This is a genomic window from Pseudomonas sp. NPDC087615, assembly GCF_044743445.1.
Lineage (GTDB): Bacteria > Pseudomonadota > Gammaproteobacteria > Pseudomonadales > Pseudomonadaceae > Aquipseudomonas > Aquipseudomonas baetica_A.
In genome coordinates this window covers 1-49,250 of sequence record NZ_JBIUWM010000047.1, presented here as the reverse complement: position 1 = coordinate 49,250, position 49,250 = coordinate 1, and the positions used below count along the sequence as shown (strand labels likewise).

General features: G+C 59.0%; 44 protein-coding genes. 21 read left to right on the top strand and 23 right to left on the bottom strand.

What is annotated here, in order from left to right:
• Positions 1-222: 222 nt before the first annotated feature.
• Positions 223-1,560: an MFS transporter gene (locus ACIOU6_RS21185; protein WP_221730142.1), complete on the bottom strand. Its 1,338-nt coding sequence runs from the start codon at positions 1,558-1,560 to the stop codon at positions 223-225.
• Between the two features lie 261 nt (positions 1,561-1,821).
• Between ACIOU6_RS21185 and quiC the strand changes: the two genes are divergently transcribed.
• Positions 1,822-3,723: a 3-dehydroshikimate dehydratase QuiC gene (gene quiC / locus ACIOU6_RS21180; RefSeq protein ID WP_401138794.1), complete on the top strand. Its 1,902-nt coding sequence runs from the start codon at positions 1,822-1,824 to the stop codon at positions 3,721-3,723.
• A gap of 102 nt (positions 3,724-3,825) precedes the next feature.
• Positions 3,826-4,503: a TetR family transcriptional regulator gene (locus tag ACIOU6_RS21175; protein ID WP_221730140.1), complete on the top strand. Its 678-nt coding sequence runs from the start codon at positions 3,826-3,828 to the stop codon at positions 4,501-4,503.
• A gap of 51 nt (positions 4,504-4,554) precedes the next feature.
• Here ACIOU6_RS21175 and ACIOU6_RS21170 read toward each other — a convergent pair whose 3' ends face one another.
• The 4 genes from ACIOU6_RS21170 to ACIOU6_RS21155 form a co-directional block, all read right to left on the bottom strand.
• The gene (locus ACIOU6_RS21170) at positions 4,555-5,409 is read right to left on the bottom strand and encodes a shikimate dehydrogenase (protein WP_401138793.1); all 855 of its coding nucleotides are present in this window, start codon (positions 5,407-5,409) and stop codon (positions 4,555-4,557) included.
• Positions 5,410-5,414: 5 nt separating this feature from the next.
• Positions 5,415-5,855 (bottom strand): type II 3-dehydroquinate dehydratase, encoded by a 441-nt coding sequence (gene aroQ / locus ACIOU6_RS21165; protein WP_102899935.1) that lies wholly within the window; start codon positions 5,853-5,855, stop codon positions 5,415-5,417.
• Between the two features lie 191 nt (positions 5,856-6,046).
• Positions 6,047-7,126, bottom strand: coding sequence for a tRNA (uridine(54)-C5)-methyltransferase TrmA (trmA, locus tag ACIOU6_RS21160; RefSeq protein WP_221730138.1), 1,080 nt, complete (start codon positions 7,124-7,126; stop codon positions 6,047-6,049).
• Complete coding sequence (locus ACIOU6_RS21155) at positions 7,123-8,418, bottom strand: NCS2 family permease (RefSeq protein ID WP_401138792.1); 1,296 nt, start codon at positions 8,416-8,418, stop codon at positions 7,123-7,125. The genes trmA and ACIOU6_RS21155 overlap by 4 nt, the downstream gene beginning before the upstream one ends.
• Before the next feature lie 223 nt (positions 8,419-8,641).
• Between ACIOU6_RS21155 and ACIOU6_RS21150 the strand changes: the two genes are divergently transcribed.
• Positions 8,642-9,088, top strand: a complete 447-nt coding sequence (locus ACIOU6_RS21150) for a DUF4879 domain-containing protein (RefSeq protein ID WP_221730136.1) — start codon at positions 8,642-8,644, stop codon at positions 9,086-9,088.
• Positions 9,089-9,155: 67 nt separating this feature from the next.
• Complete coding sequence (locus tag ACIOU6_RS21145; protein ID WP_221730135.1) at positions 9,156-9,701, top strand: DJ-1 family glyoxalase III; 546 nt, start codon at positions 9,156-9,158, stop codon at positions 9,699-9,701.
• Positions 9,702-9,713: 12 nt separating this feature from the next.
• Here the strand turns inward: ACIOU6_RS21145 and ACIOU6_RS21140 are convergent, their stop codons facing one another.
• The gene (locus ACIOU6_RS21140) at positions 9,714-10,952 is read right to left on the bottom strand and encodes an MFS transporter (protein WP_401138791.1); all 1,239 of its coding nucleotides are present in this window, start codon (positions 10,950-10,952) and stop codon (positions 9,714-9,716) included.
• Positions 10,953-11,348: 396 nt separating this feature from the next.
• Between ACIOU6_RS21140 and ACIOU6_RS21135 the strand changes: the two genes are divergently transcribed.
• From ACIOU6_RS21135 to ACIOU6_RS21125, 3 genes are read left to right on the top strand one after another with little or no spacing between them, the layout of a single operon-like run.
• A complete protein-coding gene (locus tag ACIOU6_RS21135) occupies positions 11,349-12,791 on the top strand; it encodes a cytochrome ubiquinol oxidase subunit I (protein ID WP_401138790.1) in 1,443 nt (480 codons plus the stop codon).
• A gap of 3 nt (positions 12,792-12,794) precedes the next feature.
• A complete protein-coding gene (gene cydB, locus ACIOU6_RS21130; protein WP_401138789.1) occupies positions 12,795-13,802 on the top strand; it encodes a cytochrome d ubiquinol oxidase subunit II in 1,008 nt (335 codons plus the stop codon).
• Between the two features lie 57 nt (positions 13,803-13,859).
• Positions 13,860-14,027 (top strand): DUF2474 domain-containing protein, encoded by a 168-nt coding sequence (locus ACIOU6_RS21125; RefSeq protein WP_221730131.1) that lies wholly within the window; start codon positions 13,860-13,862, stop codon positions 14,025-14,027.
• Between the two features lie 71 nt (positions 14,028-14,098).
• On the opposite strand, the gene ACIOU6_RS21120 is transcribed toward ACIOU6_RS21125, so the two are convergent.
• Both ACIOU6_RS21120 and ACIOU6_RS21115 read right to left on the bottom strand, forming a co-directional pair.
• The gene (locus ACIOU6_RS21120; protein WP_401138788.1) at positions 14,099-15,223 is read right to left on the bottom strand and encodes a methyltransferase; all 1,125 of its coding nucleotides are present in this window, start codon (positions 15,221-15,223) and stop codon (positions 14,099-14,101) included.
• A gap of 177 nt (positions 15,224-15,400) precedes the next feature.
• On the bottom strand, positions 15,401-16,114 hold the full coding sequence (locus tag ACIOU6_RS21115; protein WP_221730129.1) for an autoinducer binding domain-containing protein: 714 nt from the start codon (positions 16,112-16,114) through the stop codon (positions 15,401-15,403).
• Positions 16,115-16,397: 283 nt separating this feature from the next.
• On the opposite strand from ACIOU6_RS21115, the gene ACIOU6_RS21110 reads away from it, so the two are divergent.
• The gene (locus tag ACIOU6_RS21110; protein ID WP_401138787.1) at positions 16,398-17,174 is read left to right on the top strand and encodes a ferredoxin--NADP reductase; all 777 of its coding nucleotides are present in this window, start codon (positions 16,398-16,400) and stop codon (positions 17,172-17,174) included.
• Positions 17,175-17,217: 43 nt separating this feature from the next.
• Here ACIOU6_RS21110 and mscL read toward each other — a convergent pair whose 3' ends face one another.
• The gene (gene mscL / locus ACIOU6_RS21105) at positions 17,218-17,631 is read right to left on the bottom strand and encodes a large-conductance mechanosensitive channel protein MscL (protein ID WP_221730127.1); all 414 of its coding nucleotides are present in this window, start codon (positions 17,629-17,631) and stop codon (positions 17,218-17,220) included.
• 286 nt (positions 17,632-17,917) lie between these two features.
• Here mscL and katB point away from each other — a divergent pair, with 286 nt between their 5' ends.
• The 3 genes from katB (at position 17,918) to radA (ending at position 21,480) form a co-directional block, all read left to right on the top strand.
• Positions 17,918-19,459: a catalase KatB gene (gene katB / locus ACIOU6_RS21100; protein ID WP_401138786.1), complete on the top strand. Its 1,542-nt coding sequence runs from the start codon at positions 17,918-17,920 to the stop codon at positions 19,457-19,459.
• 61 nt (positions 19,460-19,520) lie between these two features.
• Positions 19,521-20,066: an ankyrin repeat domain-containing protein gene (locus ACIOU6_RS21095; protein WP_401138785.1), complete on the top strand. Its 546-nt coding sequence runs from the start codon at positions 19,521-19,523 to the stop codon at positions 20,064-20,066.
• A gap of 46 nt (positions 20,067-20,112) precedes the next feature.
• Positions 20,113-21,480 (top strand): DNA repair protein RadA, encoded by a 1,368-nt coding sequence (gene radA, locus ACIOU6_RS21090; protein ID WP_007909773.1) that lies wholly within the window; start codon positions 20,113-20,115, stop codon positions 21,478-21,480.
• Positions 21,481-21,601: 121 nt separating this feature from the next.
• Here the strand turns inward: radA and ACIOU6_RS21085 are convergent, their stop codons facing one another.
• Complete coding sequence (locus ACIOU6_RS21085) at positions 21,602-21,970, bottom strand: PilZ domain-containing protein (protein ID WP_401138784.1); 369 nt, start codon at positions 21,968-21,970, stop codon at positions 21,602-21,604.
• A 159-nt stretch (positions 21,971-22,129) separates the two neighbouring features.
• Here ACIOU6_RS21085 and ACIOU6_RS21080 point away from each other — a divergent pair, with 159 nt between their 5' ends.
• The 3 genes from ACIOU6_RS21080 (at position 22,130) to yjiA (ending at position 25,537) form a co-directional block, all read left to right on the top strand.
• Positions 22,130-24,196, top strand: a complete 2,067-nt coding sequence (locus ACIOU6_RS21080) for a carbon starvation CstA family protein (protein WP_221730122.1) — start codon at positions 22,130-22,132, stop codon at positions 24,194-24,196.
• Between the two features lie 15 nt (positions 24,197-24,211).
• Positions 24,212-24,409 carry a YbdD/YjiX family protein gene (locus ACIOU6_RS21075; RefSeq protein ID WP_201228575.1) on the top strand — a complete coding sequence of 66 codons (198 nt, stop codon included), beginning with the start codon at positions 24,212-24,214 and terminating at the stop codon, positions 24,407-24,409.
• Positions 24,410-24,562: 153 nt separating this feature from the next.
• Entirely contained in the window at positions 24,563-25,537 is a 975-nt protein-coding gene (gene yjiA / locus ACIOU6_RS21070) for a GTPase (protein ID WP_401138783.1), read from the top strand.
• Between the two features lie 118 nt (positions 25,538-25,655).
• Here the strand turns inward: yjiA and ACIOU6_RS21065 are convergent, their stop codons facing one another.
• From ACIOU6_RS21065 to ACIOU6_RS21045, 5 genes are all read right to left on the bottom strand, one after another.
• Positions 25,656-26,366 carry a GntR family transcriptional regulator gene (locus ACIOU6_RS21065; protein ID WP_221730120.1) on the bottom strand — a complete coding sequence of 237 codons (711 nt, stop codon included), beginning with the start codon at positions 26,364-26,366 and terminating at the stop codon, positions 25,656-25,658.
• Positions 26,367-26,390: 24 nt separating this feature from the next.
• Positions 26,391-27,095 (bottom strand): FadR/GntR family transcriptional regulator, encoded by a 705-nt coding sequence (locus ACIOU6_RS21060; RefSeq protein ID WP_221730119.1) that lies wholly within the window; start codon positions 27,093-27,095, stop codon positions 26,391-26,393.
• A 49-nt stretch (positions 27,096-27,144) separates the two neighbouring features.
• Positions 27,145-28,458, bottom strand: a complete 1,314-nt coding sequence (locus ACIOU6_RS21055; protein ID WP_401138782.1) for a C4-dicarboxylate transporter DctA — start codon at positions 28,456-28,458, stop codon at positions 27,145-27,147.
• 276 nt (positions 28,459-28,734) lie between these two features.
• Positions 28,735-29,988: a serine hydroxymethyltransferase gene (gene glyA, locus ACIOU6_RS21050; protein WP_221730117.1), complete on the bottom strand. Its 1,254-nt coding sequence runs from the start codon at positions 29,986-29,988 to the stop codon at positions 28,735-28,737.
• 239 nt (positions 29,989-30,227) lie between these two features.
• Entirely contained in the window at positions 30,228-34,076 is a 3,849-nt protein-coding gene (locus tag ACIOU6_RS21045) for a bifunctional diguanylate cyclase/phosphodiesterase (protein ID WP_221730116.1), read from the bottom strand.
• A 286-nt stretch (positions 34,077-34,362) separates the two neighbouring features.
• On the opposite strand from ACIOU6_RS21045, the gene ettA reads away from it, so the two are divergent.
• Positions 34,363-36,027, top strand: coding sequence for an energy-dependent translational throttle protein EttA (gene ettA / locus ACIOU6_RS21040; protein WP_401138795.1), 1,665 nt, complete (start codon positions 34,363-34,365; stop codon positions 36,025-36,027).
• A 135-nt stretch (positions 36,028-36,162) separates the two neighbouring features.
• Here ettA and ACIOU6_RS21035 read toward each other — a convergent pair whose 3' ends face one another.
• The 4 genes from ACIOU6_RS21035 to ACIOU6_RS21020 all read right to left on the bottom strand — a co-directional run bounded on the left by ACIOU6_RS21035 (position 36,163) and on the right by ACIOU6_RS21020 (position 39,675).
• Positions 36,163-36,657: a GreA/GreB family elongation factor gene (locus ACIOU6_RS21035; protein WP_221730115.1), complete on the bottom strand. Its 495-nt coding sequence runs from the start codon at positions 36,655-36,657 to the stop codon at positions 36,163-36,165.
• Positions 36,658-36,728: 71 nt separating this feature from the next.
• A complete protein-coding gene (locus ACIOU6_RS21030) occupies positions 36,729-37,085 on the bottom strand; it encodes a hypothetical protein (RefSeq protein ID WP_401138781.1) in 357 nt (118 codons plus the stop codon).
• A gap of 152 nt (positions 37,086-37,237) precedes the next feature.
• The gene (locus ACIOU6_RS21025) at positions 37,238-39,091 is read right to left on the bottom strand and encodes a DUF4105 domain-containing protein (protein WP_401138780.1); all 1,854 of its coding nucleotides are present in this window, start codon (positions 39,089-39,091) and stop codon (positions 37,238-37,240) included.
• Between the two features lie 95 nt (positions 39,092-39,186).
• The gene (locus ACIOU6_RS21020; protein ID WP_401138779.1) at positions 39,187-39,675 is read right to left on the bottom strand and encodes a DUF3015 domain-containing protein; all 489 of its coding nucleotides are present in this window, start codon (positions 39,673-39,675) and stop codon (positions 39,187-39,189) included.
• A 300-nt stretch (positions 39,676-39,975) separates the two neighbouring features.
• Between ACIOU6_RS21020 and ACIOU6_RS21015 the strand changes: the two genes are divergently transcribed.
• Both ACIOU6_RS21015 and ACIOU6_RS21010 read left to right on the top strand, forming a co-directional pair.
• Complete coding sequence (locus ACIOU6_RS21015) at positions 39,976-42,414, top strand: Lon protease family protein (RefSeq protein ID WP_221730111.1); 2,439 nt, start codon at positions 39,976-39,978, stop codon at positions 42,412-42,414.
• 327 nt (positions 42,415-42,741) lie between these two features.
• Positions 42,742-43,062 carry a hypothetical protein gene (locus ACIOU6_RS21010; RefSeq protein ID WP_095189336.1) on the top strand — a complete coding sequence of 107 codons (321 nt, stop codon included), beginning with the start codon at positions 42,742-42,744 and terminating at the stop codon, positions 43,060-43,062.
• On the opposite strand, the gene ACIOU6_RS21005 is transcribed toward ACIOU6_RS21010, so the two are convergent.
• Positions 43,059-44,888: a hypothetical protein gene (locus ACIOU6_RS21005; RefSeq protein WP_401138778.1), complete on the bottom strand. Its 1,830-nt coding sequence runs from the start codon at positions 44,886-44,888 to the stop codon at positions 43,059-43,061. The two genes, ACIOU6_RS21010 and ACIOU6_RS21005, sit on opposite strands and share 4 nt — an antisense overlap.
• A gap of 161 nt (positions 44,889-45,049) precedes the next feature.
• Between ACIOU6_RS21005 and ACIOU6_RS21000 the strand changes: the two genes are divergently transcribed.
• The 3 genes from ACIOU6_RS21000 to ACIOU6_RS20990 all read left to right on the top strand — a co-directional run bounded on the left by ACIOU6_RS21000 (position 45,050) and on the right by ACIOU6_RS20990 (position 46,718).
• Positions 45,050-45,538: a TIGR00645 family protein gene (locus ACIOU6_RS21000; RefSeq protein ID WP_221730109.1), complete on the top strand. Its 489-nt coding sequence runs from the start codon at positions 45,050-45,052 to the stop codon at positions 45,536-45,538.
• Positions 45,539-45,672: 134 nt separating this feature from the next.
• Entirely contained in the window at positions 45,673-45,978 is a 306-nt protein-coding gene (locus ACIOU6_RS20995) for a DUF6482 family protein (RefSeq protein ID WP_221730108.1), read from the top strand.
• 122 nt (positions 45,979-46,100) lie between these two features.
• Positions 46,101-46,718, top strand: coding sequence for an FKBP-type peptidyl-prolyl cis-trans isomerase (locus tag ACIOU6_RS20990; RefSeq protein ID WP_221730107.1), 618 nt, complete (start codon positions 46,101-46,103; stop codon positions 46,716-46,718).
• Between the two features lie 130 nt (positions 46,719-46,848).
• On the opposite strand, the gene ACIOU6_RS20985 is transcribed toward ACIOU6_RS20990, so the two are convergent.
• The 3 genes from ACIOU6_RS20985 to ACIOU6_RS20975 form a co-directional block, all read right to left on the bottom strand.
• A complete protein-coding gene (locus ACIOU6_RS20985; RefSeq protein WP_221730106.1) occupies positions 46,849-47,106 on the bottom strand; it encodes a hypothetical protein in 258 nt (85 codons plus the stop codon).
• Between the two features lie 205 nt (positions 47,107-47,311).
• The gene (locus ACIOU6_RS20980; protein ID WP_339432764.1) at positions 47,312-47,653 is read right to left on the bottom strand and encodes a zinc ribbon domain-containing protein YjdM; all 342 of its coding nucleotides are present in this window, start codon (positions 47,651-47,653) and stop codon (positions 47,312-47,314) included.
• A gap of 126 nt (positions 47,654-47,779) precedes the next feature.
• Positions 47,780-48,748, bottom strand: a complete 969-nt coding sequence (locus ACIOU6_RS20975) for a polyprenyl synthetase family protein (protein ID WP_401138777.1) — start codon at positions 48,746-48,748, stop codon at positions 47,780-47,782.
• A gap of 240 nt (positions 48,749-48,988) precedes the next feature.
• Between ACIOU6_RS20975 and rplU the strand changes: the two genes are divergently transcribed.
• Positions 48,989-49,250, top strand: a 262-nt coding sequence (gene rplU / locus ACIOU6_RS20970; RefSeq protein WP_401138776.1) for a 50S ribosomal protein L21, incomplete at its 3' end; no start/stop codon positions are given.

Here is a 49,250-nt window from a genome sequence, read left to right as displayed (position 1 = left end):
AGCATGGCGTGCACTCCTGCCGTTGAATAAGGCGATGGAGTGATTAGGGCGCAAAGGCGAGGATGGCGCACCTGTCAGATCTGACAGGTGCGCAAAGTATTCCGACGAGTGGTCGTGGATGGCAACGTCAAAAACACAAGATTGCAGCCTTTTGCAGTTTCTGCAGGGATTTAGGCTCAATCCATAAAGGAGGAAAGTTTCGCCGTCAGGTAGGTGGCCGGATTACTCGGTGACGTCAGGAATCTTGCGCGGTGCCATGAAGTACATCCAGATCAGCGCGATGAAGTACATCCCCGGAATCAGGGTGAACAGCACGGTGTAGTTGTTGTGGGTGACGGTGAGGATGTGGCCGACGATCTGGGTCATGAACATCCCGCCGATTGCCGCGCACATGCCGCCGAAACCGAAGACGGTGCTCATCATGTGCTTGGGGGTGTAGTCCATCACCAGGCTCCAGATATTCGCGGTCCAGGCCTGATGCGCGCCGATGGCCAGGGAAATCGCTGCCACCGCCACCCACAGACTGCTCGAACCGGCGGCCATGATCACGCCGATGATGCAGCAGGCAAACAGGAACATCGACAGTAGCCGTGCCTTTATCGGGTTCATACCGCGACCGATCAGGAACGAAGACAGGATGCCGCCGCCGACACTGCCGAAGTCGGCAGTGAGGTAGATGATGATCAGCGGGATGCCCATCTGGGTCACGTTGATGCCCAGGTTGTATTGCTGATTGAGAAACGGCGGCAGCCAGTACAGGTAAAACCAGAACACCGGAGCGGTCAGCGAGTAGGCGAGGGCGAAGGCCCAGGTGCCGCGCATCCGCAGGATTTTCGAGAATGGCACGCGGGCCTGTTCTGGCTCGACTTCCTGCTGGATGTAGTCGAGTTCCGATTGTTTGACGCTCGGATGATCTTCCGGGTTGAAGTATTTCAGACCCCAGAACAGCAGCCAGATCCCGCCCAGTGCCGACATGCACAGAAACGCCGCCTGCCAGCCCCATACATGGAGAACCAGCGGCAGAAGCATCGGCGTGAACATCGCGCCGACGTTGGTGCCCGCGTTGAAGATGCCTGTGGCGACTGCGCGTTCACCGGCCGGGAACCACAGGCGTGTGGTTTTCACGCAGGCCGGATAGTTGGCCGCTTCCGTCAGGCCGAGGATGAACCGGCAGACCATAAAGCCGACCGCCGACGTTGCCAGGCCGTGGGCGCCGGTGGCCAGGCTCCAGAGCAGCACCGCGCAAAAGAACACGCGCTTGACGCCGACCCGGTCGATCAAGCGACCTTGCAGAACGAAGCCGATCGCGTAACCGACCTGAAACCAGAAGTTGATGTTGGCGTAATCCATCGCCGTCCAGCTCATTTCCTTGGCGAGGATGGGTTGCATGACACCGAGCGCGGCGCGGTCGATGTAGTTGAGGGTTGTGGCGAAAAATACCAGCGCCAGCATGCCCCAACGGGTCTTGCCGACGGCCATGGCGCCGCGGATCTTGTCGCCGATGCCACCCGTGGCAGTGCTCATGGCTGGCGCCATGCGGGAAGTCTGTGAAGGAATCATGTGTTCCACCCGTTTTTGGATTTGTTATTTGGTGTTCTTTTTTCTTGAACGCTGCGACCGGTGCGTCGCGACCGGACTCAATGTGCTGTGGATGTTGGGCAGTGGACGAAAAATCGTCAATTCGTCAAACCGGCATTGTGTTCGATAATCGCACGCAAAACTAACCGGGTAGTACACTTTAAATTGCTGCGAGAAGTGATGCAGCCAATAATTTCCCCACGACAAAAAATGAACAACGCGGCGCAGCCCGGGAGTTGAAACATGCAGCGTTCCATTGCCACCGTTTCCTTGAGCGGCACCCTGCCGGAAAAACTCGAAGCCATCGCCGCCGCCGGGTTCGACGGGGTGGAGATTTTTGAAAACGATCTGTTGTACTACGACGGCAGCCCTCGGGAAATTAAACAGATGTGCGCCGATCTCGGGATCGCCATCACCCTGTTCCAGCCGTTCCGCGACTTCGAAGGCTGCCGCCGTGACCGTTTGGCGCGCAACCTGGAGCGGGCCGAGCGCAAGTTCGACCTGATGCAGGAACTGGGCACCGATCTGGTGCTGGTGTGCAGCAACGCTTCGGCCGACAGCGTTGGCGATCAGCAGATTCTCGTCGATGACCTGCGCTTGCTGGCTGAACGTGCCGGCGCACGTGGCCTGCGAATCGGCTATGAAGCGCTGGCCTGGGGCCGTCACGTCAATACATATCAACAGGTCTGGGACATCGTGCGCCAGGCTGATCATCCAAGCCTCGGTGTGCTCCTCGACAGCTTCCACACCCTGTCACTGAAGGGCGACCCGCGTGCCATCGCCGATATTCCCGGTGACAAGATTTTCTTCGTGCAAATGGCCGACGCGCCGATTCTGGCGATGGATGTCCTGGAGTGGAGCCGACACTTCCGCTGCTTCCCGGGCCAGGGTGAATTCGATCTGCCGGGATTCCTGGCACCGATCATCCAGAGCGGTTACACCGGGCCGCTGTCGCTGGAAATCTTCAATGACGGTTTCCGCGCCGCACCGCCGCGGGCCAATGCCGCCGACGGTTTGCGCTCGTTGCTGTATCTGGAAGAGAAAACCCGTCAGCGCCTTGAACAAGAAGCGGCGCCCGTGGCCAATCGCGAAATCCTCTTTGAAACCCCTAAGGCCAGCGAGTACAACGGCATCGAGTTTCTCGAATTCGCCGTCGATGAAAGCCTCGGCGCCAAGCTTGCGCACTGGCTGGAGCGGCTGGGTTTCGTCAAGTCTGGTCAGCATCGCTCCAAGAGCGTCAGCTTGCTGCGTCAGGGTGATATCAACCTGATCCTCAACTGCGAACCCTATTCGTTTGCCCACAGTTTTTTTGAGGCTCACGGCCCATCGCTGTGCGCCACCGCTGTGCGAGTCAAGGACAGCAACAGTGCCCTGGCGCGTGCCGTGGCTTACAAGGGGCAGCCTTATCGCGGCTTGGTCGGCCCGAACGAATTGGAGCTGGCGGCGGTGCGCGCACCGGACGGCAGCCTGATTTATCTGGTGGATGAAGAGGCGGATGTCTACGGCACCGACTTCAATCTGCTACCAGGTGCATCGGCCCGTGGCGGTCTCAAACGCATCGATCACATGGCCATGGCGCTGCCGGCTGACAGCCTCGACAGTTGGGTGTTGTTCTACAAAAGCTTGCTGGATTTCGAGGCCGACGATGAAGTCGTGCTGCCCGACCCGTACGGTCTGGTGAAGAGCCGGGCATTGCGCAGTCGCGACAGTTCTATCCGCTTGCCGCTGAACATTTCCGAGAACCGCAACACCGCGATCTCCCACGCGCTGTCAAGTTATCGCGGCTCTGGCGTGCATCATATTGCCTTCGATTGTGACGACATCTTCGCCGAAGTCAGTCGTGCCAAAGAGGCCGGTGTACCGCTGCTCGATATCCCCCTGAACTATTACGACGATCTTGCCGCGCGCTTTGATTTCGACGACCAATTCCTCAGCGAACTGGCGTATTACAACGTTCTCTATGACCGCGACGCGCTGGGCGGTGAGTTGTTTCACGTCTATACAGAGCCGTTTGAAGGGCGATTTTTCTTCGAGATCATCCAGCGTAAAAGCGGCTATGCCGGTTACGGCGCGGCGAACGTCGCGGTGCGTCTGGCAGCGATGGCCAAATCACGCAGTGGCGCTGTGCGCCAGGCGAAGTTGTAGGAAAATCGTAAACGCGGGATTAAACACATGCCGCGCGGCTTCCTTCACTGTGCCGCGCGGCCCATAATCGCCAGCCTGTGCAGTGATGGCCGTGAGCCCGCAATGACAATGACTTCAGAACTCCCCGCCGCTCCCGTCGTATCTGCCGCAGAGCCGCGCAAGAGTCGCAAGAACAATCCGGAAAAAACCCGCGAGAACATCCTGCAGGAGGCGATCGTCGAGTTCGTCCAGCAAGGACTGTCCGGTGCTCGCGTCGACGCGATCGCTGAGCGCATCCACACCTCCAAACGCATGATCTATTACTACTTCGGCAGTAAGGAGCAGTTGTACGTCGAGGTCCTGGAAAAACTCTACGGCGATATCCGCAACACGGAAAACCGTCTGCACCTGGACGAGTTATCGCCGATTGTGGCGATTCGGCGTCTGGTGGAGTTCACGTTCGATCACCACGATCACAATGTCGATTTCGTGCGCATTGTCAGTATCGAGAACATCCACAACGCCGAATACGTGAAGCGTTCCGATGCGATCAAGGCAATGAACAACACCATCCTCGATTCACTGGGCGAGATCCTGCGTCGGGGTGTTGAACAAGGTGTGTTTCGTACCGGGCTCAATGCGCTGGACGTGCACCTGCTGATCAGTTCGTTCTGCTTCTATCGCGTGTCGAACCGCCATACGTTCGGTGAGATTTTTCAGATCGATCTGCCGGACGAAAGCATCAAGCAGCGTCATCGCGAGATGATCTGTGAGTCGGTGTTGCGTTACTTGCAGGCCTGACGCATTCCCCTTGTGGGAGCGAGCAAGCCCGCTCCCACAAGGGGATTGAGTTCAACCCTTCATACTTTGAAAATGTGCCAGCATTCGCGGCGCATCCGGCACTACACCGCTGAACAGCTCAAACGCCTTCACGGCCTGAAACACCGCCATGTTGCCGCCATCCAGCGTGCGGCAACCCAAGGCGCGGGCGTTGCGCAGCAGTTCGGTTTCCAGCGGGAAATACACAATCTCCGCCACCCACAACTCCTTGCGCAGCAGCTCCACCGGTACGGGCATGCCCGGCAGTTTGGCCATGCCCATCGGCGTGGTATTTACCAGGCCGTCCGCCTGAGTCAGTGTGCTCGGCAGATCACGCCCGGCCATGGCGCGATCGAAACCGAAATGCTCATTGAGATTGTTGGCCAGACTTTCGGCGCGCTCGCTGTCGACATCAAAAATGCTCAGTTGCTGTACGCCTTCGCTCAGCAACGCGTGGGCCACTGCCGCGCCTGCGCCACCGGCGCCCATCTGGACGACACGTTCACGGGGTGCATCCTGCAAGCCTCGGCGAAAGCCCTCTGCGAAACCCAGGCAATCGGTGTTGTGACCCACGCGTTTGCCGTCCTTCAACACCACGGTATTCACCGCGCCGATGCCACGGGCTTCGGGTGACAGTTCGTCGAGCAGCGGGATGATCGCCTGCTTGCATGGGAACGTGATGTTCAAACCGGTGTAATTCATTCGTTCGGCGGCCAGCAGCAGGTCGGGCAGGGCGGTGCTATCCATCTGCAGTTGGTCGAGGTCGATGAGTCGATAGAGATAACGCATGCCCTGCGCATCGCCTTCGTGTTCATGCAAGGCCGGCGTGCGGGAGGCCTGAATGCCGGCGCCGATCAGCCCGGCGAGTATCGCGCTTTGGCGTGACATCGGATTCACCCCTTCAGTCGCTGGCTGAAATGTTCCAGGGCCAGGCGATAGCCATGGCTGCCGAAACCACACATCACTGCCGTGGCGATGGCCGAGACGAACGAATGATGACGAAACGGTTCGCGCGCATGGACATTGGACAGATGCACCTCAATGACCGGCAATTCGCTGGCAACCAGCGCATCGCGAATCGCCACCGAGGTGTGCGTCCACGCCGCCGGGTTGATCACGATCCCGGCGCAACGGCCACGGGCCGCGTGAATCCAGTCGAGCAGTTCGCCTTCGTGATTGGTCTGGCGAAACTCCACGGCCAGGCCGAACTCCTCGGCCGCACGTCCACACAGCGCAGAAATATCCGCCAGGGTTTCGTGGCCGTAAGTCGCCGGTTCACGGGTGCCGAGCAAGTTCAGGTTCGGGCCGTTAAGCACCAGAACGATAGGGGGCATGAGGGGAAACTCCACTTATTGTTTTTGGCTTTGGCCGAGAGTTCAGCCTGTGGAGATAAAATGTACTAGATGGTTACATGGGTCAATTGCACAGCGTTACCGTGGGTGTTTTTTGTTCGGTGATCGCACAGTCAAAACTTATCCACAAAAAAGCCGTCATCATGACGGCTTTCTTGTCTCCGGCATTTGCATCAACGGCGGGTCAGCAACACACCCGATTCCATGTGATGCGTCCACGGGAACTGGTCGAACAACGCGCAGCGCGTGATGCGGTGCGTGTCGTGCAACTGGGCGATGTTGGCCGCCAGGGTTTGCGGATTGCAGGAGATGTACAGGATGTTGTCGAAGCGCCGGGTCAGTTCGCAGGTGTCCGGGTCCATGCCCGCGCGTGGCGGGTCGACGAATACGCTACCGAACTCGTAGCTCTTCAGGTCGATGCCATGCAAGCGACGGAACGGACGCACTTCGTTGAGCGCTTCGGTCAGCTCTTCGGCGGACAAGCGCACCAGCGTGACGTTATCCACAGCGTTTTCGCTGAGGTTGCTCAGTGCGGCGTTGACCGACGTCTTGCTGATTTCGGTGGCCAGCACTTTGCGCACGCGGGTGGCGAGCGGCAGGGTGAAGTTGCCGTTGCCGCAATACAGCTCCAGCAGGTCGTCAGTGCGATCGCCCAGTGCTTCGTAAGCCCAGTTCAACATCTTCTGGTTCACGGTGCCGTTAGGCTGGGTGAACGCGCCTTCTGGCTGGCGGTAGCTGAAGGTACGACCACCGACTTCGAGTTTTTCTACCACGTAATCGTGGCCGATCACTTCGCGTTTGCCCTTGGAGCGACCGATGATGCTGACCCCCAGATCTGCCGACAGCTTGACGGCTGCAGCCTGCCAGTGCTCGTCCAGCGGACGGTGATAGCACAGGGTGATCATTGCGTCGCCGGCCAGCGTGGTCAGGAACTCCACCTGAAACAGCTTGTGGCTGAGCGCCGAACTTGCCTGCCACGCGGCCTTGAGCTGTGGCATCAACTGATTGATGCGCAGGCTGGCAATCGGGAACGCTTCGATCAGGATCGGCGTGCGTTTGTCGTCTTGGGAGAACATCGCGTAGTGACGCTCGCCGGCCTCGCGCCACAGACGGAATTCGGCGCGCAGACGGAAGTTCTGCAGCGGTGAGTCGAACACTGTCGGCTCGGGGGCATCAAACGGTGCCAGCAGGTCACGCAGGCGCGTCACCTTGTCTTCGAGTTGAGCGGCGTAAGCTTGGGAATCGAAAGTCATGCGTTGAACCAACCCAACTTGATCACGAACAGAATCGACAAAATCACCAGCGCCGGGTTCAGCTCACGGGCACGCCCGGACAGCAGTTTGATCGCGGTCCAGGCGATGAAGCCGAACGCGATACCGTTGGCGATGGAGTAGGTGAACGGCATGGCCAGCGCGGTCACCACGACCGGGGCGGCAACGGTGATGTCTTCCCAGTCTATTTCCGCCAGACCGGAAGTCATCAACACGGCGACGAACAGCAGCGCGGGTGCGGTGGCGAATGCCGGAATGCTGGACGCCAATGGCGAGAAGAACAGCGCCAGCAGGAACAGGATCGCGACGACGACGGCAGTCAGACCGGTGCGGCCGCCCGCACTCACGCCAGCAGCGGATTCGATGTAACTGGTGGTGGTCGAGGTGCCCAGCAGCGAACCGGCCATGGCGGCGGTGCTGTCGGCGATCAGCGCACGGCCCATTTTCGGCATGTGGCCGTCCTTGCCCATGAGGCCGGCGCGTTTGGCGACGCCGATCAAGGTGCCAGAGTTGTCGAACAGGTCGACGAACAGGAAAGCAAAAATCACGCTGACCAGACCGATGTCCAGTGCGCCTTTGATGTCCAGTTGCAGGAAGGTCGGGGCCAGCGAAGGCGGCATCGAGATCACGCCGACGAACGCGGTAACGCCCAAGGCGATCGAGACAACGGTGACCGCCAGAATGCCGATCAGCACCGCGCCGCGCACTTTCAGGGCTTCAAGGGCGACGATCAGGGCGAAACCAAGGGTGGCGAGAATCGGGGCCGGTTGTTTCAGGTCACCGAGGCCGACCATGGTCGCTGGGTTGCTGACCACGATACCGGCGTTGTGCAGGGCGATCAGCGCCAGGAACAGGCCGATACCGGCGGCAATCGCCGAGCGCAGTGGCAGCGGGATGCTGTTGATGATCCATTCACGGATGCGGAAGATCGACAGCAGAAAGAACAGCACGGCCGAAATGAACACCGCGCCCAGTGCCACTTGCCAGGTATGGCCCATGTGCAGCACGACGGTGTAGGTGAAAAAGGCGTTCAGGCCCATGCCCGGTGCGAGAGCGATCGGGTAGTTGGCGATCAGGCCCATGACCGTCGAACCGATCGCGGCGGCCAGACAGGTGGCGACGAATACCGCACCCTTGTCCATGCCGGTCTCGCCGAGAATGCTCGGGTTGACGAACAGAATGTAGGCCATGGCCAGGAACGTCGTGATACCCGCAAGAATCTCGGTTCGCACGTTGGTGTTGTGTGCCTTGAGTTGAAACAGCCTTTCCAGCATGTCTGCTCCCCGTGGCGCGGATGGCGCCGTGAATGTATCGACCTCAACAGCAAAGCACAGACCGTCGCAAGCGCCTGGAAAATTGTGATGGGCCGGAAAAAGCCGCGCATCATACCAGCAGCGTGGGCAATATGGCGGTTGTTGGTGTCGATCGTCGGCGAAGTTTTGCCGTGAGAGCAAGTGCGCCATACTGCGCGCTGATTTTTGGGGGGATAGGGATCGTATGAACAAGCGCTGGATGAAGGCTTTCGCACTGATGGCTATTTTCATGACCGGGATGCCTGGCGCCTGGGCGGCCTCGGCGCCGCCGCTGACCCAGTTGAAAGTGCTGAAAGTCGAATCACCGCCGTGCGGTTTTGAAGGCATCACTGAGGGGCAGGAGCAAACGCGTTGTGACCACCAAGGCCCGCACATCAAGGTTTACGTGCTGGAAGTCGGTTACGGTCGCGAGCCCCATGTGGCGCTGGACGGTTTTGAAGTGAATGGCACGCGAACCCCGGTCTGCGCGTTTGAGACCGGCAATCTCACCGAATGCACGGTCGGCCGTAAAACCGTCGGCTATCTGTACATCTTTGATCTGGCGGGCAAGCAGAGCGGCATCTTCACTTTCAGCAACACCTCGATCAACGCGCCGGGTAACAGCATGTCGACGCAGCTTTACATCAAGTAACGGCTACGGCCAAACGAGCCAGGCTAAAGCTGACTACGCTTTGAAGATCACCCAGCGGAAATCGCCCATGACCTTTAGAGCCCTGATTACCCTCGCCGAGGGGATCGATGACCTGCAAAGCGTGACCCTGATCGATGTGCTGCGCCGCGCCGGCATCGAAGTGGTGGCGGCCAGCATCGAAGGACGACGCATGCTGACCTGCGCGCGCGGCACCCGCCTGACGGCTGACGGCATGCTGGTCGATGTGCTGGCGCAGACTTTCGATCTGATCGTCCTGCCCGGCGGTGACGTGGGTTCACAGCATTTGGCGGCGCACCAGCCTTTGCAGCAATTGCTCAAGGATCAGGCCAGCGCCGGGCGCTTGTTCGCCGCTATCGCCGAAGGCCCGGCAGTCGCCTTGCAAGCCTTCGGCGTTTTGCGTCAGCGACGCATGACTTGCCTGCCGGGCGTCAGTCATCAATTGTCGGGCTGCACGTTTGTGGATCAACCCGTGGTAGTTGATGGCAACTGCATCACCGCCCAGGGTTCTGGTGCCGCGCTGGAGTTTGCTTTGGTACTGGTCGAACAACTTGGCGGCAAGGCGCTGCGGGCGAAAGTGGCGGGGGAGTTGTAGGTTTGAAGAGCGCTAAACCTTCGCCTCTTCCACCCGCTCCGTCATCCGGTCCCGTTTGGCCAGGGTCGGGAACAGTTTGATCCACGTTCCGGTCACCACCAGCGTGCCGATCCCGCCCATGACGACCGCCGGCACGGTGCCGAACCAGTGGGCGGTGATGCCGGACTCGAACTCGCCCAATTGGTTTGAAGCGCCGATGAACAGACCGTTGACCGCGCTGACCCGGCCGCGCATTTCGTCCGGGGTTTCCAGTTGTACGAAGGACGCGCGGATCACCATGCTGATCATGTCCGCTGCGCCGAGCACCACCAACACCGCCAGTGAGAACCAGAACGAGGTCGACAGGCCGAAGGCAATGGTCGCGACGCCGAAGACGCCCACCGCCGTGAACATCACCCGGCCGACGTTGCGCTCCACGGCAAACCGGGCCAGGAACAGTGACATCAACAAGGCGCCCACGGCGGGCGCCGAGCGCAGCAAACCCAGCCCCCACGGGCCGGTCAGCAAGATGTCCTTGGCAAATACCGGCAGCAGCGCCGTGGCGCCACCGAGCAACACCGCAAACAGGTCAAGCGATATCGCCCCGAGGATGTCAGGACGGCTGCGAATGAAGCGAATCCCCGCCAGCAGCGAATCCAGCGTGGCTTTGCCTTTGTTCAAGGGCGTTTGTCGTGCCGGCAGGTTGAGCATCAGCGAGCAGGCAATCACATAGAGAATCACCGTCGGGCCATACACCCAGACGCTGCCGAACGCATAGAGCAAGCCGCCAAGGGCCGGGGCGACGATGGTTGCGGATTGTTGCGCCGATTGCGCCGCCGCCACTGCACGCGGGAACAGCGCACTGGGCACGATGCTCGGCAGCAGTGCCTGGGTGGTTGGCATCTCGAACGAGCGTGCGGCACCGAGCAGAAAAGCGAGGATAAAGATCATTTCCCGGGTGACGTGATCGGTGGCGCTGCCAATTGCCAGCGCCAGCGCAATCAACGCTTGCAGCGACTGACAGATCGCTGCGACCTTACGCCGGTCATAGCGGTCGGCGACGTGTCCGGTGTGCAACATGAACAGCACACGCGGGGCGAACTCGACCAGGCCAACCAGACCCAGATCAAGCACGTTGCCGGTCAATTGATAGAGGTTCCAGCCAATGGCCACGGTGAGCATCTGAAAACCGCTGGCGGTAAAGATCCGGGCCAGCCAGAACGCAAGAAAAGGGCGGTGGTGACGTAACAGCAGGGGCTCTTGGCTGGGCATCTGAAGGCAGGTCTGGCTGGTGGGGAATCGCGAGATTATCACCAGTCTGTAACAGGAAGTTGCTAGGGCGGGAAATTTAGTTAGCCAGACATCGATTTTCTTTCAGGGACATGGATCAAGCCCCCGCCCGGGCTTTGCCAGGGTGATGAGGCAACTTGTCACGCGGCAAACGACCACGCAGTTCTTCGCTCAAAATGGGACTACTCTTTCAACGTTGCATGATCCAGATCAAAACCCTGAACGGAATTGATCCGGTGGCCCGTTGGCCAGACTCCCTGCGTTGCGATGGTTGTTAAAAAAGAACGAATCAGAATTCGCCGCACTCCATATCCGTGGGGGCAGTAGGCGTTGGGGCCACAAGCCCCACAGCCGGTATTACCTGACAGAGGAAGACTTATGTTCGGTTTAGAGGCACTCGATCTCGCCCGAATTCAGTTCGCGTTCACCGTCTCGTTCCACATCCTGTTCCCGGCCATCACCATTGGGCTGGCGAGTTACCTGGCGGTGCTCGAAGGCCTGTGGCTCAAAACCCATAACGACACCTACCGTGACCTTTACCATTTCTGGTCGAAGATCTTTGCCGTCAACTTCGGCATGGGTGTGGTCTCCGGGTTGGTCATGGCTTATCAATTCGGTACCAACTGGAGTCGCTTCTCTGATTTCGCTGGCGCTGTCACCGGGCCGTTGCTGACGTACGAGGTGCTCACGGCGTTCTTCCTTGAGGCCGGTTTCCTCGGGGTGATGCTGTTCGGCTGGAACAAGGTCGGACGTGGCCTGCACTTCTTCTCCACGGTGATGGTGGCCATCGGCACGCTGATTTCAACTTTCTGGATTCTCGCTTCCAATAGCTGGATGCAAACCCCGCAGGGCTTTGAAATCGTCAACGGTCAGGTGATCCCGACCGACTGGTTTGCGATTGTCTTCAACCCCTCGTTCCCGTATCGCCTATTGCACATGGCCACGGCGGCGTTCGTTGCAACCGCTTTCTTCGTCGGCTCCTCGGCGGCCTGGCACTTGCTGCGCGGCAAAGACAACCCGGCCATCCGCACCATGCTGTCGATGGCGATGTGGATGGCGTTGATCGTCGCGCCGATTCAAGCGGTCATCGGTGACTTCCATGGCCTCAACACGCTGGAACATCAGCCGGCGAAAATCGCTGCGATCGAAGGTCATTGGGAAAACAAGGGTGACGAAGCCACGCCGCTGATTCTGTTCGGCTGGCCCGACATGAAAGAAGAGAAAACCAAATTCGCCGTTGAGATCCCGTACCTCGGCAGCCTGATCCTGACCCACTCGCTGGACAAACAGGTGCCGGCGCTCAAGGAGTTCCCGCCAGAAGACCGGCCTAACTCGACCATTGTCTTCTGGTCGTTCCGGGTCATGGTCGGCCTCGGCTTCCTGATGATCTTCACCGGTTTGTGGAGTCTGTGGCTGCGCAAACGCGACACGCTGTATACCTCGCGGCCGTTCCTGTACCTGGCGTTGTGGATGGGACCATCCGGCCTGATCGCGATCCTCGCAGGCTGGTTCACTACGGAAATCGGTCGTCAACCGTGGGTGGTTTACGGGTTGATGCGCACGACGGATGCGTCCTCCAACCACAGCTTCATGCAGATGAGCATCACGCTGATCATGTTTGTGGTGGTGTATTTCGCGCTGTTCGGTACAGGTCTGGGCTACATGATGCGTCTGGTGCGCAAGGGGCCGATAACCGACGAAGGCAAGGAAACCAACGACGGTGGTCCTGGCCAGAAACGTACGCCGGCCAGGCCGCTGTCGGCTGCTGACGACGATGGCTCCGAGGCTGACCACAGCCCCACCCTGACCAAGGAGATTTGAATCATGGGTATTGATCTTCCGCTGATCTGGGCCGTGATCATCATCTTCGGCATCATGATGTACGTGGTCATGGACGGCTTCGACCTGGGGATCGGGATTCTCTTCCCGTTCATCCCGGGCAAGACCGACCGTGACGTAATGATGAACACCGTCGCCCCGGTGTGGGACGGTAACGAAACCTGGCTGGTGCTGGGCGGTGCGGCGTTGTTCGGCGCGTTCCCGCTGGCCTATTCGGTGGTGCTGTCGGCGTTGTACCTGCCGCTGATTTTCATGCTGATCGGTCTGATCTTCCGTGGCGTCGCGTTCGAGTTTCGCTTCAAGGCCAAGGACGATAAACGTCATCTCTGGGACAAGGCGTTCATCGGTGGTTCGGTGGCGGCGACGTTCTTCCAGGGCGTGGCGCTCGGCGCGTTCATCGATGGTCTGCCCGTGGTCAATCGGCAGTTCGCCGGTGGCTCACTGGATTGGCTGACGCCGTTCACGCTGTTCTGCGGTGCCGCGTTGGTGGTTGCTTATGCCTTGCTCGGCTGCACCTGGCTGATCATGAAGACCGAAGGCAAGCTGCAAGAGCAGATGCACAACCTGGCGCGGCCGCTGGCCTTCGTGCTGTTGGCCGTGATCGGTATCGTCAGTATCTGGACGCCTCTGGCACACACGGACATTGCCACACGCTGGTTCAGCATGCCGAACCTGTTCTGGTTCATGCCGGTGCCGATTCTGGTGTTGGTGACGATGTATGGCTTGATCCGCGCCGTGGCACGCAATGCCAATTACATGCCGTTCCTGCTGACCCTGGTGCTGATCTTCCTCGGCTACAGCGGACTGGGCATCAGCCTGTGGCCGAACATCGTGCCGCCGTCGATCTCGATCTGGGACGCCGCCGCACCGCCGCAAAGTCAGGGTTTCATGCTGGTGGGTACGTTGTTCATCATCCCGTTCATCCTGGGTTACACCTTCTGGAGCTACTACGTGTTCCGCGGCAAGGTGACTCATGAGGACGGTTATCACTAGTCGTGACCACGAAGGCGTCGCTAGCGGCGCCATCTCCCTCAATCGGAGGATGAAGCAATGCCCGGCAAACATTCCCTGCACGACATTGAAGAGGCCGAAAAAAAACCGCTATGGCAGCGGCTCGGCTGGTTGGCCATGATCTGGGTGGGCAGTGTCGGTGCGCTGTTTATCGTTGCCAGCCTGATGCGCATGTTCATGAACGCCGCAGGCCTGACCACTCACTGAATCACTTCGTCCCGGCGCCTTCGGGTACGGATTTGCAACCCTCCTGACGGAGGGTTTTTTTGTCTTGCGGATTACTTGCGGGCCTTGAGGATCACGAACTTCGGCGTTGCCGCCACCTGCTCGACACCCCGGAAAAGTCGCGCCAGTTTGCTGTGGTGACCCAAGTGACGGTTGCCGACGATGTACAGCGCACCACCGACCACCAGCGCTTCGCGAGCCTGCTGAAACATGCGCCAGGCAAGGAAGTCGCCCACCACTTGCTGCTGATGGAACGGCGGATTGCACAGGATCACATCCAGCGATTGTGCTTCCTGCCCGGCCAGGCCATCGCCGGCCCGCACGATCACGTCGCGATCACCCAACGCGGCGCGCCAGTTCTCGGTGGCCGATTGCACCGCCATGAACGACTCGTCGACCAGCGTGTACTGCGCATCGGGGTTTTGCAAAGCACTGGCTATCGCCAAAACACCGTTGCCGCAGCCGAGATCGGCAACCCGTGCGCTACCCAGACTCTTGGGCAAATGCGGCAAAAAGGCGCGGGTGCCGATGTCCAGGCCTTCACGACAAAACACGTTGGCGTGGTTGAGCAATTCGATAGACGGTGTGTCGAGACGATAACGCGATGGGTAGGGCGACACCGCCGGTGTCTTTGCTTCTGGTGTGGCGATGAGCAATCGGGCTTTTTTCACTGCCAGTGAAGCTTGCACCGGGCCGATGTAACGTTCCAGCAGATCACCGGCAGCGCGTGGCAGATGTTTGACCATCGCCGCGGCGATCACTTCAGCGCCGGGTGCCAGTTGCTCTTGCAGGCGAATGAGTTGTTCTTCGAGCAAGGCGAGGGTTTTAGGTACGCGGATCAGCACGCGGTCGAAGGGCCCGACCACAGGCTCGCTGGCCGGAATACCGCAGATCGCATCGAACGCTTGGCCGTTGCGCAGCAGGTTTTTTTCCAGACCTTGAAAACCCAGAAACGAATCACCGCTGCTGGTCACTTGCACCTTGCCCAGCAGGCTGGCGGCCAGTGCGCCGAAGCTGTCGTTGAGCACCAAGACTCGGGTGTCGGCCGTCGGTTGCTGTGCGGCCAGATGGTTGAGCAAGTATTCGTCGGCCGCATCGAAAGCCTGCAGTGGTTCGTTCTGCTGTTCGGGCTGGCGGATCAGGTCGAGTTGGGCGAAGGGCGTATCGAGCAAAGGCATGGGGCGGGGACTCAGGGTGATCAACGGGTATCCCGCAGCCCTGGTGTCATGCGGCGGAACCGATCAAGTGAACTACAACGCAACAAAGCTTCACGTCATCACTCAGAAAGGCCACAAATGGTACGTTTTTTTCTCCGCAAATACCCGTAAGTTTTAATCCGGATGCCAGGCGACGCTTTAGATGATTCCGGCCCTGGCGGCCGCGATGACGGCGGAAATCTTGTTGCAGACGTTGAGTTTCTCGATCACGTTTTGCACGTGATAGTTCACGGTGCGTTCGCTCAAGCTGAGGATTTTCGAGATCTCATAAGCCGTTTTTCCACCGGCGGACAATTGCAGAACCTCCAGTTCTCGTGGTGAAAGGTGCGGTTTTTCGGATTTGGCCGGATTCACGGGCAGGGTGCGGGCGAACAGTTCGCTCAAGTGACTCGCGGCGTAGAAGATATAACCAAAGTGCTCGTACAACTCTAGCGGACTGATCGGGCAGTGCTTACGTGCAAGGCTGATAATGCTGCACAAACCCGTATCATTATGATGGAAGGCCTGGGACCAGCCATATTGCAGTTTGTGCGCCTTTAGCGCTTCCCATAGTCGCGGCGTATCTGCAAAGACTGTTTCATTCCATACAATCGGCATGAGTGACTGATTGCAATGCGCTACTACTGGGTCAACTACGCTGAATTTTTGTTGTTCATATTGCTGATTCCATTCTTTGGGGTAGTTGTTGATTTGAAACGCATCAAGATGCACTTCCCGATGGGGGGACGTGACCGAAATTGCACAAAAATTGAAACCGAGATTTTCGGCGAATCTGAGCAAAATCGGATAAGCGGCATCTATCCCTTTAGCGAAAGTCAGTTGCCTTAACTGCGACTCCTTCCACGTTTCCATTACATGCTCTCCGTTGGTGTTGCATAGGGGGCGCCGAATTGATCCAAAAACCCGGCACGGGTCGAAGTGTAGGATATTTCCTGCGTGTGGTTTTAAATTATTTCGCTCTTGAAGATGCCGGTGTGTTCAGTAAATGTTCTTAGCAATTAAAAAATACTTTAATTTAAGTCATCATCCTGACTTTTAACAAATGGATGGTTTTTCTGAATGCCATTACCAATCATCGGTGTTTAGACGGGGGGAATTGCGGGACACTGGTGGCAATCGTTTATCGGAGCGCCCCATGACCGCCAGTGCAGAGAAGTACACGGCTCAGACATTGATCGACGTACAGCCGTTGACCCCAAGTCTATTCACCTTACGCACCCGTCGTGACGCAGGTTTTCGCTTCCGTGCGGGGCAGTTTGCCAGGCTTGGCGTAACCAGGGCCGATGGCAGCACCGTGTGGCGCGCTTATTCGATGGTGTCGTCACCCTTCGACGAGTTTCTTGAGTTCTTTTCCATCGTAGTTCCGGGCGGTGAGTTCACCAGTGAATTAAGTCGGCTGCAGATCGGCGATAGCTTGCTGGTGGAACGGCAGGCGTTCGGCTATCTGACCCTTGATCGCTTCGTTGACGGTCGGGATCTCTGGTTGTTATCCACAGGCACGGGGGTGGCGCCTTTTCTGTCGATCCTGCAGGATTTCGAGGTCTGGGAAAAATTCGAGCGGATCATTCTGGTGTACAGCGTGCGCGAAGCGCGGGAGTTAGCGTATCAGGAGCTTATTGCCGGGCTGGCGCAACGTGAATACCTGAGCGAGCACGCACACAAGTTGCAATTCATCCCGACAGTCACGCGACAAGCGCATCCCGGCGCGCTGAACGGTCGCATCACTGCGCTGATCGAGAACGGAGAGCTTGAGCGTGTCGCCGGTGTGGAGTTGTCTGCCGAGCACTCGCGGGTCATGTTGTGTGGCAATCCGCAGATGATCGACGACACTCGTGCACTGTTGAAAAAACGGGGCATGAGCTTAAGCCTCACTCGCCGCCCCGGCCAAGTGGCCGTGGAAAACTACTGGTAAACAAACGGCGCCCGAAGGCGCCGTTGTTTATCGCGTGCAAAGTTCAGGGCTGATTGTTCTGGGCCTTGAGCAGATCGCGGATCTCGCCCAGCAATTCCTCTTCTTTGCTAGGCACCGGTGGCAGGCTAGGGGCAACGGCTTCTTCGCGTTTGAGGCGGTTGATGGCTTTGACGCCCATGAAGATTGCGAAGGCGACGATTATGAAGTCGAGCACGGTCTGAATGAATTTGCCGTAAGCCATCACTACCGCAGGGGCGCTGCCCTCGGCGGCTTTCAGCGTAATGGTCAGGTCACTGAAGTCGACACCACCGATCAGCAGGCCGATCGGCGGCATGATCACGTCACCGACAAACGACGAAACGATTTTGCCGAAGGCGGCACCGATGATGATACCGACGGCCATGTCGACCACATTGCCTTTGACCGCGAAGGCCTTGAACTCGCTTAGCACGCCCATAGGTTATTTCCTTGTTACAGATGAGTTTGGTGTACGCAGTGTAAATCAGCAAAACGCGTCCTGCGCGAAACACCTTCTTACAATGCCCGTTTTTATCGACACATCAATCGACGATTAGTTTGCAAAGTGCCACTAATCGCGCGCGAAATACGCCGTAACGCACTGAACAGGAAGCTAAATTTATCAATCATCGAGTTACGAACTTTCTATTTATGTTCGCCGGTTTTGCCCTCTAGCCTCTGTTTGGCGCACCTGGATGCGCCCAAAAAAACCAGAGGAACCTGATATGACTTCCACGCTTGGCTTAGGGGCTTTTCCCCATCGCCGCACCCTTGGTGTACTCACCGCCAGCCTCCTGACCTTCTCCGTGCATGCCGCCCCCCTGACCCGGGACAACGGCGCAGCAGTGGGTGACAATCAGAACTCGCAGACTGCCGGTGCCAATGGCCCGGTGCTGCTGCAGGATGTGCAACTGATCCAGAAGCTGCAGCGTTTCGACCGCGAGCGCATTCCCGAGCGTGTGGTACATGCACGCGGCGCTGGCGCCCACGGCACTTTCACGGTCACCAATGACCTCAGTGACCTGAGCAAGGCCAAGGTCTTTGCCGCCGGCCAGAGCACGCCGGTTTTCGTGCGTTTTTCCGCCGTGGTGCACGGTAATCACTCACCGGAAACCCTGCGCGACCCGCGCGGTTTTGCCACCAAGTTCTACACCGCCGATGGCAACTGGGATCTGGTGGGCAACAACTTCCCGACCTTCTTCATTCGCGATGCGATCAAGTTCCCGGACATGGTGCACGCCTTCAAACCTGATCCGCTTACCAACCTTGATGACGACTCTCGCCGGTTCGACTTCTTCTCCCATGTACCGGAAGCCACGCGCACGCTGACCGAGTTGTATTCCAACTCAGGCACACCAGCCAGTTATCGGGAAATGGACGGCAACGGCGTACATGCTTATAGGTTGATCAATTCAAAAGGTGAAGTGCATTACGTAAAGTTTCACTGGAAGAGTTTGCAAGGCATAAAGAATCTGGCCCCTAAGGAAGTGACGAAAGTTCAAGGTCAGGACTACAGTCATATGACCAATGACTTGGTGACAAACATCAATAAAGGCAATTTTCCGAAGTGGGACTTGTACATTCAGGTTCTGAAACCGCAAGATTTGTCCAAGTTTGATTTCGATCCGCTGGATGCAACCAAGATCTGGCCGGGTATTCCAGAACGCAAAGTTGGACAAATGGTATTGAACCGTAATCCGGCAAATGTGTTCCAGGAAACTGAACAAGTTGCCATGGCGCCGGCCAATGTTGTGCCGGGTATCGAGCCGTCGGAAGATCGTTTGTTGCAAGGCCGAGTGTTCTCTTATGCCGACACGCAAATGTATCGCCTGGGTGCCAATGCCTTGCAATTACCGATCAACGCGCCAAAAGTTGCGGTGAATAATGGCAATCAGGATGGTGCGATGAATGTGGGTGCCAGCCACTCCGGCGTGAACTATCAGCCGAGCCGTTTGCAACCGCGCGAAGAGACGCAAAGCGCGCGTTACAGCCCATCGGCGCTATCGGGCAGCACCCAGCAGGCGAAAATTCAGCGTGAGCAGAACTTCAAGCAGGCCGGCGATCTGTATCGCTCGTTCAGCAAAAAGGAACGTCGTGATCTGATCGACAGCTTTGGCGGCTCGCTGGCCACCACTGATGACGAGAGCAAGCACATCATCCTGTCCTTCCTTTATAAGGCTGATCCCGAATACGGCACCGGCGTGACTAAAGTGGCTATGGGCGACCTGAGCCGAGTCAAGGCGCTGGCGGCCAAACTGGTCGACTGATTCAGCGTTGATGCGACGCGGGGTCTGAATCCGGGCCCCGTTTCGCTCAAGGAGAGTGCTTATGCGTATCTGTCTTTTGTGGCTATCGGGTTGTCTGTCGTTCGCCGCATGGGCGGCCTCCCCTGAGCAGAGCCCCGACGCGATCAAGGCTCTGCTTCAGGACTACTATTTCGACGCGGCCCGGCGTGGTGACGTGCCAATGCTGGAAACCTTCATTGAGTCCGGTTACTCCCTCGATACCCGCGACAGCAAGGGTTACACCGCGCTGATTCTGGCGGCGTATCACGGTCAGGCGCCGGCGGTTGAAAGGTTACTCGCCGCCGGGGCCGATGCCTGTGCTCAGGATCAACGCGGCAACACAGCGTTGATGGGGGCGATTTTCAAGGGCGAATTGCAGATTGCCCGCCGCCTGATGGCGACCGACTGCAGCCCCGACCAACGTAACGGCGCCGGACAGACGGCAGCCATGTACGCCGGATTGTTCAAACGCCTTGAGTTGCTCGACGCACTCAAGGCCAAAGGTGCCGACCTGAATGCCGAAGATCCACTGGGCAACAGCCCCACGCGTCTGGCCAGCGGAGAAATCCGCACCGCCGCGCCGCGCTGATCGGTGATGGCTGCGTTATCATCGCGGTTTTGCCCCGGGGGTTCAGATGGCCAAGGCCAAGCGCATGTACGGCTGCACTGAGTGCGGCGCAACTTTTCCCAAGTGGGCCGGCCAGTGCGGTGAATGTGGTGCCTGGAACACCCTGACTGAAACCATGATCGAAAGCGGCGGGGCCACGGCGCCCACCGGTCGCACCGGTTGGGCCGGGCAGCAGGCGCAGATCAAGACGCTGGCCGAAGTCAGCATTGAAGAGATTCCGCGGTTTTCCACCGCGTCGGGCGAACTCGATCGCGTGCTCGGCGGCGGTCTGGTGGATGGTTCGGTGGTGCTGATTGGCGGCGATCCGGGGATCGGCAAATCGACGATTCTGTTGCAGACCCTGTGTAACCTTGCCAAGAGCATGCCGGCGCTGTACGTCACCGGCGAAGAGTCCCAGCAACAAGTGGCCATGCGCGCCCGCCGTCTCGGCTTGCCCCAGGATCAACTGCGGGTGATGACTGAAACCTGTATCGAAACCATCATCGCCACCGCTCGTCAGGAAAAACCCAAGGTGATGGTGATCGACTCCATCCAGACGATCTTCACCGAACAACTGCAGTCGGCGCCTGGTGGTGTCTCCCAGGTGCGTGAGAGTGCGGCGCTGCTGGTGCGTTACGCCAAGCAAAGCGGCACGGCGATTTTCCTCGTCGGCCATGTCACCAAGGAAGGCGCGCTTGCCGGGCCTCGCGTGCTGGAGCACATGGTCGATACGGTGCTGTATTTCGAAGGCGAGTCCGACGGACGCTTGCGGTTGTTGCGCGCGGTGAAGAACCGCTTCGGCGCGGTCAATGAGTTGGGCGTGTTCGGCATGACCGACAAGGGCCTGAAAGAAGTCTCTAACCCTTCGGCGATTTTTCTGACGCGTGCTCAGGAAGAAGTCCCGGGTAGCGTGGTGATGGCAACGTGGGAAGGCACCCGGCCGATGCTGGTGGAAGTGCAGGCGTTGGTCGATGACAGCCACTTGGCCAACCCGCGACGTGTGACGTTGGGGCTCGATCAGAACCGATTGGCGATGTTACTGGCGGTTTTGCATCGGCACGGCGGCATTCCGACTCACGATCAGGACGTGTTTCTCAATGTGGTCGGCGGGGTGAAAGTGCTGGAGACGGCGTCTGACCTGGCATTGATGGCAGCGGTGATGTCGAGCTTGCGTAATCGGCCATTGCCCCATGATCTGCTGGTGTTTGGTGAAGTGGGCTTGTCTGGCGAAGTGCGTCCGGTGCCCAGTGGACAGGAGCGTTTGAAGGAAGCGGCCAAGCATGGCTTCAAACGGGCGATCGTGCCCAAGGGCAATGCGCCGAAGGAGTCACCGCCAGGGCTGCAGATCATTGCCGTGACCCGTCTGGAACAGGCCCTCGACGCGCTCTTCGAATAAACACTCGGAACCTTGGTGGGAGCGGGCTTGCCCGCGAAAGCGGTGGGTCAGTCGAAATCAATGTTGACTGACACGGCCTCTTCGCGGGCAAGCCCGCTCCCACAGGGATTGGTAGTGGCTTCTAGATTTCGATCAGAGCGCCCAACTCGCGCTCCAGCTCCTGCGGATCGCCCAGGTTGAACTCAATCAAGCGCCGCAGGCGTTCGATGGACTCCAGGCTGATGTGCTTGCAGGCGAAGCCGAGTTGGCCATGGTCGTCGTGGGTCAATTGCACATCCATCTTGATGCCGACCTCATCGTTGAGATGGATATCGACCAGGAAATGCCGCTCCCGATCACCTAGCCACGGCTCTGGCTTCTCGATCAATAGACCCTTTAGCGACAGGTCGATCAACTTCACTGGCCAGATGTACTCGCCCTGGCTCAACTCGGTTTTGGCATCGAACGCGATGCGTTTGAAACGGCGACGCTCGTCAGGTTGTTCGCTCATGGCGCAATCCTCCGGATGTTCGCTGACTATAGACCCGCATTCTTCAACCGTGCCAGTGCAGACAAGCGTCTAGACCAACGTCGGGGTATGGCCTTTGTCGCCAGTAGCGCTAAACTCGGGGTGGCTGTCTTTCTTGTCCACCCTGGCTGGAATAAAAAAATGAAAAATAATAATAGCCTGCTACGCCACTTACCCTGGCTAGTGCTGGCAATCGTAGGAGCGTGCGCCCTGGGCGTAGTGGCATTGCGCCGAGGCGAGGCGATCAACGCCTTGTGGATTGTGGTCGCAGCCGTGGCCATTTATCTGGTTGCGTATCGTTACTACAGCCTGTTCATCGCTAACAATGTGATGCAACTCGATGCGCGTCGGGCCACCCCCGCCGTGCTCAACAACGACGGTCTGGACTACGTTCCAACCAACAAACACATTCTCTTCGGTCACCACTTCGCGGCCATTGCTGGCGCGGGGCCGTTGGTCGGCCCGGTATTGGCAGCGCAGATGGGGTATTTGCCTGGCACGCTTTGGCTGATTGCCGGTGTGGTGCTGGCGGGCGCGGTGCAGGACTTCATGGTTCTGTTCATGTCGACCCGTCGCAACGGCCGATCCCTGGGCGACATGGTGCGTGAAGAAATGGGCCGCATTCCCGGCACCATCGCACTGTTCGGCTGCTTCCTGATCATGATCATCATCCTCGCGGTGCTGGCACTGATCGTGGTGAAAGCGCTGGCGGAGAGCCCGTGGGGCATCTTCACCGTGATGGCGACCATCCCGATCGCGATGTTCATGGGCATTTACATGCGCTACATCCGTCCGGGTCGCATCGGCGAGATCTCGGTGATTGGCGTGGTGCTGCTGCTCGGTTCGATCTGGCTGGGTGGGCAGATTGCCGCTGATCCGGTGTGGGCCAAGGCCTTCAGCTTCACCGGTATTCAAATCACCTGGATGCTGATCGGTTACGGCTTCGTGGCGGCGGTTCTGCCGGTATGGCTGATCCTTGCGCCGCGTGACTATCTGTCGACCTTCCTCAAGATCGGTACGATCATCGCGTTGGCGATCGGCATCCTGGTGACCATGCCTGAGCTGAAAATGCCGGCATTGACCCAGTTCGTCGACGGCACCGGCCCTGTGTGGAAGGGCGGTCTGTTCCCGTTCCTGTTCATCACTATTGCCTGTGGTGCGGTGTCCGGTTTCCACGCGCTGATCTCCTCCGGGACCACGCCGAAGCTGCTGGATAACGAAACCAACGCCCGTTACATCGGTTACGGCGGCATGTTGATGGAGTCGTTCGTCGCCATCATGGCCATGGTTGCCGCTTCGGTGATCGAACCGGGCGTGTACTTCGCCATGAACAGCCCGGCCGCCGTGGTGGGTGGGGATGTCGCTTCGGTGGCGCAGATGGTCAGCAGTTGGGGCTTTGCGATCACGCCTGAGGCGCTGCAAGCCGTCGCCCATGACATTGGTGAAACCACCATTCTGGCCCGTGCTGGCGGTGCGCCGACCCTGGCGGTGGGTATCGCGCAAATCCTGCACAGTGTTCTGCCGGGTGAAAACACCATGGCGTTCTGGTACCACTTTGCGATCCTGTTCGAAGCGCTGTTTATCCTCACCGCTGTGGACGCTGGTACCCGTGCCGGACGTTTCATGCTCCAGGATCTGCTCGGCTCTTTCGTTCCGGCGCTCAAGCGTACCGAGTCGTGGACGGCCAACCTGATTGCCACCGCCGGTTGTGTGGCGATGTGGGGCTGGTTGCTGTACCAAGGCGTGATCGATCCACTGGGTGGCATCAACACCTTGTGGCCGCTGTTCGGTATCTCCAACCAGATGCTGGCCGGTATCGCGCTGATGCTCGGCACTGTGGTTCTGATCAAAATGAAGCGTCAGCGCTACATTTGGGTCACTCTGCTGCCAGCCACCTGGCTGCTGATCTGCACCACAACGGCGGGTTTCATCAAACTGTTCGACGCCAACCCGGCAATCGGTTTCCTGTCGCTGGCCAAGAAGTACAGCGATGCGTTGGCCAACGGTCAGATTATTGCCCCGGCCAAGAGCATCGATCAGATGCAGCACGTCATCTTCAATGCTTACACCAACGCCACGCTGACCGCGCTGTTCCTGTTCGTGGTATTCAGCATCCTGTTCTATGCGCTCAAAGTCGGCATCGCCGCCTGGGGCAAAAAAGAGCGTACGGATAAAGAATCGCCATTCCAGGCTCTGCCGGACGCGTAACCAGAGGATTGCACCATGTTCAATGACCTGAGTCGCCTCGGTAAATACCTCGGTCAGGCTGCGCGCTTGATGGTCGGCATGCCCGACTACGACACCTACGTCGAGCATATGCAAACCAAGCACCCGGACAAACCGATGATGAGCTACGAGATGTTCTTCCGCGAACGTCAGGAGGCCCGTTACGGTGGCAAGGGTGGGCCGAAGTGCTGTTGAGCTGACAGCCTGAGGTTGCTGCAATCCCCCTGTGGGAGCGGGCTTGCTCGCGAAAGCGCAGTGTCAGTTGATGAATGTTCTGACTGATGCACCGCCTTCGCGAGCAAGCCCGCTCCCACATTTGTTTTGTGTTTCTTTTAAGGAGATCGAGTTTTGTCCTCTCCCATTCCGGTCACGGTACTCAGTGGTTTCCTCGGTGCCGGCAAGACCACCTTGCTGCGCCATCTATTGAAAGCCGAGCACGGCCTGAAAATCGCCGTGATCGAAAACGAATTCAGCGACGCCGGTATCGACACGCAGTTGCTGGGTGATGAGCCGGTGCAAGTCATGACCTTGGCCAATGGCTGCGTCTGCTGCACCATTCACACCGATCTGACCAAAGCGCTTTATCTGTTGCTTGAACGCCTGGACAACGGCGAAATCGTCTTCGACCGCTTGGTGATCGAATGCACCGGTCTGGCCGATCCGGCGCCAGTCGCGCAAACCTTCTTCATCGATGAAGAATTGCGTGAGCGCTACATTCTCGACGGCATCATCACACTGGTCGACGCGGCCCACGCCGAGCAGCACCTGACCCAGACCATCGCCCAGGCGCAGATTGGTTTCGCCGACCGCTTGCTGGTGAGCAAGACCGATCTGGTCGACGAAGCGGCATTCACGGCGCTGAGCGAACGGCTGACGCGGATCAACCGTCGAGCACCGATTCGTGTGGTCGAACACGGCAATATCGATCTGGCCGAGTTACTCGATGTGCGCGGCTTCAACCTCAATGCCGACCTGGGTGGCGGGCTGAGTCTGCGGCCGGTGAGCCAGGCGCCGTCTATCGATCGCATCTCCAGTCTGGTGCTGCGCACTGAGCAACCGCTGGATATCGATCAGCTCAGTGAATTCATGAATGAATTGCTGGAGGAGCACGGCAAGCAATTGCTGCGCTACAAAGGCGTGCTGAACATTGCCGGGGAAGATCGGCGGCTGGTGTTTCAGGGCGTGCTGAAACTCTATGGTTTCGACTGGGATACGGAGTGGGCCGAGGGTGAGGCGCGGGACAGTGTGATCGTGTTTATTGCCGATGATTTGCCGGAGGAGAAAATTCGGGCGGGGTTTGCCAGGGTGGCGGCGCAAGGCTAAATATTTGCGCAGTCATTAAGGACCTCTTCGCGAACAAGCCCGCTCCCACAGGTTATGGGGTTGGTCACAAAATCTGTGGTCACCCTCAATCACTGTGGGAGCGGGCCCGCGATGGCGATCATCCGGTGGCGCACTGTTCATTGACGGAATATAACAGGGTGTCTTCCAGATGATCCAGATGTTGGTTCATCAGCATTGCGGCCTTTGCAGCATCCCCATTTTCCACTGCTTCAACAATCGCCAGATGCTCCTGCCACGCGCAACAACGGCGCGTCGATCCATCACCGCGCGCAATCGCCAATGACGTCAGCGGCACCAGACTGCCGAGAAAATGCGCCAGCGGTGCATTCCCCGCCATGTGTGCCAGTTGCAGGTGGAACTCCCCGGACAACCGAATCGCCATCGCCCGCCGATCCTGCTCTACAGCCTGGCGTTCACGTTCGATCAACGCTCGCAGGCGTTTCAATTCTTCGGCCTGTGGCCGCTGACAAGCCAGGCGCACCAGCGTGCTTTCGGTCAGGCGCCGTGCATGCAGGGTTTGCCGCGTTTGTTCGGCATTCAGCGCGGTGACACGCGGGCGATGATTGGCGCGCAACACAATGATGTGTTCATGGGATAGCTGCGTCAGCACCCGCCGCACGTCCGCACGGCTGACACCGAACATCTGCCTGAGGCTGTCTTCGGTGAAACGGCTGGCCGGATCGATGCGTTGCTCCAGAATCGCATCGAACAGTCGTGGATAGAGGTCATCGCTCGGCGCCGGCAGGCGCGAGAAGGGCAGGGCAGCCGGCATCTGACGAGTGTGCGACGGCGTGGCAAGACTGTTCATGGCCGATCTCCAGTGTGAAGAAATTCAGGTGTTCAAGTGGTCTTCCGGAATGTTCAGCTCGATGCCCATCCGCTGGCCTTCGCGCAGGATGTGTCGACGCATCTCGGCGCTGGCCTGGGCGCTGTTCTTGCCGCGTATCGCGCGCACCACGGCTTCGTTTTCTTCGAGGCGTTCGGCCAGATGTTCCGGGGAATTGCGCAGCACGTCAGCGCTTTGTTTGAGGGCGTTGCTGGTTTGTTGCACCACGCTCTGGAAGATCGGGTTCGAGGTCAGGGTGAACAATTCTTCGTGGAAGGCGATGTAGGCGCTGACCCCGGCTTCGCTGTCGCCGGCCTCCAGGGCTTCGCGCATGTCCATCAGGGTCAGGCGCAACTGGCCGACTTCCTTGCTGCTGATCGATTGGGCCACGAGGCCGACAATGAACGGCTCCAGGGTGTAGCGCAGTTGCAGCACGTCTTCGAGGCTGGCGCCGGCCACTGCGCTGTCGTGGCTTTGGCTGTCACTCAGTTGCGCGTCGAGCACCACCACGCCTTTGCCCGGCATCGAGCGCACCAGGCCGAGGGTTTCCAGCACGATCACAGCTTCGCGCAGGCTCGGGCGGCTGATGCCCAGTTGTTCGGCCAGTTCGCGCTGGCCGGGCAGCATGTCGCCGGAGCGCCACTGACCACGGGCCAGCGCGGCCCGAAGTTTTTCTACGACTGAGTTGACGACGGTTGATGTGGTGATCACGTATTCGCTCCATGAGCCGTGCCTGCGGATGAGCAGGCACGGCGGTCATTCAAAATTCTTTGGCGGCTGCTTGAGCGACCGGTTTTCTCGGTTGAAAGGTGTAGCCCTGTTGACCGCTGAGCACCTTGTTCGCTCGCTGCACATCGATGTCCTTTTCCCAACGAGCAATGGCCACGGTGGCGACACAGTTGCCGATCAGGTTAGTCAGCGCTCGGCCGATGCCCATGAACCAGTCCACCGCCAACACCAACACCAGACCGACCACCGGGATGGCGGGGATCGCTGTCAGCGTCGCGGCGAGGATCACCAGCGCCGAACCGGGAATACCGTGGGCACCTTTGGAGGTGATCAGCGATACCAACAGAATGGTCAGCAGATCGGTCATGGCCAGCGGTGTGCCGGTGGCGTTGGCGATGAACACGATGGCCAGGGTCAGGTAGATCGAAAAACCGTCGAGGTTGAACGAGTAACCGGTCGGAATCACCAGCCCGACGGTCGAGCTGCCGATGCCCAGGTGCTCCAGTTTGCGCATGATCTGCGGCAATACGGCGTCGGACGAAGCGGTGCCCATGACGATCAGCATTTCTTCGCGCAGGTACTTGAGCAGCGGCCACAGGCGCAGTCCGGACAAGCGCATTACCAAGCCAAGAATCAAAGCGACAAAGGCAATGCACGTCAGATAGAACAAACCGACCAGACTGCCCAGATGTTGCAGCGAGTCCAGGCCATATTTGCTGGTGGTAAACGCGATGGCGCCGAACACGCCAATCGGCGCCAGACGCACGATCATGCCCATGATCCGAAAGATCACATGGCTCAGCTCGTTGATCAGCCGTGAGATCCCCGAGGCGGCTTCGCCGACCAGATTCAATGCGCTGCCGAACAGCACCGAGAACAACAGCACTTGCAGAATGTTGTTGTCGGCAAAGGCACCGATGACTGAGGTCGGGATCAGATCCATCAGGAACTGCGTAGTGGTGTGTATGTGCTGGCCGCGTTCGGCGATGTCGCCTATGTCCGCGGCGGACAGTTGCTCCAGATGGATATTGGCGCCGCTGCCGATCCCGGTGCTGAACGCAAACACCAGGCCGATCACCAAGGCGATGGTGGTGAGGACTTCAAAATAGATGACTGACTTGAGGCCGATGCGCCCGACCTTCTTCAGGTCGCCCGCGCCACTGATGCCGCTGACCACCACGCAGAACACGATCAGGCCGATGAGCATCTTGATCAGTTTGATGAAACCGTCGCCGAGGGGTTTGAGCTGGGCGGAATATTCGGGAAGGGTCAGCCCGCAGACGATGCCGAGCACCAGTCCGAGAACCACTTGAAGGAAGATTGAACGCGAGCACCATCTGAGCATGGGAGGAATCCTGGTCGGTGTCCTGGCTGCCGTGTGCTGGGCACATCAGATTCAGGACTTAATTATTGTGGTCTTACCGGTATGTCCAGTGCAGGCGCAGTCTAGGCGCTGTTTTTTACGGATCGCAAGTGAAAAATGACGAATTGGCATGACCGGTCTGACCAGTTGCGCGCAATCCCCCGATCTTGAGCGGTTGTCGACTCGAATCTTTTTTGCAGGCGAAAAAAAACCGGCCATCACTGGCCGGTTCTTCATGCTGCGGGTTTAACGTCGCAATTAAGCGCCGTAGACCGGCAGTTTCTTGCAGATGGCTTTGACTTTCTCACGAACGGCGTCGATCACCGCTTCGTTGTTCAGGTCAGCCAGGATGTCGCAGATCCAGCCGGCCAGTTCTTTGCACTCTGCTTCCTTGAAGCCGCGAGTGGTCACAGCCGGAGTACCGAAGCGCAGGCCGGAGGTGACGAATGGCGAGCGTGGATCGTTAGGCACGGAGTTCTTGTTCACGGTGATGAACGCTTTGCCCAGCGCGGCGTCGGCGTCTTTACCGGAGATGTCCTGCTTGATCAGCGACAGCAGGAACAGGTGGTTTTCAGTACCGCCGGAGACCACGTCGAAACCGCGCTCGATGAACACGCCGGCCATGGCTTTGGCGTTTTTCACCACTTGCTGCTGGTAAGTCTTGAACTCAGGCTGCAGCGCTTCCTTGAAGCAGATCGCTTTAGCGGCAATCACGTGCTCCAGCGGGCCGCCTTGGGCGCCCGGGAATACGGCGGAGTTCAGCTTCTTCTCGATGTCGGCGTTGGCGCGAGCCAGGATCAGGCCGCCACGTGGACCGCGCAGGGTCTTGTGGGTGGTGGTGGTCACCACGTCAGCGAAAGGAACCGGGTTCGGGTAGACGCCCGCGGCGACAAGACCGGCCACGTGAGCCATGTCGACGAACAGGTAAGCGCCAACCTTGTCAGCGATCGCGCGAAAGCGTGGGAAGTCCAGAATCTGCGAGTAGGCAGAGAAACCGGCCACGATCATTTTCGGCTTGTGCTCAACAGCCAGACGCTCGACTTCGTCGTAGTCGATCAGGCCGTTGGCGTCGATGCCGTACTGCACCGCGTTGTACAGCTTGCCGGAGGAGGAAACGCTGGCGCCGTGGGTCAGGTGACCGCCGTGGGCCAGGCTCATGCCCAGAATGGTGTCGCCACCTTGCAGCAGGGCCAGGTAGACAGCGGCGTTGGCTTGGGAACCGGCGTGCGGCTGAACGTTGGCGTAATCGGCGCCGAACAGTTCTTTGGCGCGGTCGATGGCCAGTTGTTCAACCACGTCGACGAACTCGCAGCCGCCGTAGTAGCGCTTGCCCGGATAACCTTCGGCGTACTTGTTGGTCAGTACCGAGCCTTGAGCCTCCATCACCGCAGGGCTGGTGTAGTTTTCCGAAGCGATCAGCTCGATGTGTTCTTCCTGGCGCTGAGCTTCTTGCTCCATGGCGGCAAAAAGATCGGCGTCGTACTTGGCAATAGTCAAATCACGGCTGAACATGGCGGTCCTCAAGGATCGGGGGCAGAAAAGGGGGGCATTCTAACCCAATGGGTTTTGGATGGCATATGAAACGACATCATGTCGCAGACAAGTGGCATTCATGACAGATGTGCGGTGCTTTTACTGGCCCCTTCGCGAGCAGGCTCGCTCCCACACTAACCGAGGCCAGCCTGCGATTTTGTGATCGACATCAATCCTTGTGGGAGCGAGCCTGCTCGCGAAGGCCGCGCCACAGATTTTCAGTCGAACATGAAGAGCGCATCGTTACTGAACTGCGCTTCAAACCGGCTCGCCGGCATTGGCCGTCCGAACAGATACCCCTGCACCTCATCGCAGCCATGCTCACGCAGGAAGTCCAATTGCTCATGGGTTTCCACACCTTCGGCGATCACCGCCAGGTTCAGGCTGTGGGCCATGGCGATGATCGCCCGGGCAATCTGTGCGTCCTGCTCGCCGGACGGCAACCCGTCAACGAAGGTGCGGTCGATCTTCAGCACGTCGATCGGGAACTGCTTGAGGTAGTTGAGCGATGAGTAACCGGTGCCGAAGTCATCGACTGCAATGCTCAGGCCGAGGTTTTTCAGCCCGTCGAGAATCTGCATCGCCTCGCAGACTTCGCGCATCAGGATACTTTCGGTCAGTTCCAGCTCCAGGCACGCCGGCGGCAGGCCGGTTTCCTTGAGGATATTGGCGATTCGCGTGCCAAGTTGGCCGTCGGAGAATTGCCGCGCCGAGATGTTCACCGACACTTTGGGCACACGCACGCGGTTCTGGTGCCAGGTCTTGAGCTGGCGACACGCCTCGCCGATCACCCAATCACCGACGTCCACCACCAGCCCGAGTTCTTCCAGTACCGGAATGAAATCTCCCGGCGGCACCAGTCCGCGACGCGGATGACGCCAGCGCAGCAGCGCTTCGGCGCCGGTCAGGCGTTTGCCGTCGCCACTGAATTGCGGCTGGTAATACAGGACGAATTCGTTCTGCTCCAAGGCATGGCGCAGGTCGCTTTCCAGCTCCAGGCGCTCAAGCGCACTGGCGTTCATGTCGGCCTGATAGAACTGGAAGTTGTTCTTGCCGCGTTCCTTGGCGTGGTACATCGCGGTGTCGGCGTTTTTCATCAACTGGCTGAGCTCGTTGCCATCCTGCGGGCTCAAGGCGATGCCGATACTGGCGGTGACGAAGAATTCGCGACCTTCAAGCACGAACGGTCGCACCAGACTCGCAAGAATTTGCTCGGCCACATGGATCGCGCGGTTCAGCGCCATCTCGCGGCTGGAGCGATGTTGCAGCAGCAAGGTGAATTCGTCGCCGCCCATCCGCGCCACGGTGTCGTCATCGTCGACGCAGGCCAGCAGGCGCGTGGCCATGTCCTTGAGCATGCGGTCGCCGGCGGCGTGGCCGAGGGAGTCGTTGATCGGTTTGAAGCGGTCGAGGTCGAGGAACATCAACACCACCCAGGACTTTTGCCGGTCCGCCGATTGCAGCGCGGTGTGCAGACGATCCTGGAACAGCGTGCGGTTCGGCAGGTGGGTCAGGGCGTCGTAGTAGGCGAGGCGATGAATCCGTTGCTCGCTGGCCTTGCGCTCACTGATGTCGCTAAAGAAGCACACGTAACTGGCCAGGTCGCCCTCGTCATCGAGCACGGCGGTGATGCCGACCCACGCCGGGTAATGCTCGCCATTGCGGCGCTTGAGCCAAACCTCACCTTCCCAGGTGTTGTGCTGATGCAGTTGCTTGAGCACGTAACGCAGGTGCGCATCCTGTTGCTCGTCGACGGTGAGCATGTTCGGCAACTGGTCGAGCACTTCGCTGACCGCATAACCACTGACGCGGCTGAAGGCTTCGTTGGCCTGGACGATGTACCCGGCCGGGTCGGTGATCAGGATCGCCGACGTCGAATGCTCGAATACGGTGGCCGCCATGCGCAGGTCTTTCTCGGCGCGGCGCTGCTGGCTGATGTCGCGGCCGACGCCGAGCACGCCTTCAAACGCGCCGTGCTCGTCCCACACCAGCACCAGTCGCAACTCGATCGGGATCTTGCGGCCATCGGCGCGCAGGCAGTCGAACAAGAACATTTGTGTCTGCACCTGGCTGCGTAACATTGCCAGTTGCTCGGGTTTGTCCAGCGCCTTGCTGACCCGATCCATCAGGGTGTAAATGCCGCTCAGTTGCTGTGGGTTGGCGATGGTCGATTGCCAGCCGTTCTGGAAAATCCACTCGGCGTCGTAACCCAGCACCGCTTGCACTGACGGGCTGACGTAGTTCAGCGAGAGCTTGCTGTCGGTGGAAAAAATCACGTCGCTGATGCTTTCGGCGAGCATGCGGTAGCGCTGCTCGCTGTCGCGCAGCGATTCGCTGGCCTCAATTTGCTCGGTGATGTCTTTGGCCACACCGATGATCCGCGTGACCTGATCATGTTTGTCGCGGGCCAGCGCCTGTTCACGAATATCGAAACGCCGCCATTCGCCGTCGCGATGCCGGAAGCGCAACTGGCACTGAAGCAATTGGCTGTAACCGGCGTGTCGCTGCATCTGACGCGAGCGATGGTAATAGTCGGCGTCTTCCGGGTGCAGGAGTATTTCCCAGAAATACTCGCCCATTTGATGCAGCTCGGTGCGGTTGTAGCCCAGCGTTTGGCCGAGGTGGTGGTTGCTGAAAATCATCCGTTGGCTGATCACGTCTTGCACGTAGAGATGATCCGGCACGGTACGCACCACGTCCGACCAGAAGCCTTCGCGCTCCAGTAGCGACAGCTCGATGAGTTTACGGCTGGTGATGTCGTTGATGCTCAGGATCACCGCTTTATAGTCGTGCTGCTCCTGGGGCAGGCGTAAAACCATCCACAGATGTTGATCGCGACCATTGATGTCCGGCAGTTTGATTTCCAGTTCCAGCTGACTTTGCTGTTGAAGTACGGCGTCGAGTACCTGATTGCCGATCGCGCAGTGAGGGTGCGGATGACCGTCGATCAACAGTTGCCAGGCGTCCTCGCAGGAATTGACGTTGAGCAATTGAAGCGCCACCTGATTGACTTCGGTGACGCGCAATTCCTGCAACAACTGCTGACGCTGTTGCGGCTGGTCGAGCCAGGCCTTGAGCTGATCGCTGCTCTGGATCTGCGCCTTGTCGAAAACCTGTTTCAGGCCGGACAGGTCCAGCACGCACAAGGCGACGCCGGTGCCGTCGAAGATGTCCTGATAACGCCGGCGCCCTTCATGGACCTGGCGCTGACGGCGACGCATGTTCAACAGCGCGATCACTGGCAGCAGCGAGAAGGCCAGGCCCAGTAGGCATTTACCGATGAACGCGGGCAGCAATTCTTCGAGCACGCGCTGGCGGTCGAATAACCCGCGCAACTGCCAATCGCTGCTGCTCAGCGGAACGGTGAGCACGGTGTTGGCCAGATCGTCGGGACTCAGCACGCCTGGCTTGGCGGATGACAGTATTTCGTCGTGACTGATGATCTGGTGGTTGAGGCGGTTTTCCACCAGCCACAGCGGACGCAGGCCGGTTTCACTCTGCTTGGTCAACGAGTCGAAGAATGTCGGGGTCAGGCGCAGTGCCCAATAACCACGAACGTTGCCGCTGGCCTGATGCAACAACAGATGTACCACCGAGCCATCGTCGGCATTGCTGAAGTAGTGCGCTTGGGAGCGGCTGCGGCGTACCAGTTCGGTAAGGTAATCGGCGTCGGAGCTTTCGGCACTGCTGTCGCTGAGGATTCTCCCGGAGGGGCTGAGCAACGCCAGGCTGCGCAGGTCCGGCAGCGATTTCTGAAGCTTGCGCAATAGCGCCTGCTGTTCGTCGGTTGATTGCGGTTGTTCGACGATCGGTAGCAGATTGAGGGCGATTTGCGCGTTCAGCGCCATGTTCAGGCTGACCTGTGAGGCGAGGTCGGCGGTGTAATCGATGGTGTATTGGCGCTGGTTTTTCTGGGTTTCGTGCAATTGATCAAGCAATTGCCAGAACAGCAACGCCAGCAACAAGAGCACGAGTGTGGCCAGCGCACCCTTTAATGTTCCGCGCAGGGGCGAGCCTGGCGCCGGTTGGGAGCTGCTCACAGAGGCTGGCGGAGTGACTTTGGACAAGCTGTAATCCTGCGGTTTGGCTGGACTGGCGCGACGTGCACTATAAGCCGGACGCCCGAAGGGCGGCTAGCATGCCTTGAGTCGTGGCGAAGTGCCAGCCCCGTGCGGCTGGACTGCCACCGGTCATTGAGGTAGCTTTGCCCGTTACGCGGGAGCGTTCCAGCTCCTAGACTCAGACTTTTTTCAGCGCGCACGCATTGATCAACATCAAGTGAACGACGCGCACGGTCTGGCCGGGCATCGCCTGCGCTCCAATCATTCATCTGTCACTGACCCAAGGTTCTCCATGGCTCAATACGTCTTCACCATGCATCGGCTGGGCAAAGTTGTTCCGCCGAAGCGGGAAATCCTCAAAAACATTTCGCTGTCGTTCTTCCCCGGCGCCAAGATCGGCGTACTCGGCCTCAACGGTTCGGGTAAGTCCACGCTGCTGAAAATCATGGCCGGCGTCGACACCGAGTTCGAGGGCGAAGCCCGTCCGATGCCGGACCTGAACATCGGTTATCTGCCGCAAGAGCCACAACTTGACCCCACCAAGACCGTGCGTGAAGTGGTCGAGGAAGCGGTCAGCGTGATCAAGAACGCCCAGGCGCGCCTGGACGAGGTCTACGCGGCTTACGCTGAAGAAGATGCCGACTTCGACAAACTGGCGGCTGAACAGGCCAAGCTCGAAGCCATCCTGCAAGCCAGCGACGGTCACAACCTGGATCGCCAACTGGAAGTTGCCGCCGATGCGCTGCGTCTGCCGGCGTGGGATGCCAAGGTCGAATTCCTGTCCGGTGGTGAAAAGCGCCGTGTGGCCCTGTGCCGTCTGCTGCTGTCCGCCCCGGACATGCTGCTGCTCGACGAACCGACCAACCACTTGGACGCTGACTCCGTGGCATGGCTGGAGCACTTCCTGCACGACTTCCCGGGTACCGTGGTTGCGATCACGCACGACCGTTACTTCCTCGACAACGTCGCTGGCTGGATTCTGGAACTCGACCGCGGCGCGGGCATTCCTTACGAGGGCAACTATTCGGGTTGGCTTGAAGCCAAGTCCGATCGTCTGGCGGCCGAATCCAAGCAGCAGTCGGCTCACGAAAAAGCCATGAAAGAAGAACTGGAGTGGGTGCGCAAAGGCGCCAAGGCCCGCCAGTCGAAATCCAAGGCTCGTCTGCAACGCTTCGAAGAAATGCAATCGCAGGAATTCCAGAAGCGTTCGGAAACCAACGAGATCTACATCCCGGCCGGTCCGCGCCTGGGCGACAAGGTCATCGAGTTCAAGAACGTCACCAAGGGCTACGGCGACCGCGTGCTGATCGACAACCTGTCGTTCTCCATGCCTAAAGGCGCCATTGTCGGCGTGATTGGCGGTAACGGTGCCGGTAAGTCGACCCTGTTCCGCATGCTGATGGGCAAGGAAACGCCGGATTCGGGCTCCATCGAAGTCGGCGAAACCGTGCAACTGGCGTGCGTCGATCAGAGCCGCGAAGACCTCGACGGCAGCAAGACGGTGTTCCAGCAGATCTCCGACGGTTCGGACCAGATCCGCATCGGCAACTACGAGATTCCGTCGCGTACCTACGTCGGTCGCTTCAACTTCAAGGGCGGCGATCAGCAGAAGTTCGTCAAGGACCTGTCCGGTGGTGAGCGCGGTCGTCTGCACCTGGCGCTGACCCTGAAGGAGGGCGGCAACGTCCTGCTGCTCGACGAACCTTCCAACGACCTCGACGTTGAAACCCTGCGATCGCTGGAAGAAGACCGGATGGACTTCCCGGGCGCCGCCATTGTGATCTCTCACGATCGGTGGTTCCTTGACCGCGTCGCGACGCACATCCTGGCGTACGAAGACGACTCCCAAGCGGTGTTCTTCGAAGGCAACTACACCGAGTACGAAGCCGATCGCAAAAAGCGCCTCGGCGAAGCGGCTGCCCAGCCACACCGGGTACGCCACAAAAAACTGGCCTGATATTGGGCGAGTTGCATAAAAAGCGGAGCCTTCGGGCTCCGCTTTTTTGTGCCTGGTTTTTTAGTAGGGCTTTGGTAGGCGGCCGGTGAGGTGGCCGACATTGGTCGCCGATGCGATGTGGGCCCAAGGCGTGGTTTACGCCGGTTCGACACGGATCACTTCAATCAGTTGGTCACCGGCGGGGCGCTGCCACAGCACCTCGTCGTTAAGCTGGGCGCCGAGCAGTGCTCGGCCCAGTGGTGAGCCCCAGTTGATCAAGCCTTTGGCGGCGTCGGCCTGGTCTTCACCCACCAGTTGCACGCGGCGTTCGGTGTTGTGTTCGTCGGCATAGGTCACCCAACTGCCGATCTGCACCTTGTCGGTAGAGGTCGCGGCGACGGCGACTTGTGCACTGCCCAGACGTTGATTGAAGTAACGCAGATCCCGTTCAAGATCGGCCAGACGCTGTTTGTCAGCCTGTTCACCTTTGGCCGATTGCTCGGCGTGCAGGGCTTGCAGCTCGGCGACTTTCGCCTGCAACTGGGCTAGCCCCTGCGGCGTGACGTAATTGGGTTGCGTGCTGACCTGCCGTTCGACGGGCTGATCGGCTTGCGCGGCGGCGTTGTCTTCGTTGACGAAAGCGCGGCTCATGGTGTCCTCCTCTTCATAGAGTTTGGGCCATGGTTACCGGCATTTGGTTTCACTGGATGTCTGGATGCGACCTACTGCGAGCGATAAGCCCGCCCGGCGTCCTGATCTTTCTGGCGCTGCCAGGCGCGTTCGCGTTCGTCCCAGTGTTCGTTGCGATACTCTTCGCGCCCCTTGTTTTCCAGCATCGCCTGACACTGGCGAAAGCCGTCGGTCCAGCCTTCGGCGTATTGGTTGTCGTTGAGGTAACGCGGCACGTTCTTGCGGAATTCGCCGCTGATCGAGCCGGCGGCTTGCCGGCCGCTGACACAACCGTCATCAAAACCGTCGGCGAAGGCCGGTGGGTAACCTTTGGCGATCAAATCTTCGTGAGTGGTCTGGCAACCGCCCAGCAACAGCAAAAGACCTAGCAAACCCGCACACCGCCACATCGCACTCTCCCGCGCCGGTTCTCGGCTGATAGGGAAAGTCTAGAAGGGGATTCGTTGGGTATTGGTGAAAGGTGTGTGAGTAATTCGTTGAACACCGCAGATCCCTGTGGGAGCGGGCTTGCTCCCACAGGGGTTATTTGCTGGGCTTCAGATCAGTAGTGATACCACTTCACCTCAAGCATGACTTCGGTTTCAGGCGTGGCCAGATGACTGAACTCGCGTTGCGCACTCAGGCGCAAACCAAGGTTGCGCGACAATTCCCACTGCTGATTCAGACTCAGGCTGCGGCGCACTTCACCGTTGGTGAAGTAATCACCCTTGGCCTCCAGACTCAGGTTGCCCAGCGGGTTTTTCCACAGCACGCCGCTGTTGAAACCTGCGGCCGGCGCAATGAAACCGGCGAAGTCATTGTTGTGTTCGATACGTACCGTGCCCAGGGCAAAACCAAGCACATCTTCGCCCAACTGCCACGTACCACCGCCGCCACCGTTGACGTGGCTGACCAGGGTTTCGTCATCATGCTTGCCCGGCACACGCTCAAGCCCCCCCGTGACTTGCCACGACAGCGGCTGCAAAAGCTCATTGCGCGGCGTCAGCGAGCGAATGGTCGCCAGATCCAGTTGCTGGAATTGCCAGTGATTGCCTTCGTACTGGCGCAGCTTCATTTGCAGGATTTCGATCTGCGCGCCGAGCGGGAAACTTTCGGCGTTGTCGTTGAGGTCGTGATAGGCCATGCGCAAGCCGTACTCGCCGAACGCACGATCACCACGGGTGCCGAGACCGGCCTGCCAGGTGCGCGATTCGTGGCCGTCTTCAGGCAGGCCCGGTTGCGCAATGTCCAGCTCGGGTGCGGGGTTCTTGTTGATTGCCCGCAGCAGTTCGAAACTGCGTTGCGCTCGTTGCGGATCGCGCTCCTGGCCGTTGGCGCGGTAGCGTTCCAGACGATACGCCGCGTCGATGATCAGGGCTTGGCGCTCGCGAGGCAGAGCCTTGAATGTCGGGTCTTGCAGTTGCTGTTGATCGGCGCTGACTTTCAGCACCCACGCCTGTTCGTCATCGGTCAAAGGCTCGGCGCGACTGAGCAGTTCGCGTTCACGAGAGGGGCGGTATTGAATGCTTTCCACCAACCCGGCTTCTTTCACCGCTTTGACCGTGTCGGTGGGAATTGCCGTCAGCGGGAATTGTTCGGTCAGGCGCAAACTCGGTCGCGCGACCTGCAGCAATTCGAGCAAGCGGTAGGAGCAGTTTTCGTCGAAGAAGAAATAGTCGAACTGGATCTGCTTGAGTTCCCACACATGCTCGACCATGCGCGCGGTTTCTTCTTGCGTCAGATTGAGCCGGTACTCCCATAAGTCGCGGTTTTCCAGGCTGCGGTATTCGGAGAGTTTTTCCTGATACGGCACCAGCGCAAACAGCCCCGGGTAGCCCCCCATCAAGCCTTTCCAGGCATACAGAATGCTGTTGTCCGAACCTTCGATGTAGGCGCCGAAGTTGATGGCGTAACTGAGCAGCGAGGTCTTGTCGGTCTGCACGTCAGCCTGATCGATGCGCAGCAACGTGTGGCCGAACATCGATGACGGGCTGTTGAGATAAGCCGCCGGGAAGATCATCACCGCGCTGTGCGGCGAGACGTCCTTGAACCACTTTTTGTACTCGGCACACGCAGGCGTCGGCAGATCGCTCAGGTTGAGTTGCGTTTTGAGCCAGCGCGTGCGGGCCGGGTAAACACATTGCGCGTGCTGCTCGCCGAGGCTGGCCGGGGCGTACAGCGCTTGTACCGTGGCGGCCAGTTCATGGTCGGGATGTTCATTGCCATCGGGCGCGAGAAAGAACTTCTTGTCGCTGACATAGCTGCGCCAGCCGCCGAGCTTGGCGGTTTCGTAGTGGCCGAGGGAAATCCAGAAGCGGTCATTGGCCAGTTGCTGCAAACGTTGAGGGTCGATGTTTGGCGCGGCGGACAGCGGGGCGCAGACACAGAGCGCCAGCCAGGCAAGGCGTTTGAGCATAGTCGGCAACTTAAACAGGAAAGAAAAAAAGACCCAAAGAGGGACGGGCCGAAAAAACAAAACCCGCTTCCCGAAAGAAGCGGGTGGGGTCGAGCTTAAGCCTGAGTGGCGTACTTGGCCAGACGTGGGTCTGACTTCAGAACGGCCAGGGTGTTGGTATGCACGTCTTCAGCGGTCACGTCAGCCTTGCTGAAGATCTGCTGGAAGTGCTCGTGAGTGACGGCAGCGAAGCGCGCGCGGTCTTGCGGCGCCACGCCCAGGACCACGGCATAGGTCGTCAGCGCTTCGCCGTTGCCTTTTGCCATGTCTTCGGACAGCTCGTTCATCATGCCATTCATGGCAATCCAGGATTTGCCGCCGTAGGTCAGCGACGCGTTGGTCGAGCAACCGTTGGTGCCGGACGTCATACCGAACGTGGCATTACCGGAAGTGCCGTTGGTGGTGGAGGCCAGGAAGTGAGCCGGGGTGCCACGCTGACCTTCGAACAGCATGTTGCCCCAACCGCAATCCGGGCCGCCCGGGGCTTGCGCCATTGCGTTGATGGATACAGCGGTGAAGAGAGTACCGAGAAGAATCCGTTTCATAGCTTTGTTCTCTTTGTGTGCATACCAATGGACAGGGTTCTGGCCCCCAAGCTCTGTACAGAACAGATCCTGAAAGCGCCAGTGGGCCGGTATTAGTTCCAGCCGCGCAGTTTGGAGTTTAGGCACGTTCCTGGGGTTCCGTGAGTTTTTACAAAAGATTTGGCGATAACCCCGATTTCACGGGGGCGGGGGTGGGGCCGACCGTTTGTCTATGCTTTGTCATAGGGCGCGCCTTGCCAGTGGGGCACGGGCGGCGCCAGAATGCCGCTATCTGCCCCGCCTGATTGTTAAGGAAGCCCGATGCCTGATCCTGTTGCTGCCAGCCTGCGTATAGCGCCCGAAGCGCTGACCCGTCCGTTTTCCGCTGAACAGTTCAGCTTCACTACCACCAATGATCTGGAGCCCTTTCGCGGTGTACTCGGCCAGGAACGTGCGGTCGAAGCCTTGCAGTTCGGTGTGGCCATGCCGCGCCCCGGTTACAACGTATTCGTCATGGGCGAGCCCGGCACCGGTCGCTTCTCGTTCGTCAAACGCTACCTGAAAGCCGAAGGCAAACGCCTGCAGACCCCGGCGGACTGGGTCTATGTCAATAATTTCGACGAACCTCGCGAGCCTCGCGTTCTTGAGTTGCCTTCGGGTACGGCCGGCTCGTTTATCGGTGACATCAACGGCTTGATCGACAATCTGCTGGCGACCTTCCCGGCCGTGTTCGAACATCCGTCCTACCAGCAAAAGAAAAGCGCCATCGACCGCGCTTTCAACCGGCGCTACGACAAGGCCCTCGATATCATCGAGCGTCTGGCCCTGGAAAAAGACGTCGCCCTGTACCGCGACAGCAGCAACATCGCCTTCACGCCGATGCTCGACGGCAAGGCGCTGGATGAGGCTGAGTTTTCGCAATTGCCGGAAACGGATCGCGAACGTTTTCACGATGACATCTCCGGTCTCGAAGAACGTCTGAACGAAGAACTCGCCAGCCTGCCGCAGTGGAAGCGTGAGTCGAATAACCAACTGCGTCAGCTCAACGAAGAAACCATCACCCTGGCCTTGCAGCCGCTGCTGTCGCCCCTGTCGGAGAAGTACGCGGAGAACGCCGCCGTCTGCGGTTACCTGCAAGCGATGCAGGTGTACCTGCTCAAAACCGTGGTCGAGCAACTGGTCGATGACAGCAAGACTGACGCCGTTGCGCGCAAACTGCTGGAAGAGCAATACGCACCAAGTCTGATGGTTGGGCATCCGGCCAGCGGCGGCGCGCCAGTGGTATTCGAGCCGCACCCGACTTACGAAAACCTGTTCGGTCGCATCGAGTACACCACCGATCAGGGCGCGCTCTACACCACCTATCGCCAGTTGCGTCCAGGCGCGCTGCACCGCGCCAACGGCGGCTTCCTGATTCTTGAAGCGGAAAAAATGCTCAGCGAGCCATTCGTGTGGGATGCGCTCAAGCGCGCCCTGCAATCGCGCAAGCTGAAAATGGAATCGCCGCTGGGCGAGATGGGCCGCTTCGCCACCGTGACCCTCAACCCGCAGCACATCCCGTTGCAGGTCAAAGTCATCATCATCGGCGCACGTTCGCTGTATTACACGCTGCAAGACCTCGATCCGGACTTCCAGGAGATGTTCCGCGTTCTGGTCGACTTCGACGAAGACATTCCGATGGTCGACGAGAGCCTGGAGCAATTCGCCCAGTTGCTCAAAACCCGCACTTCTGAAGAAGGCATGGCGCCTTTGACCGCCGATGCGGTCGCGCGTCTGGCGACGTACAGCGCCCGTCTGGCCGAGCATCAGGGGCGCTTGTCGGCGCGTATCGGTGATCTGTTCCAGTTGGTCAGCGAGGCGGATTTCATCCGTCATCTGGCCGGCGATGAAATGACCGATGCCGGGCATATCGAGCGTGCGCTGAAAGCCAAGGCCACTCGCACCGGGCGTGTGTCGGCGCGGATTCTCGACGACATGCTCGCCGGGATCATCCTGATCGATACCGACGGTGCGGCGGTCGGCAAGTGCAACGGTCTGACCGTGCTCGAAGTCGGCGACTCGGCGTTCGGTGTGCCGGCGCGGATTTCCGCCACGGTGTATCCGGGCGGCAGCGGGATCGTTGACATCGAGCGTGAGGTCAACCTCGGTCAGCCAATTCACTCCAAAGGCGTGATGATCCTCACCGGCTATCTGGGCAGTCGTTATGCGCAGGAATTCCCGTTGGCGATTTCCGCGAGCATCGCGCTTGAGCAGTCCTACGGTTACGTCGATGGCGACAGTGCTTCGTTGGGCGAGGCCTGCACGTTGATTTCGGCGCTGTCGAAAACACCGCTCAAGCAATGCTTTGCGATCACCGGCTCCATCAACCAGTTCGGTGAAGTGCAGGCAGTTGGCGGGGTCAACGAGAAGATCGAAGGCTTCTTCCGCCTCTGCGAGGCACGTGGGCTGACCGGCGAGCAGGGGGCGATCATTCCGCAGGCCAACGTCGCCACCTTGATGCTCGACGAAAAAGTATTGGCGGCGGTGCGCGCCGGGCAGTTCCACGTTTACGCGGTGCGGCAGGCCGACGAGGCGCTGAGCCTGCTGGTTGGCGAGCCGGCCGGTGAACCGGATGCTGACGGTCAGTTCCCTGAAGGCAGCGTCAATGCGCGGGTGGTTGAGCGTCTGCGGGTGATTGCCGAGATGATCAGCGAAGAGGATTTGAAGGAGGCTGAGAAGGAGCTGGCGCAAGAGGCGTTGGTAGAAGCCAAGCCGGCGTAAACCTTAACCGGGTCAAAAACTGCAATTGCATCAAAACAGTGGGAGGGGGCTTGCTCCCGAAGGCGGAGTATCAGCCAACGAATCTGTTGCCTGACACACTGCCTTCGGGAGTAAGCCCCCTCCCACATTTTTCAGGGTGAATCCAATAGAAAGTGCCACTACTCTGACGCCAATATTCACACTATGACCATTCGGCGCATTCTGGTTTCGTGCGGCTTGCGCGGCGAACTTTTCTTCTATTCTCAGCTCAAGGATATCGACAGTATCACTGGATCGAGCCAGTCCTCCCGTGAGGGCTGAATACCGGCTTCACCGAGGGTCGCCGCCATGTCGCGCAACCTCTGCCTCACCCGTCAATGCCTGGGTCTCGTGACCCGTATCGAATGCGCCATCAAACCGTTGGCCGGCGATACCGGCATGTGGACGCTGCTCTTCGCTGCCGGCATGGCCGGTGAACAACCTTCCGCTATCAAAGCCCAGGGCCCTTTCCACGGGCCAGTCGCCGCCGAGTCGATCCTCGACACCATCGTCGAAAGTCTGACGCTGCACGGCTATGAGCTGGCCGATGATCCGCAGATCTGGAGCCTGCACCTGCAAGCCCAGCTTCGGCAGATCAACGGGGGGCGCGGACGGAGTCTCAACAGTTAGAGCGCAGGGTCGGTCAACTGCGCTGGGTCGAGTTTGACCTCGAAGCCGTATTGCAGGGTGGTGAGGTCAGTTCGCTGATAGGTTTCCACGTGGGTTGGGCGGCCATAGAAGTAATGCACGCCGAACAACGCCGGGCCCTCTGCGCTCGCATCGTGGCTGACCGAGAGAATCTGCTTGAGATAGTTGCCGCTGTCGTCCTTGACGAAGAAGCGCCATTCGTTGGCCGGAATCCGTTTCAGGTCTACCACAAGCGCGTTGTTCTTGATCTCCAGACCCTTGGGCAAGGACTTGGCGTCGTACGCTTGCTTGGCCACCGTTGCCAGAAACAACGGCATCGAGCCTACGGCTATCGCTGGGGTTTGCGGGAACAGATTCAGATCGTAAGTGATCGTCGCTCGCAGCGGATCGACCTGATAGGCCTCGGGCGGCAGTTCGATCGGCTCATCGAGTTTGCCGTTGTGTTTCTCGGTGAAGAACGTCACCGGGCTTTCGCCGGGGTTGAAGTCGTCGCCGAGCAACTCGTCGTTGAAGGTGCGGCGATGGGAAAACTCGATGCGTGCGGCGCTGGGGTCTTCCACGGATTGATGGACACGGATGCCGGCTTTCAACTGTTCTTCAGTCAGGCTCGCGCCCTTGAGCCAGTTCGCGGCCAGATCGTCATACACCACCACCGGCAGAACCAGCGGCTGGATGGCTTTGTCCGTGGTGTGCTGATGAAAGGCGCGAATGGGGAGATCGAGCGACTGGCGGGTGACGGTGGCGGATGAGAAGTCCAGCACGCGGACTTCCAGCGTCTCGATCGGGCCGTTGAAATAGACCTTGCTATAGCGCTGCGGGTGTTGTTGCTCGAAGGCTTGCTGATCGGCGCTGAGCTGCTTTTCCAGCGTGTCGCTCCAGGTTTTCTGTTGTTGCAGGTGCGTCAGTTGTTTTTCGTAGAAGGCTACTTGTTCCGGGCCTTCATTGATTGAACCGGCGCGGACCAGGTATTGCCCGGTGGCGTCGCGGGCCTGAACGATCAGCGGATTGAGTTGCGAATCGGCGACTTCCGCTGGTAAGGGCAGGTTGTTGCTGAATTCAACTTCGGCGTAGTTCTTTTCAAGCTTCAGCAGTTTGACGCTCAGGTTGTCGTTGGTGCGGGTCTGGCCGACGTCCTTTTGCGTCAGGTCGAAACTGCACAGCCGTCGCGGCGCGATGACTTCAACCTTGCCCTGCAGGCTCACCGGTTGCGGCTGACTTTTCTTGTCCACATCCAGACCTTCGATGAACGGGTAGGTTACGGTCAGGTCATCGGGGTTGGTGACGTTGGAACTGGACGGGCTGAGCTGTATGCCGGGATCGGTTTCCGACCACTCGGGCTGGTAGGGGATGACGCGTTTGTTACTCAACGTCACCGATTGCCATTCCACACGATGGGGAAACAGGAAGCCGCCGGGAATGTTGAGGTTGAACGGGAATACCGGTTGCAGGTCGGTGAGGTAATCGGAACTGGCGTCCTTGTGCAACACGAACAGGCCATTGATGAAGGTATCGACCAGCGTCTGCGGGGTAGGGTAGTGCTTGAGCACGCCGAGGGCGTCCTCGCCATATTCGGTGCGCAGTGGATTGCCTTCGAGTTTGAGCTGTGCGCGCTCAAGCAACAGCAGCGAGCCGCCGAGCTCGGTGACGGCGTCCTTGAGTTTCGGATCAGTGATGGCGTCGAGAGACTGTTCGAACGTTGCAGTTTTTTCCTCAAGGCTGACCGCGTGTTTCTCGTCGCCGGGCGAGCAACCACTGATCAGTAGCACAAGGCACATTCCGGCAATCGTTATCGGCAATCGCACATCCATTTCAACGCGTCCTGTCCACTGTCACGGGGCTGTCATTGGTTTGGACACTAGCAGAAAAACTTTGGCACACACACGCAGGTGCCGGACTTGCGGGCAGTTTCTGGCTGTCTTCGGTGGCTGGTATACTCGCCGCCATTTTCCAGCCCCTTGTGTGAGATTCAATGGAACGCTTTATCGAAAACGCAATGTACGCCTCGCGCTGGCTGCTGGCGCCGATCTATATCGGGTTGTCCCTCGGGCTGCTGGCTTTGGCGTTGAAATTTTTTCAGGAAGTCATCCATATCCTGCCCAACGTGTTCTCGATGGCCGAATCGGAGTTGATTCTGGTACTGCTGTCGCTGATCGACATGGCGCTGGTGGGCGGCCTGTTGGTGATGGTGATGATTTCCGGCTACGAGAATTTCGTCTCTGAACTGGACATCGACGAAGGCAAGGAAAAACTCAGCTGGCTCGGAACCATGGACTCTTCCTCGCTGAAGATGAAAGTGGCGGCCTCGATCGTGGCGATCTCCTCGATCCACTTGCTACGGATCTTCATGGACGCCAGGAACGTCGATCCCGAACATCTGATGTGGTACGTGATCATCCACATGACGTTTGTCGTCTCGGCGTTCGCCATGGGCTATCTCGACAAGGTCACCAAGCACTGATCAAGGTTTGAGCGCTGCAAGAAACCGCCCGTCTGTTGCGAAACAGACGGGCGGTGCCGTTTGTGGCTTGTGCTTTGGTGCGTGCGGGACTAACCCTGTAGAGGTCTTGGCTCGCCGCTGCGTGAGGTGTGTTCATGAACCTGCAAGAGTTGAATGTGTATGCCATCGCCAACAAGGTCGATGAGCTGAACCTGATCTCCATGGAGGGCGGGATCTATCTGCTCGAAGCGCGGATGCATGGGGCGGCGTACCCGTTGAGTGATCTCAAGGGCAACCTGCTGACACTGCGATCGGTGGAGCATGCGCGGGATGTGTTGCATAACTTCCCGGTGTTGCCGTTCAACCTCGTACACACCTCGGTACACGATGAAATGTGTGGCCTTGGCGCCAGTGGCGAGGAAAGCCTGAAGCTGCCGATCGCCTGGCGCTCGGTCCTGTAGGCGCTGCGTCCCATCGTCTGAGCATCTGTGCTAGTCTGCTCGCCCTTTTGGTTCCGGGCGCGCCGGGACGCGCTGTGCACGCACGGCAAGTCTTGTGGCCGTCCGCACAGCGGAGCAGTGTCATGTCCGAAGTAAATCTGTCCACCGACGAAACTCGCGTCAGCTACGGCATCGGCCGTCAGCTGGGTGACCAGCTGCGTGACAACCCGCCACCGGGCGTTAGCCTGGATGCCATCCTGGCCGGTCTGACCGACGCATTCGCCGGTAAGCCAAGCCGTGTGGGTCAGGAAGAAATGTCCGCCAGCTTCAAGGTCATCCGCGAAATCATGCAAGCCGAAGCGGCTGCAAAAGCTGAAGCGGCTGCTGGCGAAGGCCTGGCGTTCCTGGCTGAAAACGCCAAGCGCGACGGCATCACCACTCTGGCTTCCGGCCTGCAATTTGAAGTACTGACTCAGGGTGAAGGCGCCAAGCCATCCCGTGAAGATCAAGTGCGTACTCACTACCACGGCACGCTGATCGACGGCACTGTGTTCGACAGCTCTTACGAGCGTGGCCAGCCAGCCGAATTCCCGGTCGGCGGCGTGATCGCCGGTTGGACCGAAGCCCTGCAACTGATGAATGCCGGCAGCAAATGGCGTCTGTACGTGCCGAGCGAACTGGCTTACGGCGCTCAAGGCGTTGGCAGCATCCCGCCGCACAGCGTTCTGGTATTCGATGTCGAGTTGCTGGACGTTCTGTAAGACCTGGCCTGTCCTTATGACAAGCTAATGTGGGAGCGGGCTTGCTCGCGAAGGCGTTCTTTGAGTACACCTGGTGTTGCCTGAGACTCCATTTTCGCGGGCAAGCTCGCTCCCACGGTTTTATCGCGTTTCATACTTCAATCTTGTTGTGCATCTCACCGGTCGGGCGCAAGGCCCGGGCGTAGCAGAACAGGAACAGATTACGCACCAGCTCCTTTAATACCAGCGGCTCGCTGGAGTTCAGGCTGCTGACATCCAGATCACCCTGATCCTGCAACTCATGCAGGGCTTCCTCCTCAAGCACTGCACAAACTTCACCGGTTTCCCGATGCAGAATTCTGAGGTACGGATGTGGGCGATCCAGCCAAGCGTCGATCAAATAAGTCATGGTTCTCATCTCCTTGTAGGTTTTCAATGAGAATAATTCTTATTCGTCAAATAGCAAGGGTCTATTGGCCGTTTCTGGTTTTTTCCGGGTAAAGGTTGCGTAAGGTCAAAACGGCTGGCGTATGGCTACTGCTTGGATTTATTGGGGCAGGGCGGGGAGGGAGAGACTCCATCCCACGGCTGGCGCGGGATGGATGACAGCGGATTCAGACTTTTCTGACGAACTCGGATTTGAGCTTCATCGGGCCAATGCCGTCGATCTTGCAGTCGATGTCATGGTCGCCATCGCACAGGCGGATGTTCTTGACCTTGGTGCCGACCTTGACCACCAGCGAGGTGCCCTTGACCTTCAAGTCCTTGATCACGGTGATGGTGTCGCCGTCCTGCAGGACGTTGCCGACCGAATCTTTCTTCACGGCATCATCAGAGGCCACTTCGGTATCGCCGCTGGCCGACCATTCATGGGCACACTCGGGGCAAACCAGTTGAGTGCCGTCTTCGTAGGTGTATTCGGAATTGCATTTCGGGCAGGGTGGCAACGTGCTCACTAAGGCTCCTTGAGGGATGTGGTTCGCTAAAAGTCGCACATTGTATAAGGTTTTAACCGAGATAGGGCAGGCAACAAAAAGCCGCAGGCTTCGAAGGAAGGCTGCGGCTCTTTGATTACGTGGCGATCAGTGTGTGCGGGCGACCGCAAACTCGCTCAGTTCAACCAGCGCGTCGCGGTATTCGCTGGCTGGCAGTGCGTCGAGGCACTTGATCGCGCGGGCCACATAATCGCGGGCCAGTTGCGCGGTGTACTCCAGCGAGCCGGAGGCTTCCACGGCAGCGCGGATGCTTTCCAGATCTTCGATTCCGCCTTTCTGGATCGCCTGGCGCACCAGTGCAGCCTGCTCAGGCGTGCCTTCGCGCATGGTGTAGATCAGCGGCAGGGTCGGCTTGCCTTCGGCCAGATCGTCACCGACGTTCTTGCCCAGGGTTTCAGCGTCGCCCTTGTAATCGAGCAAGTCGTCGACCAGTTGGAATGCCACGCCCAGATGATCACCGAAAGTACGCAGGGCTTCGCTCTGCTCGGCGCTGGCGCCGGCCAGCGCGGCGGCGCTGTGGGTCGAGGCTTCGAAGAGCATTGCGGTTTTGCCGCGAATGACTTCCATGTAGGTTTCTTCGGTGGTACTGGCGTCGCGCACCTTGGACAGTTGCAGCACTTCGCCTTCGGCGATGATGCGCGTGGCCTGAGACAGGATCTTCATCACCTGCATCGAGCCCAGTTCGACCATCATTTCGAACGAGCGCGAGTACAGGAAGTCGCCGACCAGCACGCTCGGGGCATTGCCCCACATGGCGTTGGCGGTCGAGCGGCCACGGCGCATGCCGGACATGTCGACCACGTCGTCATGCAGCAGGGTAGCGGTGTGCAGGAATTCGATGGTGGCGGCCAGCAGACGCATATCGTCGCCTTCGCGACCCAATGCCTTGCCACACAGCAACACCAATAAAGGACGCAGACGCTTGCCGCCGGCCGACGTGATGTAGTCGCCGATTTTCGATACCAGCGGTACGCGGGAAGTCAGCTGCTTCTTGATGATGCCGTCGACGGCGCTAAAATCGTCCGCCACCGCGCGGTAGAAAGCTTGGGGTTGCATCAGCGAGAGTCGCTCCAGAAGGGTTGCGCGGCATGCTAGGACCCCCATCCAGACCTGTCAAGGCGCGATGGACGGCTACTTGCAAGCCTGCTGCGCCTTGCGTACAATCGCGCACCCTGAACTTCCTGGGCAGCACCTGCCTTACGCAATTGCAAGCGGGCCTTCCAGCCCCATGCAGCCATGCCAGCCAATACCTCTTCTTATAAAGAGCTGGGTGAGCAGGATTATCGGAGAAATACCATGTCTTATGCAGTAATCGTTACTGGCGGCAAGCAGTACAAAGTCGCCCCAGGTGAATACCTGAAGATCGAAAAACTGGAAGTCGCTACCGGCGAATCCGTTACCTTTGATCGCGTTCTGTTGGTTGCCAATGGCGACGACGTAAACATCGGCGCTCCAGTTGTTGCTGGCGCTACTGTTGTGGCTGAAGTGATCTCCCAAGGACCTCACGATCAATTACGCATCATCAAGTTACGTCGTCGTAATCACCAAATGAAGCTTA

What these genes read in the sequence shown, in the direction of transcription:
- ACIOU6_RS21185 (WP_221730142.1), bottom strand. Translation starts at nt 1,560, where the DNA reads ATGATTCCTTCACAGACTTCCCGCATGGCGCCAGCCATGAGCACTGCC.
- quiC (WP_401138794.1), top strand. Translation starts at nt 1,822, where the DNA reads ATGCAGCGTTCCATTGCCACCGTTTCCTTGAGCGGCACCCTGCCGGAA.
- ACIOU6_RS21175 (WP_221730140.1), top strand. Translation starts at nt 3,826, where the DNA reads ATGACAATGACTTCAGAACTCCCCGCCGCTCCCGTCGTATCTGCCGCA.
- ACIOU6_RS21170 (WP_401138793.1), bottom strand. Translation starts at nt 5,409, where the DNA reads ATGTCACGCCAAAGCGCGATACTCGCCGGGCTGATCGGCGCCGGCATT.
- aroQ (WP_102899935.1), bottom strand. Translation starts at nt 5,855, where the DNA reads ATGCCCCCTATCGTTCTGGTGCTTAACGGCCCGAACCTGAACTTGCTC.
- trmA (WP_221730138.1), bottom strand. Translation starts at nt 7,126, where the DNA reads ATGACTTTCGATTCCCAAGCTTACGCCGCTCAACTCGAAGACAAGGTG.
- ACIOU6_RS21155 (WP_401138792.1), bottom strand. Translation starts at nt 8,418, where the DNA reads ATGCTGGAAAGGCTGTTTCAACTCAAGGCACACAACACCAACGTGCGA.
- ACIOU6_RS21150 (WP_221730136.1), top strand. Translation starts at nt 8,642, where the DNA reads ATGAACAAGCGCTGGATGAAGGCTTTCGCACTGATGGCTATTTTCATG.
- ACIOU6_RS21145 (WP_221730135.1), top strand. Translation starts at nt 9,156, where the DNA reads ATGACCTTTAGAGCCCTGATTACCCTCGCCGAGGGGATCGATGACCTG.
- ACIOU6_RS21140 (WP_401138791.1), bottom strand. Translation starts at nt 10,952, where the DNA reads ATGCCCAGCCAAGAGCCCCTGCTGTTACGTCACCACCGCCCTTTTCTT.
- ACIOU6_RS21135 (WP_401138790.1), top strand. Translation starts at nt 11,349, where the DNA reads ATGTTCGGTTTAGAGGCACTCGATCTCGCCCGAATTCAGTTCGCGTTC.
- cydB (WP_401138789.1), top strand. Translation starts at nt 12,795, where the DNA reads ATGGGTATTGATCTTCCGCTGATCTGGGCCGTGATCATCATCTTCGGC.
- ACIOU6_RS21125 (WP_221730131.1), top strand. Translation starts at nt 13,860, where the DNA reads ATGCCCGGCAAACATTCCCTGCACGACATTGAAGAGGCCGAAAAAAAA.
- ACIOU6_RS21120 (WP_401138788.1), bottom strand. Translation starts at nt 15,223, where the DNA reads ATGCCTTTGCTCGATACGCCCTTCGCCCAACTCGACCTGATCCGCCAG.
- ACIOU6_RS21115 (WP_221730129.1), bottom strand. Translation starts at nt 16,114, where the DNA reads ATGGAAACGTGGAAGGAGTCGCAGTTAAGGCAACTGACTTTCGCTAAA.
- ACIOU6_RS21110 (WP_401138787.1), top strand. Translation starts at nt 16,398, where the DNA reads ATGACCGCCAGTGCAGAGAAGTACACGGCTCAGACATTGATCGACGTA.
- mscL (WP_221730127.1), bottom strand. Translation starts at nt 17,631, where the DNA reads ATGGGCGTGCTAAGCGAGTTCAAGGCCTTCGCGGTCAAAGGCAATGTG.
- katB (WP_401138786.1), top strand. Translation starts at nt 17,918, where the DNA reads ATGACTTCCACGCTTGGCTTAGGGGCTTTTCCCCATCGCCGCACCCTT.
- ACIOU6_RS21095 (WP_401138785.1), top strand. Translation starts at nt 19,521, where the DNA reads ATGCGTATCTGTCTTTTGTGGCTATCGGGTTGTCTGTCGTTCGCCGCA.
- radA (WP_007909773.1), top strand. Translation starts at nt 20,113, where the DNA reads ATGGCCAAGGCCAAGCGCATGTACGGCTGCACTGAGTGCGGCGCAACT.
- ACIOU6_RS21085 (WP_401138784.1), bottom strand. Translation starts at nt 21,970, where the DNA reads ATGAGCGAACAACCTGACGAGCGTCGCCGTTTCAAACGCATCGCGTTC.
- ACIOU6_RS21080 (WP_221730122.1), top strand. Translation starts at nt 22,130, where the DNA reads ATGAAAAATAATAATAGCCTGCTACGCCACTTACCCTGGCTAGTGCTG.
- ACIOU6_RS21075 (WP_201228575.1), top strand. Translation starts at nt 24,212, where the DNA reads ATGTTCAATGACCTGAGTCGCCTCGGTAAATACCTCGGTCAGGCTGCG.
- ACIOU6_RS21065 (WP_221730120.1), bottom strand. Translation starts at nt 26,366, where the DNA reads ATGAACAGTCTTGCCACGCCGTCGCACACTCGTCAGATGCCGGCTGCC.
- ACIOU6_RS21055 (WP_401138782.1), bottom strand. Translation starts at nt 28,458, where the DNA reads ATGCTCAGATGGTGCTCGCGTTCAATCTTCCTTCAAGTGGTTCTCGGA.
- glyA (WP_221730117.1), bottom strand. Translation starts at nt 29,988, where the DNA reads ATGTTCAGCCGTGATTTGACTATTGCCAAGTACGACGCCGATCTTTTT.
- ettA (WP_401138795.1), top strand. Translation starts at nt 34,363, where the DNA reads ATGGCTCAATACGTCTTCACCATGCATCGGCTGGGCAAAGTTGTTCCG.
- ACIOU6_RS21035 (WP_221730115.1), bottom strand. Translation starts at nt 36,657, where the DNA reads ATGAGCCGCGCTTTCGTCAACGAAGACAACGCCGCCGCGCAAGCCGAT.
- ACIOU6_RS21030 (WP_401138781.1), bottom strand. Translation starts at nt 37,085, where the DNA reads ATGTGGCGGTGTGCGGGTTTGCTAGGTCTTTTGCTGTTGCTGGGCGGT.
- ACIOU6_RS21025 (WP_401138780.1), bottom strand. Translation starts at nt 39,091, where the DNA reads ATGCTCAAACGCCTTGCCTGGCTGGCGCTCTGTGTCTGCGCCCCGCTG.
- ACIOU6_RS21020 (WP_401138779.1), bottom strand. Translation starts at nt 39,675, where the DNA reads ATGAAACGGATTCTTCTCGGTACTCTCTTCACCGCTGTATCCATCAAC.
- ACIOU6_RS21015 (WP_221730111.1), top strand. Translation starts at nt 39,976, where the DNA reads ATGCCTGATCCTGTTGCTGCCAGCCTGCGTATAGCGCCCGAAGCGCTG.
- ACIOU6_RS21010 (WP_095189336.1), top strand. Translation starts at nt 42,742, where the DNA reads ATGTCGCGCAACCTCTGCCTCACCCGTCAATGCCTGGGTCTCGTGACC.
- ACIOU6_RS21005 (WP_401138778.1), bottom strand. Translation starts at nt 44,888, where the DNA reads ATGGATGTGCGATTGCCGATAACGATTGCCGGAATGTGCCTTGTGCTA.
- ACIOU6_RS21000 (WP_221730109.1), top strand. Translation starts at nt 45,050, where the DNA reads ATGGAACGCTTTATCGAAAACGCAATGTACGCCTCGCGCTGGCTGCTG.
- ACIOU6_RS20995 (WP_221730108.1), top strand. Translation starts at nt 45,673, where the DNA reads ATGAACCTGCAAGAGTTGAATGTGTATGCCATCGCCAACAAGGTCGAT.
- ACIOU6_RS20990 (WP_221730107.1), top strand. Translation starts at nt 46,101, where the DNA reads ATGTCCGAAGTAAATCTGTCCACCGACGAAACTCGCGTCAGCTACGGC.
- ACIOU6_RS20985 (WP_221730106.1), bottom strand. Translation starts at nt 47,106, where the DNA reads ATGACTTATTTGATCGACGCTTGGCTGGATCGCCCACATCCGTACCTC.
- ACIOU6_RS20975 (WP_401138777.1), bottom strand. Translation starts at nt 48,748, where the DNA reads ATGCAACCCCAAGCTTTCTACCGCGCGGTGGCGGACGATTTTAGCGCC.